The organism is Bacteroidetes bacterium SB0662_bin_6 (assembly GCA_009839485.1).
Taxonomy (GTDB): Bacteria; Bacteroidota; Rhodothermia; order Rhodothermales; family VXPQ01; genus VXPQ01.
The window spans coordinates 1-57,671 of the sequence record VXPQ01000046.1 but is presented as its reverse complement, the minus strand read 5'-3'; the positions used below and the strand labels follow the sequence as shown (position 1 = coordinate 57,671).

Here is a 57,671-nt window from a genome sequence, read left to right as displayed (position 1 = left end):
CCAAAGAGAGGCCGGCAGGTACACGCGCGAAGCAGCCGAACACTTCTGGCCCTGGTACTCGAAGCCGCCCCGCACGATCGCGGTGGCTACCGCGGCTGCGTGCGCCGAAGGATGCGCCACGATAAAATCCTTGCCCCCGGTTTCCCCGACGATGCGCGGGTAGGATCGGTATCTGTCGATATTTGCCCCGATCGTGCGCCACATATACTGAAACGTACCCGTAGAGCCGGTAAAATGCAGACCGGCAAGGTGTTCCGAGGCCAGTATGGGGGTGCCTATATCCGGGCCGTGGCCGGGAAGCATGTTGATCACACCCGGCGGCAAACCCGCCTCTTCGAGCAGTCGATACGTATACCAGGCCGACAGGAGGGCGGTGGTGGCCGGTTTCCATAGCGCCACATTGCCCATCAATACAGGGGCCGTGGGCAAATTGGCCTGGATCGCCGTAAAGTTGAAGGGGGTTATGGCGCTCACAAATCCCTCGAGCGCCCGGTACTCCATGCGATTGAGGATTCCCTCGGAAGAAAGGGGTTGATCTGCTATGATCCGCTCTGCATAGGCCGCATTGAACCGCCAGAAATCAATTGTTTCGCAGGCCGCATCAATTTCCGCCTGAAAAGCATTCTTGCTCTGGCCCAGCATCGTGGCCGCGTTCAACGTATCCCGCCAGGGACCGGAAAGCAGGTCGGCCGCCTTCCTGAAAACCCCGAGACGATCCGACCAGGGCAGGCGCATCCACTCCTCCCGGGCCTCCAGCGCACAGCGTATCGCCTCCGTCGTTTCCTCGGGGCCGCAAAGATGCGCCACGCCAAGAACACAGCCATGGTCGTGAGGCGCCCTGATTTCCACGGTTTTTCCCGTGCGCACCTCGCGCCCGCCGATAAGGGCCGGGATTTCGACCGTTTCACTGCGGAGCATTTTGAGTTTTTGCTGAAGACGGCTGCGCTCCTCGGAATCGGGGGCATAATCGAGCACGGGCTCGTTTTTCGGCAAGGGAATCTCCGGGATGGCAACGGAAGAATGCACGTGGTTCATGGTATCCTCTCCAGGATGAAGCAAGTGCGGCACAGGGAACAGGTATCTGGAGTAGCATACCCGCAGATTACCCGGAGGTTTTGATGCCGAACCCAAAAACGCGGTATCGCTGATTCGAGAACCGCCGCATACCCCGACAAGTATCAAAAAGCCCTCCGTCATGCCGTCGCACCGTACCTGAGTCCATGCCTTCCCGCTTCGAACGCTTCATGGCGATGCGCTATCTCCGGTCTGTGCGCGGACAGGAGGAGGGAAGCCGCTTTGTACGGTTTATTGCCTGGATAGCTACGGCGGGCGTCGCCCTGGGAACCGCAGCCCTGCTCCTCGCGCTTTCGGTCGTACGGGGATTCGGCAGTGAAATCGAAGCCAAGATCACCGGATTCGGGGCGCATGTACAAGTGGAAACCTTTCGGGATGCCCCCATTGATCAGGCCGCATCCATCCGGGATACGCTTGCTTCCACACCCGGCGTTGTCGATGCGGCGGTCGTGGTACAGGAGTTTGCCCTCCTTCGGCGTTCCCGGGAGCATATAGAGGGCGTAGCCATACGGGGCATGGAGCGGCCGCCCGCATATTTCCAGGAACAGATCGTGGACGGCTCTTTCGATACGCAACCCGACAGCAGCGGGCATGCCGGCCTGGTCATCGGAAAGGAACTGGCCGATCTGCTCCAGGTGCATCCGGGACAAATCGTCACCTCTTTTTCCATGCGTTCGGCATCCGCAGGAGAAACGCCCTTCATAGCGGGCCTGACGGCGCCCCGCACAAAGGCATTCCGCATTGCCGGCATCTATGAAACGTCTCTTGCCAATTTCGATGCCGTGTATGTCTTTACCTCCCTTTCCGCGGCACGCGAAGTGCTGGCCTACGGTCCGGATCAGGCCACCCGGTTCGATGTGACCCTTGCAGAGGTAGACACGGCGCGGGAAGCAGCAGAGGTCATAGAAAGCAGGCTGGGATTTCCCCTCATGGCGCGGAGCATATATGACGTATACGGGGGGCTGTTTGCCTGGATCAACCTGCAGAAAAGCATAATTCCTGTCGTGATCAGCATTATTGTCATTGTGGCTGCATTCAACATCATCGGCACGCTTCTGATGACCACGCTCGAAAAAACCCGGGAAATCGGCATTTTGAAAAGCATGGGCGCCTCCATGAAATCGATCCGAAAACAATTCGTATGGTCCGGCTTGCTGATCGGTGGAGTAGGGGTGGCTCTTGGAGAAAGCCTTGCCCTGGCGCTGGTGCTTTTGCAGGACAAGTACGGCCTCATTTCCTTACCGGAAGAGGCGTACTATCTGACCACGGCGCCGGTCGAGTTACATGCTTTCGACTTCCTCCTCACCGGTGCGCTTGCGATGGCGCTGTGCGTACTGGCGGCGTATGTGCCTGCCCGGGTAGCCGCCGGCATCGAAGCGATCCGCGCCATCCGGTTCCGGTGAGCGCCCATAACATGACAAAACACGTATGACAAAACATGGGCGACACAAAACCACAGGGCGTACAGGTGCTGCTTTTCAGTGTGATCCGTGAACGGGCAGGGGTCGATGCGACCACCTTGTATCTCGATCCCGGAGAAGCCGTATCCGCCGGTGTGCTTCTCGAAAGGCTGGCTACGACATATCCTTCCATTCGTCCTATGCTTCCGCTTGTACGCATTGCGGTCAATCAGGAGTACGTGCCCAAAAAACATATGGTACAGGCAGGAGACGAGGTGGCCCTCATTACCCCCGTCAGTGGAGGATGAGATGACCGGGATATCGAACGATTCGGCCTGGATAAACATCCAAGAAACGCCCCTCTCGCTTGAAGAGGTTTTGGAATTTCTCCGGGTAGAGGAGGCCGGCGGGATAGATATCTTCCTGGGAACGACGCGCCGGTGGACCGAGGCCGAAGAAAAAACAACCGGAGAAGAAACAGACCGGCGGGAAACGATACTCCTTGAATACGAATGCTACAAACCTATGGCCCTCAAGGAAATGCACAGGCTTGTGGAGGAATCCCTTGCTCGTTGGCCGGTTCGCCGCGCCTGCCTGCTGCACCGCATCGGCGAGGTACCGCTGCGGGAAATAAGCGTCATTGCGGGCGTTGCGGCGCCCCACCGCGCGGATGCCTTCGCAGCATGCCGGTATCTGATCGACACGCTGAAAATCCGGGTGCCAATCTGGAAGAAGGAACACTTCGTGGACGGGAACGCCAGGTGGGTCGAAGGGGATTCCGCCCCTGAACCCCTCAGTTCGCCAGATACGATGTGACTGCCTGGCGTATGCGTCCGACCGGATCGGGATGAGTGTCCGGCTCGAAAACCAGCCCGGTCACCGCCTCATACAACTCAACGTAACGGGCCGCCACCTGTACGCGGAAATCGTCCGGCAGGTCGGGCAGTTCCTGCCCCGGTTTTCCCTGGAAATCCTGCTCCATCAGCCATTCCCGGACGAATTCCTTGGAAAGCTGCTTTTGAGGCGCGCCTGCTCGAAGCCGTTCCTCATATCCATCCGCATAGTAGTACCGGGATGAATCGGGGGTATGCACCTCGTCTATAAGCAGGAAAGCGCCGTTCGGGGCGCGGCCGAATTCGTATTTGGTATCCACGAGCAGCAAGCCTCTCGCTGCGGACATGTCCGTGCCGCGGGCAAACAAGGCAAGCGCAACAGCCTCCAGTTCGTCGAATTCGTCGGGCGTCAGCAGGCCGCGTGCTATAATTTCCTCACGGGAGATATCTTCGTCGTGCCCCGTTTCCGCTTTGGTGGCGGGCGTGAGCACGGGCCGGGGAAGACGACTGCTTTCCTGCAGGCCGTCCGGCAGCGCCGCACCCGAAACGCTGCGCCTCCCGGCGCGGTATTCCCGCCAGGCATGCCCGGCAAGATGCCCACGGACCACAAACTCGACGGGAACAGGCGTACAAGGCACCGCCATCGTGACATTCGGGTCCGGAACCGCTACAAGGTGATTGGGCGCGATATCCTGTGTCCGTTCGAAGAAAAAAGCGGCCGTTTGATTCAATACCTGCCCCTTGAAGGGAATCTGCTGCCGCAGAATATGATCGAACGCCGAAATGCGGTCGGTCGTGATCAGGCAGAGCGCATCGCCGGAAACAGGGGAAGCCCGGTAGACATCACGGACTTTGCCCCGGTACAGCTCGCCCGCCTCCGTGAAATGCGTCTCACCGATCGTACGATCGAGTTGTTGCCGGATCGCCTCCTCGAGCGACCTGTGCAAGGTGCTTTCTGATGTCATAGCGAGGAAACGGAATAAAAGGTCAGGAAGAAGAAATCAGGCTTATCCGGGCCGGGAAGACCTGCGCGCCACCAATGCGGGTACGATCAGGCGATGTACCGGCGAAGCCTTCTCTTCTCCGGTCATGCGCTGCAGGATTAACTCAGTGGCCTGTTCGCCCACTTCATGCATACGCTGGTCCACACTGGAAAGACCCATGTACTGGCTGGTCTTGATATCGTCGTAGCCTACCAGCGCAATATCTCCGGGTATTTCCCGTCCGGCGTCGCGTATGGCCTTCCAGGCTCCAATGGCCTGCACATCACTCAGCGCAAAGACCGCCGTGACATCCGGACGTTCCGAAAGAATCCGTTGCATGGCCTCATAGCCCGCTTCCTCACTGAAACCTGCGTGCTTCTCGGTGCTCCCGCAGAAAATATCTTCCCGCGAGAAAGACCCGCCGGCTTTGCCCATGGCTTCCTGGGCCCCCTCAAGGCGCTCCTGCTGCATGGAACCGCTCGTGTGCGATACGATCATGGCGATCCGGGTGTGCCCGAGGCCGATCAGGTGTTCGATGGCCGCGGCCGCACCCGCCCGGTCGTCCCAGGAAAACGAATCGAAGGCAGGATGTTGCGTGCCCACAAGAACCACCGGAGAATGTAAGGTCTCCAGCTCTTCCACAATATGCTCGTCGAGGGCCACGCCGACAAGAAGGAGACCTTGCACGGAGCCCCGATCCAGAAAGTTCATCAGCGTGGCGTTCGGCGATTTCGTGCCCAGATCACAAAGCAGCAGGTCAATATCCAGTTGGCGGAGACGGAACCGGACGCCTTTGAGCAATTCGTTGTGAAAGGGCATCGTGAAGGTGGGAATAGCCACGGCAAAAGACCTTGCCGCCTTGCGGGCCAGCGATTTAGCCGTACGATCCGGACGGAATCGCAAGGCTTCGATGGCCTTCAGCACACGCACCCGGGTCGGCTCGGTCACCAGGTTGGAGCTGTTCATCACGCGCGATACGGTGGATATCGAAACGCCCGCCCTCTCCGCCACATCATAGATGGTGATTCGTGATTTTTTCTGCATCGTACAAATTCGAACTGTTCGATCTGTCCCCGTAGGGGGTATATTGCGCAAAAGTACGGTTAATCCCGATTCCCGCAAAAGGTCCCCGGCGTCTACCGGTCAGGTTCGTTTTTTCATCATCTTTTTTAATTACCCGCATGGCGCGTATTCGGCTCGAAAATATCCGTAAGGTCTACGACAGGAACGTCACAGCGGTCCGGGACCTGACATTCGAAGTCGAGGAGGGAGAGTTCGTGGTGCTGGTCGGACCGTCGGGATGTGGGAAAAGCACCGTGCTCCGCATGATTGCCGGGCTCGAGTCGATCACGCAGGGCGCCTTGTATATAGATGATCGGATAGTAAACGGCGTACCTGCGCGGGACCGGGACGCGGCGATGGTCTTTCAGAATTATGTCCTGTACCCGCACATGTCGGTGTTTGACAACATGGCCTTCGGACTCAAACTGCGCGGATACAGCAAGAAAGAAATGACCCGCCGGGTCCGGGAGGCCGCCGAATTACTCGGTATTGAAACGATTCTGGACCGGAAACCGGAGCAATTGTCCGGAGGTCAGCGGCAGCGGGTCGCTCTGGGGAGGGCCATTGTCCGCAAACCGCGCATGTTTCTATTCGATGAACCGCTTTCCAACCTCGACGCAGGGCTGCGGGGAAAAATGCGGGCGGAAATATCGAGGCTCCACAGCCGGCTGGGAACGACCATGATCTATGTTACCCATGATCAGGTCGAGGCCATGACCATGGGGGACCGGATTGTCGTGCTCGACAGGGGACGAATCCAGCAGATCGATACGCCGCTTGCACTCTACAGGCATCCTGCAAACCGGTTCGTAGCCGGATTTATCGGAAATCCGGCGATGAACTTCGTCGAGGGTCGTATCATCGAGAAGGGAGGAGGGCCCGCCTTTGAGGCAGAAGGAGAAACATTGCTGATTCCCCTCCGGGACCCCGACCATGCACCCATCGGGTCATGCGTCGGGCAGGCCGTGACCCTCGGCATCCGTCCGGAAGATATCCGGATGTCCTTATCGGATACCCTGCCCGCACACGCTGCGTACGAGGCCGATTTTCTGCTGGATGTCGTGGAGCCCATGGGGCATGAAGCATTGCTTTGCGCCAGGGTAGGGAAACAGGACATTCGCGCCCGGATTGCGTCCCGGACACTCCCCAAAGCGGGCCGCTCCGTCCGACTGGCGCTGGACCTCAGAAAACTGTATTTCTTCGACCGGGCAACGGAGCGCGCCTTGTGAGATGAACAGTCGCCGGAGCAGCCTGGGGCCTGTTACCACTATGCAGCGGCGCTCTGCGGGGCATTTTTTTCTGCAATTGACCGGCGTACGCAATATCTTCATACTCGCTTTACATATTCCATGCCATAAATCCATACCGTACACGTGCGGCGCTTCGCGCAACACAATGTATTGCATGGATTGCGCACGCATTCCTTCATCACCATCTCTAAATAATATGCTCAGGAAACTCCTTACCGTAACCATTGCGCTGGTTGTCACCGGATTTGCGGCTATGACGGTTCAGGCGCAGTCAAGCCAGGAAGAGATCGCCTCAGAGGTAGACGCCGTGCTGACAAACATGGTAGCCCTTGCCGAAGTCTTTCCCGCCGATAAATACGAATGGGCGCCCACCGAAGTCGTGTTCCCGTTCCGGCGGCACCTCGTGCATGCTTCGCAAGCGTCTTATTTCTTTGTAGGGCTTGGTGGAGTAGAAGCGCCTGAGGGAGTCGATGTGCAAGGGGCGCTCGAGAATGTGATGGAAAAAGAAGATGTGGTGGACTTCCTGAAGCAAACCCAGGAATTTGCGGTTTCCAGCATTCGGGGGATGTCGGACGAAACGATGGACTCCATGGTGGATTTGTACGACGGTTCGACACGGACCGTGCGCGCCTCTCTGCTCATTTATCTGCGGCATAATTCCGAGCATCTCGGGCAGTTGATTTCCTACGCACGCATGCAGGACATCGTACCGCCCTGGAGCGAATGAGCATATCGCGAAGAACGTTTCTGCACTTGTCCGGTGCGGCGGCTGCCGTTTCTGCGGCGGGCATGCCTCACCCGCCGCAAGCTCACCCGCACCGGACCGTGCCCATTGCAATCGCACGGAACGTACGCGTATTCCTTCATCACCATCTCTAAATAAATCTCAAATAAGTATGCTCAGGAAACTCCTTATCGTAACCATTGCGCTGGTTATCGCCGGATTTGCCTCCATGACGGTTCAGGCGCAGTCAAGCCAGGAAGAGATCGCCTCAGAGGTGGACGCCGTGCTGACAAACATGGTAGCCCTTGCTGAAGTTTTTCCCGCCGACAAATACGAATGGGCGCCTACCGAGACCGTGTTCCCGTTCCGGCGACACCTCGTGCATGTTTCGCAGGCGTCCTATTTTATTTTAGGGTTGGCGGCAGCAGAAGCGCCCGAAGGAGTCAATGTGGGATACGCGCTCGAGAATGTGGTGGAAAAAGAAGACGTGATAGCGTTCCTCAAGCACACGCATGAATTCGCGGTTTCCAGTATTCGCGGGATGTCCGACGAGACGATGAACTCCATGGTGAGTTTGTACGGCGACCCGGAACGGACCGTGCGCGCTGCCCTGCTCGCTTATCTGCGGCATAATTCCGAGCATCTCGGGCAGTTGATTTCCTACGCACGCATGCAGGACATCGTACCGCCCTGGAGTCAATGAGCATATCGCGAAGAACGTTTCTGCACTTGTCCGGTGCGGCGGCTGCCCTTTCGACGGCAAGCATACCTCACCCGCCGCAAGCTCATCCGCGCCGGGCCATGCCCATTGCGATTGCTTCAGGGAATGGCATCCGGGGTGTCGAAAGGGCATACCGGATGATGACGGAGGAAGACGCGGACCCGCTTGACGCAGCCATTGCCGGCGTCAAAATCCAGGAATTGGACCCGACCGACCAGAGCGTGGGCCTCGGCGGTTTACCCGACGAGCGGGGCATCGTTACGCTGGACGCCTCGCTTATGCATGGTCCTACCCGCCGCGCCGGAGCCGTTGCCGCTCTGGAAGACATCGCTACGCCTTCTCTTGTGGCCAAGGCGGTGATGGATTACACGGATCATGTGATTCTTGTAGGGAAGGGCGCCCGGGATTTCGCCATTCGGATGGGATTCAAGCCGCAGAATCTGCTTACGGAACAGAGCCGTAACGACTGGCTGGCTTGGAAAACAAGCCTGAACGCCGGGGATAATTGGCTGGAATGGCCGGAAGCAGCGGCAAAACACACGGACGGCACCATTCACATGAGCGCCGTTACAGGAGGCGGGGATATCGCCTCGGTCACGACCACAAGCGGGCTGGCCTGGAAAATTCCCGGTCGAATAGGGGACAGCCCCATCGTCGGCGCCGGACAGTACTGCGACAACACGGTGGGCTCCGCCGGGGCAACCGGCCGGGGCGAAGCCGCTATTCAGACCTGTGGATCGTTTCTTGCCGTCGAGTTCATGCGCCAGGGGTATGCTCCGGAAGATGCCTGTCTCGAGGTACTGCGGCGTGTCGTGGCCATGACCGAAGACCGCCTGCTGGACGCACGGAGCCGCCCGCGTTTCGGGCTCAGCTTCTATGCCGTCCACAAGGACGGGCGATACGGGGCCGCTACCATGTACGAAGGGCCGCAGTTTGCCGTCGCCTCGGCGGACGGCGTGCGCCACGAACCCATGGCCTTTCTGTATTCCAATGAGTAAGCCGCCTGCCTTCGGAACCGTCGGCTGGATGGACCTCACCGTTCCCGACGCCGAAACCGTCCGGGATTTCTACGAGGCGGTGACCGGCTGGAAGGCCTCTCCTGTAAACATGGGAGAGTACGACGATTTCAGTATGTCGCCCCCGGGCGACGACACGGAACCGGTGGCCGGGGTGTGCCATGCACGAGGCCCCAATGCGGACCTGCCTCCCCAGTGGCTCATCTACATCCTGGTCGAGGATCTCGAAGCAAGTATGGCCGTGTGCCGCGAGCGGGGCGGCTCCGTGATCAAAGGACCCGTATCCATGGGAGCCATGGGCAGCTATTGCGTGATTCGCGATCCGGCCGGCGCCGCGGCAGCGCTTTTTTGTCCGGGCGCGTCTGACGACTCCTGATCTTTTATCCCTCGAGCCTTTCCTCGAGCAGTTTCCGGGCCAGTTCGGGCTTGGCCGTACCTCCGGTGCGCTGCATCACCTGGCCCATAAAGAACCCCATGAGCCCTTTCTTACCTGCCCTGTAGGCCGCAACCTTGTCGGGGAATGCATCCAGCGTTTCTTCTACAGCGGGCGCCAGCGCATCCGGATCCGCCACCTGTTTCCATCCTTTTTTCTCAATGATCGTATCGGGGCTGTCCCCCGAAGCCACCATCTCTATCAACACTTCCTTGCTCGTACGTGCGGAAACAACCTCTTCATCCACAAGCTTCACAAGGCGGGATAATTCATTGGGAGGCAAGGTAAAACGACCTTCTTTCTTTTCTATATCTTCCCATGGCAATTCGTTGAGGACCCAGTTGGCCAGGGCGTTCGCGCGAGTAGCATCGTCCAGCGCTTGCGTGTAGCTGGCCCGCGCTTCATGGAAATACTCGTGGGCTTCGGGTTTCTGCGCCAGGCCAACGGCCACATCATCGGACACGCCAACTTCGACGTTGGCCGAAAAACGCGTACGCTCCTCTTCCGAAAGCCCTGCAATCCGTTCGGTAAGCGTGGGCGAGGGGGGAGAAGAAGCCCGTTCCTTCGGTGCGTCCGGGGTTGCCGCCGGTCTGGTCACTGGCTCCCGGTCTGCGCTCCTGACTTTATCCTCTATCTTCGCCCAGGTGTCCCGCAGCGGCACGATCCGGTTGAAAATCAGGCGTTCGGGCGTCGAATCCTCCGGATCCCTCCAGAAATATCCTTCCCGTTCGAACTGGTAGCGCCGCGTATCATTATCTCCAGTGATACTCGGCTCGATCATGGCATCCCGTAGCGTCACCAGCGAATCGGGGTTGAGATGGGTCATGAAATCGTCTTCGCCCGCTTCCGGATCAGGCGTGCGAAAGAGGCGATCATACAAGCGCACCTCGACGGGAATGAACCGCGCCGCGGATACCCAGTGGATGGTGCCGCGCACCTTGCGTCCGTCGGGCGCATTGCCGCTGCGCGTTTCCGGGTCGTAGGTGCATCGCAACTCGATCACATCGCCGGCCTCGTTGCGCACCACCTCCTCGCACCGGATCAGATAGGCATACCGCAGGCGTACTTCGCGACCCGGCGCCAGCCTGTAATAGTTCTTCGGCGGATCCTCCCTGAAGTCGTTCCGGTCAATGTAGAGTTCCCTGCCGAAAGGCACCGCCCTTACTCCCTCACGGGGCACGTCGTGCGGCCAGAAAGAGGCCTCCAGTTCCTCATCGGCCGTATCGGGATAGTTTATCAGGGTGACCTTCAGCGGCCGCAGCACGCACATCACGCGCGGCGCTTCGAAATTGAGATCGTTCCGAATGGTGTAATCCAGCAGGTCCATCCCGATACGGTTATCCGCCTTGGCCACTCCGATTTCGGCGCAAAAATCCCGGATAGCCCGCGGCGTAACCCCCCGCCGCCTCAGCCCCGCAAGCGTCGGCATCCGGGGATCGTCCCAGCCGGCCACATGCCCTTCCTGAACAAGGCGCAGCAGCTTGCGCTTGCTCATAATCGTGTAGTCGAGGTTCAAGCGGGCGAATTCATACTGGCGGGGGCGGGGTTCCTCCACGCATCGGTCGACAATCCAGTCATACAATTCCCGGTTGTTGTCGAACTCGAGCGTGCACAAGGAATGGGTGATCTCCTCGATGGCGTCCGAGAGAGGATGGGCGAAGTCATACATCGGGTAGATGCACCAGGCATCGCCGGAACGGTAATGATGCGCATGCCGGATCCGATAGAGCAGGGGGTCGCGCATCTTCATATTGGAAGACGCCATATCCCCCCGGGCGCGCAGCACATGCTCGCCGTCCTTGTATTCGCCGCGCTTCATGCGGCGAAAGAGATCGAGATTTTCTTCCACGGACCGGTTCCGGTACGGGCTCTCCTGTCCCGGTTCGGTGACCGTGCCCCGCGTCGCGCGTATTTCGGCCTCGTCCTGACTGTCCACATAGGCGTGGCCGTTTCTGATCAGGTGCTCCGCAAAGGCATACAGCCGGTCGAAATAATCCGACGCGTAATACTCCCGGTCTTCCCAGTCGAAACCAAGCCAGCGTACATCTTCCTTGATGGACTCGACATACTCGACCTCCTCCGTTTCAGGGTTGGTATCGTCGAACCGGAGATTGCATGCCCCCCCAAAATCCTCCGCCATCCCGAAATTCAGGCAGATGGACTTGGCATGCCCGATATGCAGATACCCGTTCGGCTCAGGAGGAAACCGTGTGGCGACCCGCCCGCCGTAGGTATCGTTCCGTATGTCGTTCTCCACGATCTCGCGTATAAAATGCGAGCCCGACTCAGGGGCGTCATCGGGTGGTGGAGAGGAGGCCGGGGGTCCGGTTTCCATCATACTGTGTCGGCAAATACCGTCGGATTTATTACGCCGATTTCGGAGCGGATTCAAACGCCGCCGAACCCGAAAAGTCCCTCTTGCGTTCATAGCGCTTTGCAGGCGTTACACTTCGCATGAACGTATCGAGCAAGACATCTCCTGTGATCCGGCAAAAAACGCGGCGGGTGCTCGTCTTCGCATATTATTTTCCGCCGATGGGCCTGAGCGGCGTCCAGCGGACCGCCAAGTTCCTGAAATACCTGCCCCGTCACGGCTGGGAGTCGACGGTCGTTACCTGCCGCCCGCATGGCTATTTCGCCTACGACGACAGCCTGCTGCGCGAGATCGAGGAGGCCGGCATCACGATTCATCGCACCGCCTCGTGGGATCCTACCCGTCTTTTCGGCAGGCGCACCACCGTGGATATGCCCCGGGAATCCGTACGGCGGGGGTTGTCCGCGCTGAGCCAATGGGTTTTCATACCCGATAACAAGGTGGGATGGATGCGTCCTGCCCTCGGACAGGCCCTGGGTATACTCAGGGACAAGCCATACGACCTGATCTATTCTTCGGCCCCGCCGTACACCTCGCACCTTGCCGCCGCCCGGCTGGCCCGGAAAACGGGCCTGCCGCTGGTCCTCGATTTTCGGGACGACTGGGTGGGCAATCCCCGCCATATCTACCCGACGCCATTTCACCGGGCGCGCTCGACCCGGCTCGAGGGCAGCGCCCTGAAGGCTGCGGACCGCGTTGTCGTCATCGGTGACGCCATCCGGAAAAGCCTTGCCACACGCCATCCGGACATCCTTACCCCGGAAAACGTACGGGTCATCCCGCAAGGATTCGATCCTGCCGATTTCGATGCCGAGCCCCGCATTCCCGGGCTGACCATGGACCCGGAGGTTTTCACGCTGCTCTACAGCGGCGTGTTTTACGATGCGCAATCTCCGGAACCTTTTCTGCGAGGGCTGGCGGCGCTTGTGGAGAGAGAACCGGCGCTTCGCAACCGCCTGCGCGCCGTCTTCATGGGTTTGCTGCCGGCATTCGCCAAAACCCTTGCCGCGCAACTGCATATCGAGGACATGGTGCACCATACGGGCTATCTCCCGCACGAGGAAGCGGTATCCGGCCTGCTCGCAGCGGATGTGCTCTGGATGACGATCGGACGAGCCGATGGATCGGCAAGAATATGGACCGGAAAGCTGTACGAGTACTTCGGCTCCGGAAAACCGGTACTGGGCCTGGTGCCGGAGGGTGTGGCCCGCAAGGCGCTCAAGGAGTACGGCGCCTCGACCATCGTGGAGCCGGACGCCTCGCCGGATGCGATTGCGGATGCGATCGGACAGTTGTACGAACAGTGGAGCGGGGGACGCCTCCCGCGTCCCGACCCGGCATGGATAGCCAAGTTCGACCGGGAGCGTCTTGCAGGTGCACTGGCCGGTATTTTTAACGATATTGTGCAGGAAAGGGAATGAACAGCCTCTGAGCTTCGTGGACTTAATCAGAGTATCCCATGCATGACAAGCCGTTGAATCCAGGAGTAATGGAACGGGTGCTCACCAGCGACCGGGAGAGCATCGAACGGATTGTCTCCGAAACGGAAGCCTTTCTCCAGGAACGCGTGCGCGATGAAGAGCTTGCCTATAATATCGTTCTTTTGACCGTGGAGGCCGTTACCAATGCGATCGAGCACGGAAACCGGTTCGATGCGGCGAAGCAGGTCCATTTCCGAATGGAAGCGGTGGATCAGCGCATCGAAGTCGCTGTAGAGGATGAGGGAGAAGGTTTTAATCCCACCACGTCTGCCGATCCGCGGGCCTGCGAAAACCTCCTGCAGGAGGGAGGCCGCGGCCTGCTCTTCATGCAATCCATGGCCGACGAGGTCCTGTTCGAGAACGACGGCAGGAAGGTGCGCTTGATCTTCCATGCCGGCTAGGGCCTGTATAGTGCTAACAGACCCTAAGCCCTCAGGCCTCACCTGGCTCCTTCTCCTGCTGCTTGCCGCGGCTATGGGCGGCATGGCATGGTGGGCCGCCGCCCCGGGAACCCGCGGGGGATTCGTCGTGGCTGCACTTGCCGCGGGCGCAATCTGCGCATTGCTCTGGAAACGGGGGGATGTGCCGATGCACCTCGTGATCGTCTTTGCGCTCGTCTTGCGGCTGGCCGTATTCTGGCTGCCGCCGGGCCTTTCCGACGACGCCTACCGGTACGTGTGGGACGGTCTCGTGCAGGCGGAGGGATATAACCCCTATCTGCATACGCCCGACAGCCCGGAACTGGAGGCGCTGCGCGAGGAGCCCGTATACGACGAACTCAATTCGCCCGGCGTCTACACGGTATATCCCCCGGTATCCCAGCTCATTTTCCGGATCGGGGCCGTTTTCTACGACCGGGGCTGGGAAGTATCCTGGTTCGTCATCAAAGGGCTCCTGGCGCTCTTCGAATTCGGAGCAGTCCTTGTACTGAGCCGAATGCTCCGCCCCCGGCAGTTATTGCTGTACGCATGGAATCCGGCGGTCGTGCTTGCCGGAGCCGGTCAGGGGCACGGCGAAGCGGCCATGGTGCTGTTTCTGGCGCTTATGCTGTTCGCGCTGAAGAACAAGCGGGGGGTATGGGCTTCCGTCTGGCTGGCCTGCGCCGGCGGCGTCAAACTCTACCCGTTTCTTTTGTTTCCCTTTCTTTGGCGCCGCTTCGGCTGGAAAAGCATCGCTGCGGGCCTTGGGATAGCGTTTCTTCCCGCACTGCCCTTCTTTCATCCGGAGGGGATAGGAAAAATACTTTCGTCGCTGAATCTCTATGTGCGCCTTTTCGAATTCAATGCCGGCCTGTACTACGGCATAAAGCATTTCCTGGCCCTGCTGACCGGAATGGATCTGAGCAAGCTGCTCGGTCCGGCCCTGGCTGCGCTATATCTTGCCGGACTGGCGATGCTGTACGCACAGCGTCCGAAATCGGCTGGCGCCAACTCGAAAACATGGGCCAAATCAGCCGGAAACGGCTGGAAAACATGGCCCCGATCAGCCGGAACCGGCTGGCAAACACGGCCCAACTCAACCGGAAACGGCTGGCAAACATGGCCCCGATCAGCCGGAACCGGCTGTCAAACATGGCTGACCCGGCGATACTTCCTGCAGGAGAACCGGGGCCTGCGGCCCCTGTTTGTCTGGGCGGCAGGCGGTTTCCTCGTATTCGCCACCACCGTACATCCCTGGTACCTGCTTGGCGTGCTGGTACTTGCAGCTCCGGCGGAACGGCCCTCCTGGCATTGGTACTGGCTTTCGGTGTGCGCGCTCGGCACCTATCTGCTCTATACCGGCGGACCCTACTGGATATGGGTCTGGACAGGGTGGGGGGGATGGTCCGTCCTGGCCGCCTGCCGCTATCGCCGCGCCCTCACAGACCTCTTGCTGCGGGCTCGCGCCGCCCGAAAAGCAGCCCTCATGGCGCGTTTTCTGGAGAAGGGGCAGTCGGTGCTCGATGTGGGGGCAGGGGAGGGTTATGTGGGAGAAAAATTAGGCAAACGCCTTGGCGGACAAATACAACTGGTGGATATCCTCAATCAAAACAGGACCTCGCTTCCACTGGACGTGTACGAAGGGAGACGCCTGCCCTACGCTTCCGGAGCCTTTGATGCTTCCCTGCTGGTTTTCGTCCTGCATCACGCCGGACATGCGGACGAACTGCTCCGTGAAACGCTGCGTGTCAGCCGCCGCACAGTAATCCTCGAGTCGACCTATGTGTGGAAATGGGAGTTGGCGCTGCTTCACAGGCTGGATCGCCTGGCGAACCGTCTGCGCTCGGAAAAGGCCGCGCCTATGCAGGAGGGACCGCTGCGTTTCCGGACACACGCCGAATGGCTGGCCTGTTTCCAGGAGGCCGGCGCGCACGTAGTCCATGCGCAGCGTACCCGGCGATGCGTGGACCGTCAATCGCTTTTTGTAGTGGAAGGGGGGGAGAAATCAGCGCCTGAAAGCGGAGGAGCGCTCCCAAACAAGGAAAGGGTCTCGGGTTCGACCGGCTCTTCTTCAGCGTCCTCCGGCCGATAAGAACGATAGCGTGCGCCGGGCCTTGCTGTGGCGATCAGCGTTTCCGCATAGAGGCCGCCGCTGAGCAGAAGAATGACCGCATGATTCAGCGCCGCGACCCTGTGCTCGACAGGGACCTGTACAGGGGATGCTCCGTGCAAACGGGCATACGCCCAGGCGCCTTCCATAAGCAAATACAGGCGATGTGCGGTTCCGACAATATCCCGGAAGCCCGCCGCAGTACACCACTTCTCCAGTTCGGTCCGTATCGCCTCCTTATGCCTGCGGGCCAGCCTGTTTATCGCATGATCCTTGTCAGGATATTCGCCCAGGGCCATCTGAAAAGGACATCCCCGGCAATGGGGCGAGCCGGTTCGTTCAGCGAGTGCAAAAAAGAAGGCCTTTAATTTCTCCAGCGGGGTTCTCGCATTTTCCGTGCTCTTCTCAAGCCATGTCAGGATATGGGCTGCTTCTATCCCGAGGTATTCGAGCACCAGCTCGTCTTTGGACGTGAAATACCGGTACAGCGTTCGCTTCGCCACCTCTGCTTCCCCGGCAATCGCATCCACGCCGACCGCCCTGTACCCGTATTCTCCGAACAGTGTCGCCGCCGCGTTCAGAATATCCGCACGCAGTTGTTCTCCTTGCGCATCGACTATCATATTGTCCATTTGAGATCGTTTCATCCCAATTTCCCCTTGGATCCCTCGAGAGTAGACCGGTCGGTCTACTTATAGGCTTTGTAAGTATACTGATCGGTCTACTTACAGTTCCCCTGGTATACTAATCGGTATACCACGAATCCGTTCGCGGTATACCGCCGGGTATACCTGCCCGGGAATGCTGGTATACAGGCCGGTATACCAAGGCTTGATTCAGGTGGAGTGTCCCAGGAGGCGCAGTGTGACGAAGGGCGGTAGAGCGCGCCAGACAGCCCGACGCACCCTCGTTAGTTACAAGGAAGAAAGGCGTACCGGGGCGGTCGGGGTTGCCAAGGGAGCTTCGCTTCGGGCGACGTATCCCGGGGTGCTGTATAGTGACGGGGACGCTCTCAGGCGCTCTACACGCCCTGTAACACAGATTACGTCTTACGAATCGAACGAGAGAGGCGCCGTTTCAATCAAAAGTGAGCGGGCGAGACCGGATAAGACGAGCATAGTTGCCTCAGAGGCCCAGCGCCTCCCGTACCGCAGCCAGAAGCGCCTGCGCATCCTGGGCCGCATCCACGAAAATCGCCTCGGGGTCGCCCCGAAACCATGTTTCCTGCCGTTTTGCGTAGCGGCGCGTGTTTTGCTTGATCAAACGCACCATTTCGTCTTCCGTGATTTCCCCCTTCAGAAAAGCGATAGGCTCCTGGTAGCCGATCGTGCGCAGCGGATTGAGTCCGGGATCGTATCCTGCCTCGAGGAGGCCGCGTACTTCGTCGACAAGACCGGTAACCAGCATCTCGTCCACTCGGCGCTCGATGCGGGCATAGAGTTCCTCTCGATTTCGCTGTAAAACGACCGTACGGAACGCATAGGGAGGAGGCGCCTGCGTCTCGTGAAACCGGCTGAGAGGGATGCCGGTCGCCTCGTATACCTCGAGGGCGCGGGCAAGACGCTGCGTTTTGGTGGCGTCCATGGTAGCAGCGGCGCGTGGATCGACCTGCCGCAAGACCTCATACATCGCCTCCGGGCCTTCCTGGTCGAGGCGCCTCCGGATATGCGCGCGTACCGAAGGAGGGATGTCGGGGATATTGGCAAGGCCGTACCGGAGGGCTCGCAGATACAAGGTGGAGCCGCCCGTAACGAGGGGGATCCGGCCCCGGTCGAGAATCTCTGCAATACGGTCGAGCGCTTCGGACATAAACATACCCGCCGAAAAGGGCTCTTCAAGGGACCGCTCGTTGATGAAATGATGCGGGATTCGCTCCAGTATATCCTTGTCGGGCTTGGCAACCCCGATGGTAAGCTCCCGGTATAGCTGCCGGCTGTCCGCAGAAATGATTTCCGATTCAAGTAATACTGAAAGATTTATGCATAACTCTGTCTTGCCCACTGAAGTAGGACCGGTTATAACAGGTATAACATCCATTATATTTACGAGTCAATAAACCTGTTTTGCCGTAGACGGCGGGGTAGGGGAAAGTTATAGGCAATTCAAATCAAAAACCGCCGGGAGTATACAGGCCGCCCGAAACCAGGCGGGGTCATTCATACCTGTGCATAAGCGCTCAATCACCTTCCTTCTCAATATGAATGTAATCTGCCGCGCTGTCGCGCAGGCGGTCGCGCTGGTGTACGTAGACCATGGTCGTTTCGATTTTCTTGTGGCGGGCATGCGACTGCACCTGCTGGATGGAAGCGCCGGCCTCGATGGCCAGCGTACAGCCGGTGTGTCTCAGCGAATGCGCCCCGATCTCCTGCGGGAGCCCGGCTCGCTGCGCCGTACGATCCACAATGCCATAAATGGAACGCTCTGAAAGGCGCCGGCCGTAACTGTTGTTGCTCAGGGAGCGCCAGAGAGGACCATCCGTAATCCCATAGTAGGTTTTCATGCGTTCGATCTCTTCCACGACATGTTCGGGGATTTTGACGTACTGGTCGGCGCCGCCCTTCGTATCGGGGAGATCGAGCACCCAGTAGTTTCCGAGCGATCGGATATGCTGTATGTCCATGGCGGCGGCTTCCGAGCGGCGCAGCACGCAGTGGAGGAGAGTAAGCAGGAGCGCCCGATCCCGCGGAGCCGTATGAGCCTGCTTGCCGTCCGGACCAGGATGCGTTGCCGCCTGGATGAGCCGCTGGGCCTGCTCGGCAGTCAAAACCACATGGGTGCGGTCGCGGCCGCCCGATTTGCGGATACGGCGCAGTACATGCCGGCTTGCCGGGTTTCTGGACAATATGCCAAGGGCCACAAGCCATTCGCAAAACCCCCGAATGGCTGCAATTCGCCGCTTGATAGTGGCCGGCTTATAGCCATTTTTCTCCATTTCCGCGATGTGCCGGTTGATATCCGTAAAGGACAGGTCGCGTACCGTAACGGTGTCCACAAAGTCGGACCCGAAGAAAGAAGACAAGTCGTCTCCATAGGCCTTGCGCGTCTGGGGACGGTCGTAACGATCCAGAAATGCCTCGATGAGGTTCGCATCCGGACGGATGATGCCCGTGGCGACATCCATCAAGGCGGTAGGGGAAAATTCCGAACCCGAGTAGCTCATTTTCCTTTATAGTTCCCTGTGTAGTATGTGCATGGAAGGGTGAAAGGACGCTATATCACGCCCGAAAACGCTGCGAATGCATTAGGGGAGTACCGATAGCCCCTCGAAAATCCCCGCATTATTCTTCCGCTAACCCAGCGAAACACCCTTATTCTACTTCCGATAAGAACTGTTATCGGAAGTAGAGACAGTATAAGGCCTCTGGTATGGGTTTGTCAAGGGGTTTTTGTTCTTTTTCGGGAGATGCGGGGCCTCCCTCCTGTACGGAGCGTGCGCCTGCAAGTCTTTGCCTTTTCGATTCGAGGCGAAATACCGGATGTTATCCGCCCGATCCGGGTTTGGGCGCTCCTGCGGCTTGCCTGAACAAATGTCCCTCGATCCGCCCCAGGCAGGAATGAATGGCGGAAAAGTCCCGATGGAAGTCCCGGCGGAGGTCTCGGATTGCGTACAGAACATACCCCAGAATCACCGGCATCGAAAGAGATGCAACGGATACGATCGCAACTTGAATGGTTTCTGTCAGGTTCATTGCCGTTCGATAAAACAAGGAATACGATTAGCGATGCACCGGGCAAAACGTACGCAAGAGGCTATACCGTGCAAGGCGCTATCCTGATCCCGGAAGCGCCGTATATTTTTCCCCGGAACATGGCGGGCGTCTGGTCTGGCAGGAAAACAGACCCCGCAGAGCGCCGCTGCATAGTATTAACAGGCCCTAAAAGGTTTCCGGGGAAAACCGTATTATCTGTCATTCTCATTGTCGTAACATTTGCAGTTTTGCAGGATCGTAAAACCATTGTGGGCGAGGGGTTACGCATCAACCCCTTGCACGATACCCACCACGCCCACGGTCCCGGATCTCCTCGAAAAAGATGAAAGAACGGTTCATGCTCAAGGCCTTGGGCCTCCTCCTAATCGTACTCAGTGCCGAAACCGTTACGGAATGGGTGCTCGCATTGTTCGAAGGACGCGTCGGTTTCGATGCGAACCTGCTTGTGTTGCTGATCGGAATCGGGTTGTTTTATGCGCACCCGTTATGGCACAAGGCGGCAAGGGTATATGTGGTCTTGTGCGGCCTCGCGATCATCGTCGTAGCCGTGATGGCGTTTGGAGGATTTCCGGATGTGAGAAGCTGGCTGGAACTAGAACACGGCACCCTCGAATCCATCCCCCCTCCCCTTATAGCGCTGTATGCAGCCGTGTTATTGGCGCTCCTCGTGTGGAGTTACGTATTCCTGCATAAAGCGGCCGTGGCGGACAAGGATCCGGAGGAGTCCGAAAGTTCAGGCTGAGAAGGGTATCCGGAGTTATTCATAAAACCTTCAATGAAATATGTGCCGGCGAATGTGTCTAAAGAGCAACGTCGCAGGAAAACACCCCATTTACGGGCAGGAGTGAAACCAAACGACGTTTCCGGTATACATTTTTCACCCCATCCCCGAAAGCCGTGCTTGAACACATGGAATTCGCCGCCGCAATTGCAGGGTTGATCGTGGCGATCTCAGGATGCGCCATTGCAATCGTCCGTTTCTGGAGCCTTCCGGATCGGATCGAAAAGCTGGAAAACAAGGTCGAAGGCATGGATATCCGCTTGGCGCACATTGAAGGACACTTGTTCGGCGGTTACGCTGCTTCCGGCGAGTAACGTCAGACAGCTTTCATAGGCTCATAGCGCCGGGTTTCCAGGAGTCACATAGTCGGGATTCAATGTGGTCGGAACCGGGGCGTGCACCGATTCCCGCCATAATTGAAGCCGGCGATGAAGGGCTTCAACCGTTTGCGGGTTTTGCGCAGCGACATTCCTGGTTTCTCCCGGGTCGCTTCCCAGATCATACAGTTCCAGGCGGCCATCCTCGAAGTATTCAATGAGCTTCCAGGAGCCCTGGCGAATGGCGCCTGCCGGCGTGGTTCGCCACGTACGACCGTTTGGATACCATTGGGGGTTAGCTTCCAGATAGGCCGGGAAATGCCAAAAGAGGGCGTCGCGCGTTAGTGTTCCGGTCTGCTTCAGCAACGGTATCAGGCTTTCGCCGTCCAGTATTTGGGAAGGCGGTCCGGGCTGCCCCGTGATCTCCAGAAACGTCGGAAAGAAATCGATGCCGATAACGGGCACGCGGCTTTGCGTACCGGGCGCGATGACCGACGGCCAACGCATGGCAAGCGGCACGCGGATGCCCCCCTCATACAAGGTTCCTTTGCCGTCGCGTAGCGGCGCCATAGACGTGATCCCATGAACCCCGCCATTATCGGCATAAAACACGACCAGGGTCTGCTCGCTGATCGCCAGGTCGTCCAGCGTTGCCAGGATACGCCCTACCCCCTGGTCCACGGTTTCCACCATGGCTGCATACATCGGGTTGTTCTGTGGACCCTCGTTCGACTTGGCGGCATACTTTTCCACCAGGGCAGGTTTGCCCTGAATGGGGGTATGCACAGCATAGTACGGGAGATAGACAAAAAACGGCCCCGCTTTGTGCTGCTCTATGAATCGAACGGCTTCCTCCGTGAGCCGATCCGTCAGATATTCACCCTCGGGGCCATCGGCAATATCTTCGTTGCGATACGGGCTGAAATAAGTGGGAGGATGCCCTCGCTGATTCCCGCCGACGTTGTAGGTAAAGCCTTGCCCCACGGGCCCCGTCGCCGACCCCTGGCCCATATGCCATTTTCCAAGACTGATGCTCGTATACCCGGCGGCCTGCAGGGCCTCGGTTAAGGTAAAGACCGTGCTGTCGAGCACTGTCGTGTTGGGCGTCGGGATGAGTTTGCGATTTCGGGACTGGCCTCTTTCAGGAGAATTCACTGTGTAAATGCCGTGCCGGGGGCTGTATTGCCCCGACATTAGCGAGGCGCGGCTCGGGGCGCAGTTCGGTCCATTGGCATAGGCATCGGTGAAAATCATACCCCCGGCAGCGAGCCGGTCGATATTCGGGGTTTCGTACCAGGTGCTCCCGTTGAAACCCACATCGCGCCACCCGAGATCGTCTACATAGATAAAGACGATGTTGGGTGGGGGCATGGGCGTCTCCGGACGCTCAGCCCCCCTGCACCCCGACGCCCATGCGGCAAGGAGCATAAGGGCGAAAAGAGGCCAGGGAAAAGGCCCGGGGCGACCCCCTCGAACCTCGTATAGTATATCGAACATTCAGATCCGCCCCTCCAGGTAATCCTTGCGCGTTTTCTCTTCGAATCGCTCGATAGCGTAGCGCAGCATGGTCCGGGGCATGTCCTGGTAGTGCCGGTTCAGAAAGGCTTCCTCCATCGCAAGGTCCTTCTTCCCCACTTCGCGCAGCATCCACCCGACCGCTTTGTGCATCAGGTCCTGGTCGTCGTCAAGAAGTTGTTCGGCCATGGCCAGAATTTCGTCGAACCTGCCCCGTTTGATGTACCAATAGGTGGCAAGGACGGCTATTCTGCGTTTCCAGAGGCTCTCATCGCGGACCCAGTCGAAAAGCAGGCGCTTCTCCCGTGACTCGAGATGGGCCCCGACGATCTTCGGAGCAGAAGAATCGACCAGGTCCCAGTTGTTGACGTACTCGACCCGCTTCAGATACAAAGCGAATACCGCTTCCTTTTGCGCGTCGTCGCCCCGTTCGTACCGCCGGACGAGCATCAGGAGCGCGCATAGCCGGTCTTCATGCCATGGAGACATAAGCAATTGCTCCACCACGGACATATCCGCCGCATCGCAGGTGCGGGCCATTTTGCGAAGAACCGGTACGCGGATGCCCCGGAACCGGTCGCCCTCCCCGTATTCGCCCGGGCCGGTGCGAAAAAAGCGCGCCGAGTGGGCCGCAATGTCGGCATTGCCCGCTGCCTCGAGCCGGGCCTGTATTTCTGCAAGGGTCATGGTGAAAAATCGCCCGGAAATGTTACGGTGCAAACATTTCCTGCAGCACATTAAGCACCTTGGACATCGTGGGAGCAGACATTTTTCCGATACATCGAATCATCCGACTTTGGTCTATAGTCCGTAACTGGTCCACCACAACGAAGCCCCCCTTGTTCTGGAACCTGCAAGGGATTCGGAACGGATACGGATGACCGCCTGTGGTCATCGGCGCTACGAGAAACGTTCGGAGATGAAAATTGAGTTCATCGGGAGACACAACCACGCATGGTCGCGTCTTCTTTATTTCCTGGCCTTGTGTGGGATCCAGCGATACCAGATACACATCTCCCCGTCTCGGACTGCTCATTCCCATTCCCACTCGGATTTGTCAAACTCAGAAAGGACCGGGGCGTCAAGAAGGTCATCCTCTCCCCTTGAACGCATCTTTTTTGCCGCATCAACCCATCCGGTGCGCGGTGTCGAGACACGCTCAATAAGAAGCCCCTCCTCCACAACACGCATCTCAAGGGGCCCTTGAAGCTCTGCCGCTTCGATAAGCGGTTTAGGAATGCGAATTCCCTGTGAGTTTCCGATCGGGATAATCTTAACCTTCACTTTTAGCCCTCGCTGGTTGAAGTCATGTGTAAAGTGGGTACAAAGTAATTACTAAAGTGGTTCGTGTCAATAACCGTAAGGCGTTCAACGGCAAAACGATACCGAAAAAACTCATTACAGTGCTCCTGTTGGCACTTTCCGCTGAAGCACCGTAATATCGGTTCGTCATTTCACCCGTTGAAAACCCGCCATTTCACCCGTTGAGAATACGTTTTTTCTGCCGTCGTACTTTCGTCATTTATGCCGTTCAGTCATTACCCATCGGCGCGTTGGGGCCGTGACAGAACCATGGCGCCATTACCTTCCCCTCCCCTTCCCAAACTCACTTGACAAGCATCATCGTACGGGCGGCTCCTCGCTCCCGGTGCTCGCAGTGTCCGTCGCTGCCGAAGTCCACGCGAACACATCCCACAAATTGACCGTGTCATCCCAGGATCCGGAGGCTAAAACAGTCCCATCGGGCGAAAAAGCCACCGTTGAGACATTGGCCGTATGGCCTGTAAGGGTGGCAATGTTTTCGTTTGTCTCCACATCCCAAAGCTTGACCGTTCCATCCTCCGACCCGGAAGCAAGTATGGTCCCATCGGGCGAAAACGACACGCTATGAACCAGGGATGCATGCCCCTCAAGCGTAGCGATATGGCTTTCCGTCACAATATCCCAAAGCCTGATTGTTTTATCCCATGATCCGGAGGCCAGCGTCCTTTCATCGGGGGAAAACGACAAAGAACTGACCCCACTCGTGTGTCCCCGCAGGATGGCAATATTTTTCTCTGTCGCTACGTCCCAGAGCCTGATCGTCTTATCCCGGGAGGCGGAAGCAAGAAGCGCACCGTCACGGGAAAAAGACACGGAATGGATCTGGCTCTCATGTCCTGCAAGGGTGGCGATGTGTGCTTGTTGTGCTACGCTCCACAACTTGACCGTGTGATCACTCAACGACCCGGAAGCAAGGAGCGCATTATCAGGCGAAAACGATACGGATACAGGCAAAGCATGTTCGAGTGGACCAACCGGGATACGCGACGGTTTTTTCACATCCCATAAATCGACATTTCCGGAGGCGGAAGCGAGTAGGGCCCCATCGGGCGAAAACGACACAGAATGCACCCGATTCGTGTCCTCGAGGGCAGCTATCTGTTCGCGTTTCATCACGTCCCAGAGCCTGATCGTTCTGTCCGATGAGGCGGAAGCAAGAATCGCCCCATCCGGTGAAAAAGAGACACTGCGAACAATACTCGTATGCCCGTCAAGACGGGCAATATGATTCGGCGATATTTCCAAAAGAACCATGGAGGTCCTCCCCACATTTCCATCCGTATCGACAACGTCTGCTACTATCGAATGCCTGGATGACCGGGAAAGATTTGTACCGTGAGCAGAAGGAATGGCGCCGTCATAATCGAATTCGACTGCATCATTTTGTATGCCTGCTAATCGACGACATGCCTTTACTTCAAGTAATCCTGAAGCAAAGTGCGGTTTTAGGGTTCTGACCAGCAGGATCGCCTGATAAAGACCTCCCGAATCGCTGAGTTCGGCTTGAACGGAAACGCTCCTTGAACCTGCCGGATAGGCGGACGAAGAAACAAATTCGATGCTCGGCAACGACTCCGCGTCCATGGGAATGGCTGTATTGAAGTGGGGATGCACAGCCAAAAAACCGGCATTGCACGCGGATAAACTATCACGCGCTGCGCCATACGACATGATGTACGCCTGATCGCGAAAATCATGCCACAGCCCAAAAGCATGCCCAAGCTCATGGGCCAGCAAATCGAGATTAAATCCGCGGACGATCAACCCATAGCCACTGTTTTTCCCCGTCTGCACTCCGCTGCCCCTTGCCGTCCGCACCCCGCTTTCCCTCCCAGGTCCATGGGCCTTCGCGAGAGCATTTATACTATGGTCCACGACGATGACGTAAACATTTGCATTAAGATCGAATATCTCTTTAACCTCACGGATTGCCCTGCCATCCGTATTACGAAGATAGTGGCTATCGGAATGTTGCCCGGCCACGCAGTGGACCAGTGGCTCACCGTGGGCATCCGTTTCAAAGCGAAATGTTCTGCCTCCGTATCCGTGCGCGCGCATCTGGTCGGCATAAAAAGCCTGTGCGTTGCGAATCTCATCTTTCATCTTCTCTACTACATCTGCACGGAAAGGGCGATCATTCGGCAGAAAGTAGATCATCCGTACCGTGCGGGGTTCGCCTGCGTCCAAATCTCCCTGCTGGGCGTGCGCACGGTTTGCCCCGCAGAGCACGGCAACTGCCATGGCAACCACGATGATAACCTGGCGCACCGGATTCGTTTGCTCTCTTCCTGATATCATGGTCCCGGTCCTGTTATCCGGCTCTCCGGATAGAACGTATCATCCCTCACCCCAGAATCGCCTGAAAACGCTTCAGGCGCAAGGCATTCGACAAAACAAACACACTGGACAAACTCATTGCGGCGGCGGCAAACACCGGAGACAAAAGATGGCCGGTGAGCGGATACAACACCCCGGCGGCTACCGGAATAAGCGCCACATTGTAGGCGAATGCCCAGAAAAGATTTTGTTTGATATTGCGGAGCGTGCTATGCGCAAGCGCACGGGCGTTAACCAGCCCCCTTGGATCGCCCGACATGAGAATCACGTCTCCGGATTCGATCGCGATGTCCGAACCCGTCCCCATCGCCACGCCTACATCAGCCCGGGCCAGCGCCGGCGCATCGTTGATGCCGTCCCCCGTGAACGCCACGCGGCGCCCTTCCAGCCGGTAGTGCTGCACCGCGTCGGCTTTCTTATCCGGGAGAATATCTGCGGATACCTCATCGATCCCCAGTCGACCGGCAACAACTTCGGCGGCGCGAGGCGCATCGCCGGTAATCATCACCACCCGGCACCCGAGTTCCTGCAGTGCCTCGACACTTTCCGCTGCATGTTCCTTCAGAGGATCCGAAACCCCGAAAATCGCCGCAAGCACGCCATCCGCGGCCATAAAAAGAATGGTTTTACCCTCTTCCGGGAGTGTACGCACCGCATCGGATCGGAATATATCTCCTCCAAGCGGCGACATATCGACCTTTTCCGCGGCCAGAAAGCGTTCGGAGCCGATGTACACCGCTTTTTTCTCCACCGTGCCCGAGATACCCAGTCCGGAATGCGCCTGAACCCGGGTCGCTGCGGAAACGGATATCCCCCGTTCCTCCGCAGCCTCCACGATGGCATAGCCCACAGGATGTTCCGAGCGCCTTTCCACGGCAGCGGCAAGACGCAGTACCTCCTCATCCGACCATGCGTCGCAAGGGATCATGTCCGTCAGGCGCGGGCGCCCCTCGGTAAGCGTGCCGGTTTTGTCGAAGGCGACCGTATCGACCCCGGCCAACGATTCTATGGCGTCCGCGCCCCGAAACAGAATCCCTAATTCGGCGGCCTTGCCGGAACCGACCATGACGGATACAGGAGTAGCCAGCCCCATCGCGCAGGGACAGGCAATAATCAGTACGGATACAGCGGCTACAAGGGCAAAGGGCAACGCCGGCGCCGGCCCCATGACCATCCACAGGACAAAAGCAAGAAACGCCACAACGAGCACCGCGGGCACGAACCACGCTACGACACGATCCGCCAACCGCTGGATGTGCGGTTTCGATTGCTGGGCTTCCTCGACCATACGAACAATACGGGCCAGCACCGTATCCCCCCCTACCCGCGTAGCCCGAAAACGAAAACCGCCGCGTCCGTTGATCGTGCCGCCCACCACCTCGTCCCCCGCCTTTTTCTCGACCGGTACCGGCTCCCCGGTAAGCATGGACTCGTCTATCCAGGATTCCCCTTCTTCCACGATCCCGTCCACGGGCAATCGCTCTCCCGGACGCACGAGGATGATATCGCCGGCCACGACTTCCTCGATGGGAATATCCGTCTCGCGATCTGCGCGCACCACACGAGCAAGCGCCGGTTGCAAACCGAGCAGCAACCGCATCGCGGCGCCGGCGCGGCCCCTGACGCGCACTTCGAGGTATTTGCCCAGCAGAATCAGCGCAATGATGGCCGAGGACGCCTCGAAGTAGACATGGTCGGCGCCTGAGGGCATCACGCCGGGAAGAAACATGGCCACGACGGAATACCCGTAGGCGGCGCTGGAACCAAGCATGACCAGCGTATGCATGTCCGGATGTCCGGTCCGCGCTGCTTTCCAGCCCAGCCGGTAGAACCAGAGACCCGGCCCGAATTGCACGATACCGGCCAGCGCGAACAGGATATACAGAAGGAGCGCCTCCCCGATCAGTATGTGCAGCCACGACGCGGCCGGAGGCCATAGCATCGGAAACATCTGCAAAGCGAGGATCACCGCGGTGGGAACTCCCGCGAATACCGCCCGCCGGCGCAGGGCCTCCAACTCGGCTTCGCGAGCCGTTTCCTCGGCCTCCTCACGCGCCTTTGCGCCGGAAGCCGCCTCTATCGCCTCGTATCCGCTTGCCCGGACCGCCACATACATGGCCTCCACAAGCTCGGAGCCGCCCCGGTAGCGTACGCGGGCGCGTTCGGTAGCCAGATTTACGTCCACCGTCTCCACCCCATCCACACCGGTCAACGCTTCTTCAACGCGAAGGACGCATCCGGCGCACGTCATGCCGCGTATTCCAAGCTGTACTTCCTGCTCCGGCGTACGCTGCGAAGAAATGTCGATGGAGTGGTCTGTGGCCATTTTGCGGCGGAAAGCGGAGCGCAGGCTGCCCTATTCTTCTTGCGGGTCCAGTATGTTCTCGATGCGAACCAGCACGTCTTCGAGGTGCAATGCCGTAGGCCGGTCCCGCATTCTGCGGGCGGCCCGCCGTACATCTCCACGCAACGTTTCCAGTTCGCCGCGTACGTACGCCCGGATATCGCTCTGACTCACGTCGACCGGCGTAAAGCCGAGGAACCGGCGCGCAGCGGCGGACGGAGCGGTGACCTCCTGGGTCATTAACCGCTCCATGTCCTCCAGATAGGCGCGTTGCAGGTTGCGCCGCCACGGATCGATCGCTTCGTTGGCGTCCAGTTCGCGCCAGAGGCCTTTTCGCAAATCTTCCAGCATATCCAGGGGGGCATACGCCGCATCGCCAAGGCGGGCTTCCGCCTCGATAAGACGAGCCAGCCGCTGCGGATCGAGCAGCAGGTCCAACTGACCGGCCTGAATGCTTCGAATGCGTTCTACAGCGCCCGCATGTTCGATCCGGCGAAGAATATCCTCATCGACAAACCATAGGGGCGTATCGAATCCGAATTCGTGCAGAAAAGCCATCGCCCTCGTTTGCGCATCCTTCGAAACCATTTCGTACACAGGCCCATCCTGATCGTACGTCTTCGGGGTCTCGTACACCCCTCCGATTTCGCGCGCCACATGGCCGAGATAGCGCCTCCACTGGATCGCTATCTCCCCGTATATTTCCTCGAGTTGGGCGTAGTTTTCGCCCTCCTCTCGGGTCCAGTCGATCAGGTTCGGAACGATGCGCTGCAGGTTTGCAACACCCAGCCGGCTCGCTTCCACCGCATCGTCGCCGAGATCCTCCCGCTGCGACCGGGGATCCAGCGGGTTGCCCGTCTGGCGCCCGTAGAAGTACAACGGATCGCCGGCGCGTTCCTTGACCCAGCCGTTCAGCACGGCTTTGATTTCTTCTTCGTTGTCTGCTCCGGGAATGGGCCGGTAGCCCCAGCGAACGCTCCATTTGTCGTATTCGCCGATCATGGGTATGAAATGGGTCACCCCGTCTTCCGGCTGCGCGATATAATTGAAGCGGGCGTAATCCATGATGGACGGCGTCGTGCCGTACGCACTGGTAAACGTCGGCGACCGCAGCGAATCGACGGAGAACGCGTAGCTTGATCCCCAGTTGTGCGGCAAGCCGATCGTATGGCCTACCTCGTGGGCGGACACGAAGCGGATCAACTCTCCCATTACCTCGTCGTCAAACTTCACGGCGCGCGCATCCGGGTTCGAGGCGGCCGTCTGGACGAAATACCAGTTCCGCAAAAGATTCATCACATTGTGGTACCACCCGATATCGCTCTCGAGAATCTCTCCCGAACGCGGGTCGTGAACATGCGGACCGTAGGCGTTCTCGATATCCGACGGGAAATAGCGGATGACTGAATAGCGTACATCCTCCGGGCTGAATTCCGGATCTTCCTCCACAGAAGGAGGATCTTTGCCGATAATGGCGTTCCGGAAACCGGCTTCCTCGAATGCCACGTTCCAGTCGTCCACCCCCTGCTTGATGTACGGGCGCCATTTCATCGGGGTGGCCGGATCGATGTAGTACACAATGGGGCGCACCGGCTCCACCAGTTCACCGCGCGCAAAGGCTTCGGGATCGCTGGGTTCGAGCCGCCATTTCGTGATGAAGCATTTCTCCTCCGCCCGCTGCGTATCCGCCCCGTAATCGATCGTCTCCACATTGAAATATCCCACGCGCGCATCGCAGGGCCGCGGCGTCATGAGCTGATCCGGCAAAAGCACCATGGACTGGTTCATCTCCACAGAGATGGTTCCGGTCGAGGGATTGTCGGGGGGCTCGTCCGCCGCGTACGTAAGCGTATGGCGCACTTCGATATTGCGGGGGAAGCTTTGCGCCCCATTCACATAGGAACGATCCTTGTCCAGGCTCCTGACCTCGTACCGCTCCCGGTTGGACGAACTCAGGCCCAGAAAGCGAACATCTGTCGTAAAGAGCTCGGTCACGTCCACCACGGACCGGGTGGAATCGTCGTTTCTGGCCAGAATGTCGAATGCGGCCACCACCGGTTCGAGGTTTGCGTTCCGGACCGCCTGGTAAATCGGATGATCCTCGCTCGCCACGCTCTCGTAGGATACGATTCGCAGGAGCACCTTATCCCCCTGCCGCTGCCACCGCAGCACCTGCGTGTTGGCTTTCTGCCCCCCGTATCCCATGCCGGCGTGCGTACGCGCCATACGGGTTACCAGCAGCATCTCCCGGTCCAGCAACGAATCCGGGATTTCAAAGAGGGTTTTCTCCGTATCGCGGTGTACGGCAAACAACCCCTCGTCCGTGGTCATGCTTTCCTTGACGACTTCGGAGTATTTCTTCATCTTCGTTTCGTCGTCCGGCCCGGCAGCCGCTTGCGTGTCCGTGGACGCAGAGTCCGCCGTAACCGCAGTCTGCAGCGCCATAGAACAGCCTCCAAGCAAAACAGCCAGAGAAAGAAGCGTCAAAAACGAAGGTATCTTGAAACGATTCATGAGGTCACGCACAATGAAATGCGGCAGGCAGTGGAAGGAAAAAAGGGAATGAGCCCGGCAAAAAAACAGGGGGGGCTTCGAACAACCGTCCGCAATACCCTGTAAGGAAAAGCATGATATGCAATTGTTGTGTCTGTTGCACGGCGTGGATCGCAGCCCGCTTCATTACAGCACTGTCCATTCTTTCGACGCATCGGTAAGATTTGATACCCCGTCTTCGCGCAGGCACACCACATCTTCGATACGAATGCCGAACCGGCCCGGCAGATAGACGCCCGGCTCGATCGACACGACACACCCGTCCGGCAGCACATCATCCACCAGACGAGACAGGCGGGGCCATTCGTGAATTTCCAGCCCGATGCCGTGCCCGAGGCTATGAGAAAACGCCTCTTCGTATCCCCCTTCCCGAATCACGTCACGAGCCAACGCATCGACTTCCCTGGCCGGCATGCCCGCGCGCGCATGCCACAGCGCGCATTCCTGCGCGGAGCGCACCAGATCGTATATCTCCGGAACCAGCGGATCCGGCGGCCCCACAGCCACCGTACGCGTCATGTCCGAGGCATATCCATCCAGAAAACATCCGAAATCGAGCAGGAGTACGTCGCCGGCCTGCACCGGGCGGCCCGTAGGCTGCGCATGGGGAAGCGCACTGTGCAAACCGGAAGCCACGATGGGATCGAAAGACATCCTGTCGGCGCCCCGACGCAGGTGCCCTGCCACAATTTCGGCGGCAATTTCCTTCTCCGTGCGTCCCGGCCGGATCCATTGCTTCAGACTTTCGAACACTTCTCCCGTCAAGGCCTGGGCGGCGCGGATACGCTTCAGTTCATCCGGGCTTTTGCGGGCCACAAGTTCATTGAGCAGTCCGGGCGTTCCGATCCATTCCACGCCGGGGAAACGCTTTTGCAGCATCTCCAGGGAAGAAACCGTAAGACGATCCGACACATACGCAACCCGGGGTACGCCCTTCAGTAACCCCTCCGCCTCCATGTACTCGAGGGCGTCGCGCTGCGTGGGTCGTATCACATGGACGGACACATCCCTGACTTCCTCCCCCGCCTGCGTACGGTACCGCCCATCCGTCACGAAATGCGCCGCATCCGCGCGAACGATCAGTACGCCATACGATCCCTTAAAACCGCACGCCCAGCGCACATGGGCATAATGGGTCAGGTACAATGCATCCGCGGACAACGTGCGGAGCAGGGCGCGGAGAGAAGAGATGCGGTCCACGGAAAAGACTCCGGCAAATAGTTAGGGTCTGCTACCACTATTTAGCGGCGCTCTGCGGAGCCTGTTTTCCCGCCAGGCCAGGCACCGCGAGGGCCCCAAACGAAGGGTTCCGGCGCGCGGATACTCAGAGCCGGGTGCTGTAATTGGGCGCTTCCTTCGTGATGAATACATCGTGCGGGTGGCTTTCCCGTTGCCCGGCGCCCGTCACACGAATAAACTGCGCCGTTTCCTGCAACTCCCGAATGGAAGCAGCCCCGCAGTACCCCATCGCAGCCCGCAAGCCCCCAAGCATCTGGTGCACGACTTCCGCAAGATTCCCGCTGTATGGAACGCGCCCTTCGATTCCCTCCGGAACGAGTTTGGCAAGATCATCCTCGGCATCCTGGAAATACCGGTCCTTAGACCCCGATTCCATGGCTCCCACGGAGCCCATTCCCCGGTAGCTTTTGAACTTGCGGCCTTCGTACAGAATGGTTTCGCCGGGACTCTCTTCCACCCGCGCAAAAAGCCCGCCGATCATCACGGAATCGGCCCCGGCGGCCAACGCTTTCGGAACATCCCCGGTCTGTTTGATCCCCCCGTCGGCAATCACCGGTACGCCGTGTTTGTGCGCCACCGCAGCGCAATCCATGATCGCTGTAAGTTGCGGCACGCCAATGCCGGCCACGATACGGGTCGTACAGATAGAGCCGGGCCCGATGCCGACCTTGACGGCGTCGGCTCCCGCCCCGATAATCGCTTCGGCCGCCTCCACCGTGCCGATGTTGCCGGCAATCACGTCCCGATCCCCCGAAAGGGCCTTGACCTGCTCTACCGTCTTCAGAACGCCTTTGGAGTGTCCGTGCGCCGTGTCCACCACAAGAAAATCGACGTCGCTCTCTGCAAGAGCCGCTGTCCTGTCCGCCACATCCGGCGTAACGCCGATCGCCGCCCCTACGCGCAAGCGCCCATGCGCATCCTTGCAGGCATTGGGATATTTGCGCTTTTTATCGAGGTCCTTGAAGGTGATCAGCCCTTTCAGATTCCCGTCGTCATCCACCACCGGAAGCTTCTCGATCTTGTGCCTTTGCAGCAGGGCCTCCGCCTGGTCCAGCGTCGTTCCCACAGGCGCCGTCACAAGATTCTCCCGGGTCATCATCTCGCTCAGCGGGGTACGCCCGTCATGCGCGAAGCGCAGATCGCGGTTCGTAACAATCCCCACCAGGCGGTTCTCGGCATCGACTACGGGGATGCCCCCGATATGGTACCGCTCCATCATGGCGCAGGCATCCGCCACCGTACCCTCCGGATGCAAGGTGATCGGATCGAGGATCATACCGCTTTCGGAGCGCTTCACGCGGCGCACCTCATCCGCCTGCCGCTCGATAGACATGTTTTTGTGCAGCACCCCGGCCCCGCCTTCCCGGGCGATCGCGATCGCCATTTCGGACTCGGTAACCGTGTCCATGGCGGCAGACAACAGCGGAATATTCAGCGCAATACGCGGCGTCAGGATCGTTTCAATGGAAACGTCCCGGGGCATGATGGACGAATGCCGGGGCATAAGCAGCACATCGTCGTAAGTAAGCCCCTCCTTGCGGAGCCGTTCAAGAAGCAGCTTGTCGTCGGTCGTCATGATATATATTCATTGCATGTGTACCCGGCGCTTGAGCCGCCGGATCTCAAAGGGCTGCAGGCGCCTCCATTTTCCGAGTCGAACGCCTTTGGCGGTAAGCCCTGCGTAATTCACGCGCTCGAGCGTTGTGATCTCGTGGCCAAGCGCTTCGAACATCCTGCGAATCTGCCGGTTGCGGCCTTCGTGCATGCGCAATCCCACCTCATGGCGGCTGGGCAGCGCCACGTACGCCACCTCATCGGCCTTCGCCGAGCCGTCCTCCAGTTCGATGCCTTTCCTGAGCAGGTCGAGCTCATGAGGTTTCACGGCCTTCCGGGTGCATACCCGATACAGTTTATCCACCTCGTACCGGGGATGCATCAACCGGTGCGCCAGTTCCCCGTCGTTGGTGACAAGCAATACGCCCGACGTATCCCGGTCCAGGCGGCCCACGGGAAAGAGACTGCCCTTGTCCGCATCCGGAAGGGCCAGAAGGTCCATCACGGTGCGCCGGTTCTTCGGGTCGTGCTTCGTGGTAATCGTATCCTTCGGCTTATTGAGAAGGATGTACTCATGGGGGGAAGCGGAGATGCGTTTCCCGTTGACCTCCACCGTATCGGTCGGCATCACCGAGATATGAAATTCCCGGACACGCTCCCCGTTCACCTTGACGAGTCCCCGTTTGATCAGGCTATCCGCCTCGCGGCGCGAACACACGCCTGCACGGGCAATATACCGGTTGAGCCGCATCCCCTTGCCTGCCGCACCCTCTCCGTTCCGGGACGAACCGGTGGGCTCCGATCGCCCCGGCGGCCCGGCAGTGGCAGTACCGGCGGTACTCTTCCGCCCTCTTTGTCCCCTTTTGGCAGGTAATCCGGCGGACATTTTAGCGGATATCGATCCTGAATAGAAAGCGCGTAACGTATATAAGCCTCCATGAACGAACCAGCGCGCGATCTGTTCTTGTCCAAAGAATTTTCCGGCTGCGCCGGGCTATTCCCCGGCCTCCCGCTCCGCTTGCGGCCCCGCCTGGTCCGCCGCCCCATCCCGGATCGCATTTTCCTCCTGTTGCAACTGCAACAACTCAACGCGCTCCTTGCTGAAGGAAGGATCTCCAAGAATTTCCTCGATTTCGCGCAGGTTGGGAAGATCGTCGATATCTCCCAGCCCGAACTGTTCCAGAAACGAATCCGTGGTTCCGTAGATCAGGGGGCGCCCCAGAGAATCACCCCGGCCCACTACGTCGATGACCCCTCTTTCCATGAGCTTGCCCAGCGCATAGCCGGAATCGACGCCGCGTACAAAATCGACCTCGGGTTTGGTGACAGGCTGCCGGTACGCTACGATAGCGAGAGTCTCCATGAGCGAGTGCGACAATTTCCGGTTTTGCTCCTTATTGAAAAAAGATTTGAGATAGGGAGCAACCGGGGAAATGGTAGCCATCCGAAAGCCTGCCGCCCACCGCTCGATGCGAAAAACGCGTCCGCTCGCCTCATAGGCCTTGTTCAGACTCGTCACCGCCTCCAGCACATCCCCGTCCGAGGGCGCATCGTTCCCTGTGACGTCGCTATACACACTGGCGATCTCGCGGGCGGTGACAGGGCGATCCGCCGCGAAAACAAGCGCTTCGGCGACATGCATAAGCGCCCGATCTCCCAGTTCGTGTATGGACGCCATACCGCTCGGTGGTCTATTTTCCATTACCGTTTCGTTCGCCCGAAATCTTTTCTATCCGATCGTCTGCACGGTCGGGTCTTCAGAATCCGTCTCGTCCTGCCGGATCCGCAGTTCAAGATAAAAATCGATCGGGTTCCCTTCAGCAATATGTACATGCACCTGTCGCGCCTGCACAAGTTCAAGCACGCCCAGAAAGGTCGCAACGATAAACGACCGGGACCGATTCTCCACAAGCGCGGAGAAAGAAAGATTCTTGTCCCGGGCAAGGCGGTCCAGGAGAAACGCGCGCTGTTCCTCGATCGAATATTCTTCGCGCGTCACACCGTGCAGCGCTTCTTCCGGCGCCTCTGCAAGGATTCGTTTGAGCGCCGATACCAGATCGAAAACGGACGCATCCAGATCCGGTTTCTCTTCCCATGCGGCCCGTTCGGAAACGACATGATCGCGCGTAAAGCGTTCCGCCCGCTCGCTTTCGAGCGCCAGTAAATGTTCGGACGCCTCCTTGTACCGGACATATTCCAGAAGGCGTTCCACCAGTTCCCGGCGAGGATCGACCGGCTCTCCATCTTCGTCGACCTCCTGGCCCGGCAGAAGCATGCGGGCCTTTATCCCGATCAGGACCGCCGCCATGTACAAAAACTCCCCTGCACTGTCGAGATCGATTTCTTCGAGCAGGCGCACATGCTCAAGGTACTCGTCAGCAATGCGGGCCACAGGAATGTCGAAAATATCCAACTCGTCCCTCCTGATAAAAAAGAGGAGCAAGTCCAGCGGTCCCTCGAAATCCTTAAGATTTATCTGATACATTTTAAGGATGCAATCATGAAATTCTGTACATGCGAACGCGGAGCGCTGATCAAAGTGAAATTGGTCATGGCATCCTTAACTCTTTGTCTTTCAATGAAAAAGAGTCAATCATTAAAGTTTTTTATAAACCACTCCACGGTCTCTTCCAGGCCCTGTGCAATGTCTGTGCCGGGTACCCATCCCAGTTCGCGCCGGGCGAGATCAAAAGCCAGTACGCTCCTGCGCTGTTCACCCGGCCGCCCTGCCTCATGACGCCGCTCCATGTCCGGAGCAATCCGGTCCCGCAAGATATCGAAAAGATCGTTCACACTGGTTTCTACCGCCGTTCCGATGTTGAACGTACCCGACCCGTGGTACGCCAACGCGCTCAGATTCGCCCGCACCACATCCCTCACATACACGTAATCCCGCGTTTGCAAACCGTCCCCGAAAATAACGGGCTGTTCGCCTCGCAGCATCCGCTGCGCAAAGATCGCTACGACCCCGGCCTCCCCGTGAGGGTTCTGTCTCGGCCCGTATACGTTCCCGTAGCGGAGCGCGACAAAGGATATGCCATACTGATTCCGATAATAATCAAGGTACCGTTCCGTGCACAGTTTGGTGACGCCATAGGGAGAAAGGGGCCTGGTAACATGATTTTCGTCCTGCGGGGCATATTCCGGCTCCCCATAGATAGCCCCTCCTGTCGAGGCGAAAACGACTTTCTTCAATCCCGCCCGCCGGCCTGCTTCCATGAGATTCAGCAAGCCGAGCACATTGACCGTAGCGTCGAATCGGGGGTCAGCCACGGATTTGCGCACATCCATCTGGGCCGCATGATGCACGAATACCTCGAAACCATGCGCCTGCATACATTCCGAGGCTTCCGCGGACCGGATGTCCAACTCATGAAAAACAGCCCCTTCCGGGATGTTTTCCCGCCGCCCTCCGGACAGGTCATCGAGAATATGCACTTCATGGCCCGCTTCGAGCAGGGCCTCGGATACATGAGAAGCTATGAAGCCGGCGCCGCCGGAAACCAGTATCTTCATGGCTACCCCTCCGGTACAAGCGCCGCGGTCGAAAGCTGATCTCCCTTGAACAGCATGGACGCCACCCGCTGCACATCTTCGACCGTAACTTTCCCGATTGCATCGCTGATCTCGTCAAGCGTCAGATAGCGCCCGAAATAAAGTTCCTGCCGCCCGATGCCCATCATGCGGTTACTCATGCCTTCAAGGCCGAGCATCATAGCGCCCCGCAACTGGTTTTTCGCCTCGTTGAGCGTACGGCTTCCGATCGGAACCTCGACAAAATACCGCAACTCCTTTCGAATCAATTTCTTCACGCGCTCCATCTTGCGTACATCCGAGGCGGCATATACCCCGAAATCGCCCGAATCCGAGTGCATATTCGCGAAGGATCCGATGTTATAGCAAAAACCGTATTTCTCCCGCACATTCTGGTTGAGCCGGCTCGACATTCCACCCCCCAGTAACGTATTCAACACGCTGAACGCCACCCGGTCCTCGTTGCGCACGCTCAGCCCGCGCGCACCCATCACGAAATGGGCCTGCTGAATGGGTCGGGATTCCACGAAATCGTGGGGGACATAGCCGTTCACGGGCGCGCGCCGGATCGGGCGCTCGGCTATCGGCATCCCCCCCAGCATATCTCCGGCCATACGCACGATATCGTCGTGATCCGCGTTCCCGGCCACGACAAGCACCACGCGATCGGGTACGTAGTGGCTGCGCATATAATCGCATAGCATCTCCCGGTCGAACGACTGCACCGTCTGAGGATACCCGATCACGGGAGCGCCGAGCGCATGGCCATCGTAGACGACGGATTCGAACCGGTCGAATACGAGCTCTTCCGGGTTATCCTCGTACATTTTCATCTCTTCGAGGATCACGCCCTTCTCCTTCTCGATCTCTTTCTCGGGCAAGGTCGGAAAGAGAATGAGATCACACACCGTATCTATGGCCCGGGCAAGATGTTCGTCCAGTGCGCGGGCATAGTAGCAGGTATACTCCTTGGCCGTAAACGCATTCAGATACCCGCCCACGGACTCCATGCGGCGGGCAATATGATGCATGCGCCGCTTGCGCGTACCCTTGAACACCATGTGTTCAATGAAATGACTGATGCCGCGCTCCTCAGCGCGTTCGTCCCGGCTGCCCGCGGCGACCCACGCCCCGACAGAAACGGATCGAACCGACGGAATGCGCTCCGAAAGAACCCGAACGCCGTTCTTCAGGGTTGTTTTCCGGAAACACGGGGATATGCCGTTTCCCGCGCGCTGCATAACGTAGCGGAATTCTTAAGAATCGTTGATTAAATCCGCATGGGCGAGGACCTTGGGAGGCGCCTTCTCTCAAAACATAAACGTGCGGTTGGCCGCAAGTTTGCAGGATATCCCGGGCCCGATGTTTTGTTCGAATGCGCGCCCCGGGGTTCCTTAACGAGGTCTGCGGCTGCGGTGTCCTCCCCCGCTTCGGCCGGAGCCGTTACGACCCCCGCGCTCCCGATAGGAACCTCCTCCTCCCCGACCATCCCGGCGGGAACCCCCTGCATGCTGGCCCTGGGGCCGCCGGGGCCGTTCTTCCTGACCGTCTTCTCTCGGCGGCAGGAACGGTTTCCGGCTGAGGCGGAGTTTCCCGTCATCGCGAATCTCGATGAGCTCTACCTTGACCTTGTCGCCAACCTGGAAATAGTCCTCCACGTTTTCGACATATCCATGATCGAGTTCGGAGATATGAAGCAGCCCCTCCTTTCCGGGGAGAATCTCGATGATGGCTCCAAAGGCAAGGATGCTCTTTACCGTTCCCTCATACACATCCCCCGCTTCCGGCACCGCCACAATACCCTTGATCAGGTCAATGGCCGCCTGGGCGTCTTCCTGGTTGGTGGCGGAGATCGTTACGACACCCTTCCCGTCCTTGTCCTCGATCTCGATGGATGTGTTCGTATCCCGCTGCATCCCCTGGATGACCTTCCCGCCCGGGCCGATAATCGCGCCGATAAATTCCCCATCGACGGCGATCTGCGTGAGCCGGGGCGCATGGGGCGACAGGTCGCCTCTTGCTTCGGTGATCGTTTCATCCATGACATCGAGAATGTGATGCCGCGCATCCCGCGCCTGCTCCAGCGCCTGCCGGAGCACATCCCTGGACAGCCCTGCAATCTTGATATCCATCTGACAGGCCGTGACGCCGTCACGCGTACCCGTCAGTTTGAAGTCCATATCCCCAAGATGATCTTCCGTACCGAGGATATCGGTCAGCACCGCCGTGTGACCATTCTCACTGATAAGCCCCATCGCGATGCCGGCGACCGGCTTGCGAACCGGAACGCCCGCATCCATCAGCGCCATGGAGCCCGAACATACGGACGCCATGGAAGACGAGCCGTTGGACTCGAGCACATCGGCATTGACGCGAATCGTGTAGGGAAACTCTTCCTCCGAAGGAAGCATGTATTGCAATGCCCGCTCGGCAAGCATCCCATGGCCTATTTCCCGTCGGCTGGTGCCGCGAATAAATTTCGCTTCACCCGTACAAAACGGGGGAAAGTTGTAATGGAGATAAAACCGCTTGTCCTCCGAGGAAAATATCTGATCCACCGCCTGTACGTCCCGGCCTGTCCCCAGCGTGATGGAGGCAAGCACCTGGGTTTCCCCTCGCGTAAAGATCGCGGAGCCGTGTACGCGCGGCAGGTAGCCCGTTTCCGTCCATATGTCGCGCACTTCGTCGAGCGCACGCCCGTCGATACGGCGGCCTTCGTTCAGAATCATTGCCCGCATAGCCTGACGCTCGACGGCACGGACCGCCTCTTTCAACTGCGCCCCGGTATATCCTTCCTCCGTGGTCTCCGCCCCGTCTTCTCCAAGGAGTTCGGCCACCGCCTCATCCCTGATTTCCCGCAATCCCCCGTAGAAGGCGCCCTTTTCATAAGGTTTATGGAGATGTTCCTCGATCTGGCTACCAGCCGCCTCAGTGGCCTTCTCCAGAATGCCGTCGGGCAGCGTCACCAGGTTCGGCTGAAACGGCTCGACCTCCCCGACAGAATCGGCCACCAACTCATGCTGGGCCGCGCACAACTTCCGGATCGCTTCGTGCGCCACATCCAGCGCCTCAAGCAGATCTTCCTCACCCACTTCCTGCATCTCGCCTTCGACCATCACAATCGCATCCTCCTTGCCCGCAACCACAAGATCCATGTCGCTTTCCGCCGTCTCCTCAATCGTCGGGTTGACGACAAAGGCCCCGTCTACCCGCGCAACGCGGACCTCCGCGATCGGACCATCGAACGGGGCCCCTGCAAGCATCAGCGCGGCGGACGCGCCCGCACCTGCAAGGACATCCGCATTGTACTGGTCGTCGGCGGAAATTACGTAGGCGATAATCTGCGTCTCGTGCAGAAATCCGTCCGGGAAAAGGGGGCGAAGCGCCCGGTCCACCAAACGCGACGACAATACTTCCTTGTCCGTCGGGCGCCCTTCCCGCTTTATGAACCCGCCCGGAATTTTTCCGCCTGCGGAAAATTTTTCACGATACTCGACCGTGAGCGGGAAAAAACTCTGTCCGGCGCGCACCTCTTGCGAGAGCACCGCGGTGCACAACACCATGGTATCTCCCAACCGGACAACCACTGCGCCGCCTGCCTGTTTTGCAAGGCGGCCTGTCTCTAACGAGACTACCTTACCTGGAGCAATCTCTATTTCTTTACGTGTACATGCGTTCATTTTTCTACCTGTCTCCATCTTCGTTTTATTGCAATGTCCTGCGTTTCGTTCGCCTGTGCAGGGATTCGGTTCTTTACGTACTCAGCCTCTCTAACCTCCGGTGCAAACAGGCCGCATACGTACGAACAACGCACGCGGCATATATGGCTCATGCCCTTTGGAGAAATGCAGTTGACCGGGGTAAATGTTACTTGCGAATACCCAATTCCTTGATGATAGAACGATAACGTTCGATATCCCGGTCCATCAGATAATTGAGCAAACGGCGCCGTTTCCCTACGAGTTTAAGCAATCCGCGCCGCGTGGAGTGGTCTCCCGGATGGCGCTTAAGGTGTCCGTTCAGTTCGTTGATACGATGCGTAAAGATCGCAATCTGAACTTCCGGGGCGCCGGTATCGTCAGCCGATTTTCCATAGGTCTCGACCAACGTTTTTGTCTGCTCTGTAGTAATCATGGCGTATTCTCTCCTCTTTAGATTATGCCATCGTAAAGAAGAACGCCCACCCAAAATGAGTCCATAATGAATAAGGCGTACAAGCGGCAGGCACAGCCTTAGCACCCGCCGAGTATCTCCCTGCTACGCACCCGATCTTGCGAAAGTTGCCTCATCAGGTCTTTTTTGGACGCGAAACGGCGCTCATTGCGTGTTCTGGAAACGAATTCCACGCGAAGAAGCTCTCCATACATGTCTTCTTCGATGTCCAGGAGATGCACCTCTATCATGCGCCGGGCGCCTCCAAACGTAGGACGCATTCCGATATTCATCATGCCGGGCAGCGAACGATTGTCCGGAGTTCCATCCCGATGTGCGGATAATCTGTCCACCCGCACGGCGTACACGCCATCGGCGGGTATCACCTTGCCGGGATGCTCCACCTCGATATTTGCGGTCGGGAACCCCATTTCGCGCCCGCGCCCCTCGCCGCGAACGACCCGGCCCGTAAGACTATAGGAGTGCCCCAGCATGCCGGAGGCGGCCTCAACGTCCCCGCGGTCTTCCAGCGCCTGCCTGATCTTGCGGGAGGAAACGGTTTGTTCCTTTATAATCCGGGCGGGTACGATATCCACCGTGAAGCCATGCTTCTTCCCCAGCGTGCGTAACAGATCCGCATTGCCCCGCCGGTCGCGTCCAAAGGCATGGTCGTAGCCAATGACGATTTCCCGCAGCCCGATCCCCCGAACCAGAATGTCTTCAACGAATGCTTCGGCGGAAAGCCGGGAAAATTCCTTCGTAAAAGGAAGGATGACAAGCCGGTCCAGGCCGAACGCTTCCATAATATCCGCCCGCTCCCCGATCGTCGTCAGCAGGGGCAAGGGCGTCCCTTCCACGATTTCGCGCGGATGCGGGTGGAAGCTGAGTACGGTACTGATCCCGCCGAGCGCCCCGGCGCGCTCCAGCAAATAGCGCAGAATGGACTGGTGCCCCAAATGCACCCCGTCGAACGTCCCCACGGTAAGCACCGAGGCCGTATCCCTTTGCACCTGATCGAGCCCATGCAATCGTTTCATGCGCCGCGCCCCCGGATGGCCTTCTGAAGACCCTCCACCGTCCAGGCTTCATTCACGGAGAAGTCGCCGATATGCGTACGCCGGAGTTGAACGATATGCGCGCCTACTCCCAGTACCTGCCCGAATTCATGGGCAAGACTGCGAATGTACGTGCCGCTGGAACACTCGACTGCGAAAGAAACATCCGCATGCTTTCGTTCCAGTATCTCAAAAGACCGGATGGTCACGATGCGCTTCGGGGGAACCACCTCCTCGCCCCGGCGCATCTTGCGATAGAGGCGCTCGCCTCCCCTCTTGACCGCAGACCAGGCAGGCGTGATCTGCTCGATGACGCCCACGAAGCGATCGCGCGCCCGCAGGAGGTCTTCATGCCCGATTCCGGAGGGATCGCGGCGCTCGGTCACTTTGCCGTCGGCATCGTAGGTGTCGGTGGCCTCGCCAAGGCGCAGCGTGGCTTCGTAGGTTTTGGGCAGATGCATAAACCGCTCCATGAGCCGGGTCGCCTGCCCCATCAGTATAATCAGTAACCCGGTAGCCAGCGGATCGAGCGTGCCGGCATGCCCCATTTTGCGCACATCGAGAAAAGTTCTCAGCCTGCGAATCACATCGAACGATGAACACCCTTCCGGCTTGTCCACAGGCAGTACGGTCCTGTCAAAGGTCTCCGGCAACGTCGGGGCCGGATAATAGACCTCCCTGATATCTACATCCCGAATAAAGGGCTGTGTCATTGCAAACCGGCTTCCCGGTGTTCCCGTTCGGCCCGGATCTTCTCAAAAATCTCGTCCATGCGTTTCGATTCGTGCATAGCCTCGTCGAGAAAAAACCGAATGTCCGGAACCGCCCGCAACTGATGACGAATGCGCCGCGCCAGCGCCGATCGGATTTCCGCGGTCAGATCGGTAAAATGCCGGAAAGCGGCGCGGCGCTCCTCGATATCCTGTTCGTAGATGCTCACATCCACATACGCAATGCCCAGATCCCTGGTTACGCGCACATTGGTTACGGTGTACATACACGGGATACGCTCCGAAAATGCCGTTTGCAGAACCCCTGCAATCTCCCGCTGCAATAACCGGGCTACACGTTCGGTGCGGATACTCATGGCGGAGCAAGAAATGAATGAAGAGCACGTCCTGGCCTTTCAACGCGTACCGGGCCGGCGTCAGACCGGCGATCCCACCTGAAGCGTACGTTTTTCTTCGATGATCTCGTACCCTTCGACCTGATCTCCCACCTTGATATCGTTGTACCCCTTGATGGAGATCCCGCATTCGTACCCGCTTTGCACCTCACGCACATCATCCTTGAAGCGCTTGAGCGAATCGATTTCCCCTTCGTAGATCACGACTCCTTCGCGAATTACCCGCATGCGATCATTACGGCGAATTTTGCCCTCGATCACATAGCAGCCGGCCACCGTGCCGGCTTTGGGCACCTTGAACAATTCCCGCACCTCCACGGTGCCTCTCGTAACCTCCTTCTCTTCGGGGGACAACAGCCCTTCAAGCGCGTCACGAATATCCTCGATCGCATCGTAGATGACCGAATATGTACGGATATCGATTTCCTCCCGCTCGGCCAGCGCGCGGGCGCCGGGCGACGGACGCACCTGAAATCCGATAATCACCGCATCGGACGCAGAAGCCAGCATCACATCGCTTTCGGTAATCGCCCCGACGCCGCTATGAATCACATTGAGCGCCACCTCTTCCGTGCTCAGTTTGAGCAGCGAATCCTCCAGCGCTTCGACGGAGCCGCCCACGTCGGCCTTGATAATCATGTTGAGCTCCTTGAAATCGCCGAGCGCCAGACGGCGACCTATCTCATCCAGCGTAATGTGCTTCTTCTGACGCAAGGACTGCTCCCTGTGAATCTGCTGGCGGCGCTGCGAAATATCCCGGGCTTCCTTCTCTTCGTCCAGCCCGACAAGCTGGTCTCCCGCCTCCGGCGAACCGCTTAGCCCCAGCACGAGGGCAGGCTGCGACGGGCCTGCTTCCTCTACCCGGCGGTCCCGCTCATCGAACATGGCCCGTACGCGCCCGTTGTACAGCCCGGCGATAAAGTAGTCGCCTACCTGCAGCGTGCCGTTGCGAACGAGCACCGTAGCCACATTCCCCCGCCCCTTCTCAAGGCGCGATTCAATCACTACCCCGTCCGCATTCCGATCCGGGTTGGCCTTGAGTTCCATGACTTCCGACTCGAGCAGAATCTTCTCCATCAGATCGCTCACCCCTTCCCCCGTGTGGGCGGAAACCGGGGCGCACTGCACTTTGCCGCCGTATTGTTCGACCAGCACATTATGGTCGGCGAGCTGCTGCATCACCTTGTCCGCATTCGCCTCCTCCTTGTCAATCTTGTTGATCGCAACCACCACCGGCACTTCGGCAGCCCGGGCATGGTTGATGGCTTCAAGGGTCTGAGGCATCACCGAATCGTCGGCAGCCACCACAAGCACCACCACGTCCGTAACCTTGGCGCCCCGGGCGCGCATTGCGGTAAAGGCTTCGTGGCCCGGCGTATCGAGAAATGTGATATCCCGGCCATCCGGAAGGTTCACCTTATGGGCGCCGATATGCTGCGTAATGCCCCCGGCTTCGCCTGCCACCACGTTCGCACTGCGAATGTAGTCCAGCAAAGAGGTTTTGCCATGATCCACATGCCCCATGACCGTTACAATGGGCGCCCGTATTTTCAGAAGGGCGGGATCGTCTTCCTCCAGGATGATATCTTCCGTGCCGAATTCCGTGATGAACTCGACATCGTATTCGTACTCGTCGGCCACAAAAGAAATGGTGTCGGCATCGAGGCGCTGATTGATCGACACGATCATGCCTGACTCGAAGAGTTTCTGAATCACCTCATTCACGGCAATGTTCATCAGGCCGGCGAGGTCGCCTGTCGAAACGAATTCGGGCACGCGAAGAATCTTCTCCTGTTCGCGCTGCTCTTCGATTTCCTGCTCCCGCTGCTCTGCATGACGTTCCCGCCGGCGCCGGCGCCGCTGACGGCGGGCGCCGCCACCCGTTCCCTGCTCGATCTCGCGAAGGGTCTTCTGAAGCGTTTCTTCAATGTCCTCTTCGTCGGTAACCGCCCCTTTGCGGCGGCGCTTGCGCTTAGCCGGCTGGCGACCCTCTCCTTCCTGTACAATGGTTTCCTCATCTTCACCGGGAATGGGCGCTTTCCGCTTGCGCTTTCTTTTTCGCTTGCGCTTGGCGGGAGCCTCTTCCTCCACCTCGGAAAGATCCATCTTGCCGAGCACCGTGGTTCCGGCAAGTTGATAACGCTTCGCCGAAAGCGTCTCGGCGCCTTCTTCTTCCGATTCTTCCTCATCGAATGGGGCGATGTCGGCAGCCGGCTCTTCCGTGCCTTCCGGCAAAAACTCCAACGCTTCACCTTCCGCCGCCACCTCTTCCACCGGCGCCTCCTCGACGGAAACTTCTTCCCCGGACGCTTCCGCGGCGGTTTCTTTCGTCGTTTCCAACTCCTCTTCCGCAACAGGCGGCTCCGCCGCGGCAGTCTCCTGAGACAGCGGGGCCGGGGCTGCTTCCGCCTCCACAGGCGCTTCCTCCGCAACAGCCTCCGCACTGTCCTCATCCGGTTCCACCACCGCTTCCGGAGCAACAACTCCCTCGGCTACAACGTCTTCTTTCGGCGCCTTCTCCTGTTCGACCTTTGCTGATTCAGCAAGCAAGGGTTCTACTTCCGCAACCGGCGCCGCGGCGCCATCGCCCGCTGCCACTATTTCCTGCGGCTCTTCTGCAGGCTCCACGACCTCGGGCTCAGGACCAGCAGGTGGTTCTTCCGAAGCAGTCTGGCGGGCCCGCTTCTTGTGCACGCGCGCCGCCGTCTCCATGTCATCCGCAAAGGCGCTCAGCAACTCGTTGTAAGCTGCCTCGTCCTGAATGGCCGCATTGATCCCCGAGCCGGTCAACGCGTCTGCGTAACCGTTCTCCTCAAGATGCTCCTTCAAGGTTTCCAGAGAGACGTTGAGCTCCCTGACCAACTTGAACAGCCGTACTTTCTTGAACTTTGTTGTCGTCATCTGCAACAGGCGTCGAGCCAAATGCGATCATTCAGGGGCGGGGAAACTTCCCGGCGATTCCCGAACCGGGGCGCCGGGACATTTTCCCGCATTATGCTCCTTCAACCTCCTTTTCTGTCTCCGGAACCGGTTCTGCCTCCGAGGTCGCTTCCGCAACCGGAACTTCCTCCTGAGCCGGTTCTGCCTCCGAGGCCGCTTCCGCAACCGGGGCTTCCTCCTGAGCCGGTTCTGCCTCTGAGGCCGCTTCCGCAACCGGGGCTTCCTCCGAAACCGAGGCCGTTTCTGCAACCGGGGCCTCCTCCGAAACTGGAGCTTCCTCCTGGGCCGGAACTTCCTCCGAAACCGGGGCTGCGTCCGTCGCGGGGGCAGGCCGGGGAGCGAGCGCCGCTTCGTCCTCGTCCTCAAACTCGAGGCGAATCGTCTCGAGGACATGCTGCGCCGTCTCCTGTTCCAGGCCGGACCGGCGCATCAATTCATCCACGGAAAGCTCCACCACCTGCTTCGCGGTGTCGCAACCGATATTGCGCAGTTTCTCCAGCGTATCGGGGCTGAAAGCGTCCGCAAACTCGTCGATCTCCACATCCTCCTCGTCCTCTGCAATTTCCCGGTATACGTCTATTTCGTACCCGGTCAGGCGCGAAGCCAGCCGGATATTGATACCGCCCCGTCCGATGGCCTGGCTGACCTCTTCGGCCTTCACCACTACTTTCGCGCGCGGCGGATCCAGCTCATCGTTGATCGTCACGCTCACGGGATTTGCGGGCGAAAGCGCCCGCTCGATCAGCCGGTAGGGGTCGCTGGAGTATTCCAGCACATCTATATTTTCGTTACCCAGTTCGCGAACGACCGCGTGAATCCGAACGCCCTTCACGCCTACGCAGGCGCCCACCGGATCGATCCGCTCATCGTTGCTCAGCACAGCCACCTTGGCCCGCTCGCCGGGCTCGCGAACGATGCGCCTGATTTCCACGATGCCCTCGTATATCTCAGGGACTTCCAGCTCGAACAGCCGCTCCATAAACACGGGGTCCGCCCGGCTGATGATGACCTGCGGGTTGTTGCCGATATCCCGTTTGACCTCCTGTACAACCGCCCGAAGCATGTCTCCCTTGCGATACCGGTCCTTGAATATCTGCTCTGAACGAGGAAGGACCAGTTCCACCTTGTTGTGGATCACAAGCACCTCGCGCCGGCGCGTCTGGTAGATCTCGCCCACCACCACTTCGCCGATCAGGTCGGAGTAATCCTGGTATATCTTCTCTTTTTCGATATCCCGGATACGCTGGCTGAAAGCCTGGCGGGCCGCCATCACCGCGCGGCGGCCAAACCCCCCGATATTGATCTCGCTGGCTACTTCTTCCCCCACCTCGAAATCCTCATCCACCTCCTTCGCGGCATCCAGTTCGATTTCCGTGACCGGATCCTTCAGATCCCAGTTCTCCACGATATCCTGGACGTGGATGATCTGAATATCCCCGTTATCCGGATTGAAAATAATGTCGAAGTTGTCGTCTGCGCCGTAGCGTTTGCGAATCATGGCTCGAAAAACATCCTCGACGATCAGCGTGAGGGAGTCACGATCGATATCCTTTTCGCGCGCAATCTCTGCAAACGACGATATAAGTGTCGTGCTCTGCATGTCTCGGTATCTCTTGCCGGTTGGTTTTCGTGTATATCTGCGAAGGGTTGCCGGTCGGTTTCACCATGGAAGCTGCACATGGGCCCGCACCACGTCATCCAGGCGGATACGGCGCACATCCGAACCCGATACGGCCACTTCGATCGCATCGTCGGCGGCGGCCAGCAGCCTGCCGGTCACCTCCGTAGCTCCGGGATCGTTTTCGACCGCGTAGCGAACGCGTACGTCCCGACCCACATTTTTGCGGTACTGCCGCAACAACACGAGAGGACGATCGAGGCCGGGCGTAGACACATTCAGCGTATAACGCCCCGCAATGATATCCTCCATGTCAAGCAGGAATCCCACCTCGCGGCTGATTCGCGTCAGATCGTTGGCGCCAAACGCCTCGTCGCTGTCCACAAATGCCTCGACCACGCGGGACCCTTTGGCGCCGCGCACCTTGACCTCGACGAGAAACACTGCCGAATCGGCAATAACTTCCTCGACAAGCGCCGCAATGCGCGCGCAAAGATCGTCGTTTTCCTGCACTTGTGACGGCCCGATCATGGATCGCTTCGCGTCTCCCGTGTTATAAAAAAAGCCCGTACCCGATTACCGGGGCGGGCGCTAACGTACTACGCCAACGACAAAAAAGGCGGCTTCCGAAGAAGCCTCCTACGTATCATGTCAACCAGAGGCAGACAGCCCAATTCGGGCCGAATGCCTGGTCGGACATTGCTCCGCAGTGACGTAGAACACGACTTGATGGGGGTTGTTCCGAATATTCCGGCATGGATCTGCGGGCCGTCCGACGCAAAATCTCTCTGGAGAAGCAGGCGCCCGGAAACCGCTCACATGAGCGTCAGGCGTTTTTCTTCTTCCACCGGGGCAGGATAGTCGAGCATGTAATGGAGTCCCCGGCTCTCGCGGCGCATTTGCGCGCTCCGGATGATCAGATAGGCTACGGCAATCATATTGCGCAATTCACATAGCTCGACGGAAACACGGGTCCGGCGGTAGAAATCCTCCGTCTCCTCATACAACAGTCTGGTGCGGCGGAACGCACGGTCCAGCCGCGGCGAGGAACGCACCACCCCCACATAGTCCCACATCACCCGCCTGAGTTCGTCCCGGTTGTGCGATACAAGCACCCATTCGTGCGGGCTTTCCGTGCCGCTTGCATCCCATTCCGGGATATCCTCTCTGAAAGACTGCCCGCGCACATACTCGATCGCCGCACTCGTCGCCCGGCGGCTGAACACCAGCGCCTCGAGCATCGAATTGCTCGCCAGGCGATTGGCGCCATGCAGCCCCGTACAGGCCACCTCCCCGCAAGCGAAAAGCCCTGCAATCGAGGTGCGCCCCACATGATCGGTGAGCACGCCGCCGCATTGATAATGCGCCGCCGGAACGACCGGGATCGGCTGCCGGGTGATATCGATCCCGAAGCCGAGGCATGTGGCGTGTATGTACGGAAACCGCTCCCTGATCATATCGGCAGGCCGGTGGGAAATATCGAGCAGCACATACTTTTCGCCGTGCTGCTTGAGCTGGTCGTCGATCGCGCGGGCCACGATATCCCGGGGGGCCAGCTCTTCCCGCCCGTCATAGGAAGGCATGAAACGCTCGCCCTTCATATTGTACAACCGGCCTCCCTCCCCGCGCACAGCCTCCGAGATCAGAAAGGAATCCGCTTCCGGATGATACAGGGACGTCGGATGGAACTGCACGAACTCCATGTTCGCGATCCGGCCCTTGGCCCGGTATACCATGGCCACCCCGTCTCCGGTGGCCACGTCCGGGTTGGTGGTGTGGAGATAGATTTCCCCGGAGCCCCCGCTGGCCAGCAAGGTCGATCGGGCGAGAAAAACTTCCACGCGATCTTTCTTCGAATCGTATACGTAGGCGCCGAAGCAGCGAATATCCGGGCGCAGTTTCGTGACATGCTGCCCCAGATGATGCTCCGTAATGAGTTCGACGGCAAAGTGGTATTCGAAGGTTACGATATTCGGATGCCTGCGCACCGAAGCAAGGAGCGCGCTCTCCACCTCCCTGCCCGTCGTATCCGCCGCATGCACAATGCGATCCGCGGAATGCCCTCCTTCGCGCCCAAGGTGCAGTTCCCCGTCCCGGCGCGTAAAATCGGCGCCCATTTCAATCAGCTCGCGCACCCGTTCGGGCCCCTCTTCCACCACGAAGCGCACGACCTCGGGATCGCAAAGCCCCCCTCCGGCCGCCACGGTATCCTCGATATGGCTATTGTACGAATCGGGCGGCGCCATGACGGCGGCAATCCCGCCCTGCGCATAATTCGTGTTCGATTCGGCCGTCTCTTTCTTGGTAACGATGGCCACGGAACCGTGCTCGGCCACCTTCAGCGCATACGAAAGCCCCGCCACCCCGCTGCCAATTACCAGAAAGTCGACCTTGACCATGGCGCTGTCCGTCTATGCGTCTGTCCGCTGCATCAGAAACGCCTTCACAAACGGTTCGATATCCCCGTTCATGACCGCCTGCACATCCGTCACCTTCATATCCGTGCGGTGATCGTTCACCATCGTGTAGGGCTGAAACACGTATGATCGGATCTGGCTGCCCCATTCGATCTTCTTCTTCGAACCCTCGAGCCGGTTCTTTTCCGCCTCCTTGATGTCCTGCTCCAGTTGATAAATACGGCTTTTGAGCATCGTCTCGGCGCGATCCCGATTCTGCAACTGACTGCGCTCCTCGGTACATTCCGCGACGACACGCGCAGCTTCGCCGTTCGATAACTTCCCGCTCCAGATGAGCCGCACGCCGGTTTCCACCTTATTCACGTTCTGGCCACCCTTGCCCCCGGAGCGGAAGGTCTGAAGTTCGACATCGTCCGGATTCAGCACAATATCTATGGTGTCGTCGATCTCCGGGTACACAAACACGCTGGCGAAAGACGTATGCCGCCTGCCGCTGGAATCGAAAGGCGATATCCGCACCAGCCGATGTACCCCCGTTTCGGACTTCAGATAGCCATAGGCATACGGCCCGACCAGACGCAGGCTGGCGCTCTTGATGCCCGCCACGTCTCCGACCTGATGCTCGACCAGCTCGGCCTGGTAGCCGTTGCCCTCGGCCCAGCGGGTATACATCCGCAAAAGCATTTCCGCCCAATCCTGGCTCTCCGTACCGCCGGCCCCGGGGTGGATCGTGAGAATGGCGTGCCGCTCGTCGTCCGGCTCCCCCAGCATATTTTTGAACTCGAGCTTCTCCAGCGCTTTTTCCATGCGGGCGGTTTCCGCCTGAATCTCGTCCGCAAGATCAGCGCTCTCCTCTTCGGCAAGCAGAAGCAGCGTTTCGATGTCCTCCGCTTGCCCGGAAAGATCTTCCCACTCGTCGAGCCATGCCTGCTCGACCGACAATTGCTTTTCGACCTTGCGCGCTTCGTCCGCATGGCTCCAGAAATCCGGATCCATGCGCTTCTCGTTCAACGCCTCGATCGTACTCCTGCGGCGATCGACGTCAAAGATAGCCTCCGAGCACCCGCACGCGCTCCAGAAGGGAATGGATATGGTCCTGGGAATATGACATGCCCGTTACAAAACAGTAACAAATACAGTAGCACAAAGGTCGGCGAACGCTCGGAAACGATCTCCGTATGGCGGGTGCTCGTACGACGCCGCGCGCGCATCGTTTCATGGCAAAGCGCCCCGGACGTTCCCGACAGCCTGTTACCCCCGCAGCGCCGGAACCTTACGCCCGGCACCGGTCGGCAAACCGCGTAATGCGCCGCACCGCTTCTTCGAGCTTATCCATGGCCGTGGCGTACGAACAGCGTACATACCCCGCGCCGCTCGGCCCGAAGGCGTCCCCCGGAACGCATGCCACCTGTTCCTCCTTCAGCAATTGTTCTGCGAAATCCTCGGACGACAAGCCCGTGGAGGTAATATCGGGAAAGCAATAAAAGGCGCCTTCCGGTTCGAAGGTCGGCAGCCCGGCGGCCCGCAGGCCGTCCACGATGAAACGGCGGCGCGCGTCATAGGACCGGCGCATGCGTTCCACATCCTCATCGCACGCTTCAAGCGCCGCCACAGCGCCTACCTGCCCCATCGTGGACGAGCACATCACCACATACTGGTGCATCTTGTACATGGCGTCGCTGAGGCCCTCCGGAGCACAGGCATAGCCCACCCGCCAGCCGGTCATCGCATGATTTTTGGAAAATCCTCCTGCCAGGATCGTGCGCTCGTAGAGCCCGTCCAGCGACGGCAGGCTCACATGCCCCTCTTCGGCCGCCCGGCCATACACCAGCCGGTCGTATATCTCGTCGGACAGCACGACCAGATCGTTTTCGATCACCACTTTCGCAATGTCCTCGAGCGTTTCGCGCCGGAGCACCGCCCCGGTGGGATTGCTCGGATACCCGATAAAAAGCACCTTCGAACGAGGCGTGATCCGGGAAGCAATATCCTCCGCGGTCACCTGAAACCCGGTTTCCACCCTCGTAGGTATGTACACGACCTTTGCGCCGGCGAATTCCGCAAGCGGGCCGTACGACACGAAGCAGGGCTCGGGAATAAGCACCTCGTCTCCGGGATCGATCGTCGCCAGCATGGCGACCAGCATGGCTTCGCTGCCCCCTACCGTGACGATGATCTGATTCTGCGGGGAATAGGAAATACCATAGCGCCGCTCCAGGTTTTCCGAAATCAACCGGCGCAGGCGGAGCAGCCCCGCATTGGACGTATAACCGGTCCGCCCCTTGTGCAGCGAGGCGATGGCCGCATCGATGACCGGCTGCGGCGACACGAAATCCGGTTCGCCGATGCCCAGGGAGATGACGTCCTGCATCGTGGCGGCTATCTCGAAGAACCGGCGAATGCCGCTGGGCTTCGTGTTATGGGCCCGTGTGCTGATAAAGCCGGCGGTATGCGTCGGAATACGTTCGGACATGGCGAAAGGCTATTGAAACCGGATCCACACATATTGGAAGATAGTACGGAATTGACGCAGATTAAATCCATGAACAAACGAACAAGACGATGTCTGTTCCATTCCGAAATTTCGTGAACGGCTCCTGGCTTGACGCCGCCGACGGCGCAACGTTCGAAAAGCTCAACCCGGCTCGTACCCAGGAACTCATCGGACATTTTCCCGAATCCGGGCAAGCCGATATCGACGCCGCAGTCGCCGCCGCGCACCAGACCCTTCCCGCCTGGTCGGATACGCCGGCGCCGCAGCGGGGAGAAATCCTCCGGCGCATCGGGGATCTGCTGACCGAGCGGAAACGGGAGCTCGCCTTCGAGGAAACCCGCGAAATGGGCAAGCCCTTCGCCGAAACCTGCGGGGACGTTCAGGAAGCCATAGACACCGCATACTATGCGGCCTCGGAAACGCGGCGCCTCTTCGGACGCACGGTGCCCAGCGAACTGCCGGACAAATTCAACATGAGCATCCGGCGTCCCGTGGGCGCCGTCGGCATCATTACGGCCTGGAATTTTCCGATCGCCGTGCCGACCTGGAAGATATTTCCGGCGCTGGCTTGCGGGAATACGATCGTCTTCAAGCCCAGTGAAGACGCACCGCACAGCGGCATGCTGCTTACGCGCCTTTTCACCGACGCCGGCGTGCCTGCCGGCGTGTTCAATCTGGTGCAGGGAGGCGCCGCCACCGGCGAAGCGCTCGTCAACCACCCGGGCATCGACGCCGTTTCGTTCACCGGCTCGAACGACGCCGGCTCGAAAATCGGTGAGGCGTGCGGAAGGCTGAATAAACGTCTCTCCCTCGAGATGGGCGGCAAAAATGCGCAAATCGTGATGTCGGACGCCGACCTGGACCTTGCGCTCGAAGGCGTATTGTGGGGCGCCTTCGGAACCACCGGCCAGCGCTGCACCGCAACCAGCCGGCTTATTCTGCACGAAGCCATTCACGATATCCTGGTCGAGCGCCTCATCGAGCAGGCGCAGAAACTCGTCCTGGGATACGGCAACGACGAGGGGGTAAACATCGGACCGCTCATCAACGAAAAAGCCCTGGAGAAGGTGACCCGCTACGTCGAGATCGGGCGCAGCGAAGGCGCAACCCTCCGTATGGGAGGAAAACAGGCTGCGCAGGGAGCGCTTGGTGACGGCTTCTTCTTCGAACCCACCCTGTTCACCGGGGTCACGCCGGAAATGCGCATTGCGCGCGAGGAAATCTTCGGCCCGGTGCTTTCCGTACTCAAGGTCGCGTCCTACGAAGAAGCGGTAGCCATGGCGAATGCCACGCGCTACGGACTATCCTCCAGTATCTACACGCAGGACGTACGCCTGGCATACCGCGCCATGAAGGATATCGAGGCGGGCATTACATACATCAACGGGCCGACGATCGGCGCCGAGGCGCACATGCCTTTCGGGGGGGTGAAGCACACCGGCAACGGCCACCGCGACGGCGGCTGGGAGGTGTTCGACTTCTACACGGAAACGAAAACCGTCTACGTGGACTACAGCGGACGTTTGCAAAAAGCGCAGATGGATAACGTGGCTTCGTAGGAACGAATGCTGCATCTGTCTCACGGCTCAGGCACCACCCGAACCTCCAACGGCGCCGGAGTGTCCAGATGCACGTCGCGCTGCGGAAACGCGACCACGATCCCTTCCTCCTCAAACAAGTCGGCAATACGCAGGCGAATGTCACCGCGAATCTCGCGCAACATCTTGTCGCCGGTGACGACGCACCAGAAATAGGCATCGAAGATCAGCGCGCTGTCGCCAAAGTCCTCGAACACCACGCTGGGACCGGGCTCCCGCTTGACCTTCGGATGTTCGGTCACGGCCTGCAGGACAAGCTCGGACACCCGGCGGATCGGTGAGCCGTATACCACGCCCACGCGCACGATACCGCGGACTTCCTGATCGATGAGCGCCCAGTTGATCACCGTGCGTTCCAGCAGGTGGCTGTTGGGAACCACCAGATGCACGCCGTCGGTGCGGCGGATGCGTGTGGAACGGTGGCCGATGTGTTCAACGAAGCCCTGCCAGTTGTCGAACTCGATGAAATCGTCGATTCGGATGGGGCGCTCGGAGAGGAGAATCCAGCCGCTGATGTAATTGTTGATGATGTTTTGCGCGCCGAGTCCGATGCCGACCGCGATGGCGCCTACGGCGAAGGCAAAGGCGCTGATCGGAATGCCAAGAATGTTCAGCGCGAGGAGAAAGAGCATCACCAGTGCCGTCAGAAACGCGACCCGCTTCAGGGTCTGCACGGTATCGGGGCGAAGTTCCGTTTTCGACAGCCGCCGCACGACGAGAACCCCCACCAGTTGGCTGGCAAAGTAACCCACGACCAGCAAGAGCAGGGTCAGAACGACCTGCCCGACCGTGATGGCCTGGCCCCCGGGCGGGCTAATCAGGACAAACCCCCAGAGCGCTTGTACGTGTTCCCACACTTCGTTCAGAGTCATGACAGGACGGGTCTTACCCGGTTGGCGCCGGCGGCACAGCCGCCCGCGTGGTGTGTCACGGCAGAGATCAAAGTATAGTGCGCGTCCCGGGGAACTCCAACTTTCAGGGAATCGTTATCCGCCCCGCCCATTATCTCTGATGCCGCCGACTTTCACGCGGTGCAAATACGACGTTTCGGGAAAACCCAATGGCCTCGACCACCAACCGCCAGGACGTCCGATACGAACCTGACGAGCGTCCTCCCCTCCCGATCACCGTCGGACTCGGGATTCAGTACGCCATCCTCTGCATCGCGAGCGTCGTCCTGACGCCCACGGTCATGATCACCGTGGCAGGCGCCGGGGACGCTTACCTGTCATGGGCCGTCTTCGCGGCGCTCCTGATCAGCGGGGTGACGACGGTGATCCAGGTGCGCAAGGTGGGGCGCATCGGGGCCGGCTACATCCTCGTCATGGGGAGCACCGGCGCATTTCTCGCCGTGAGCGTGACGGCGCTCGAACAGGGCGGGCCGGCCATGCTCGCGACCCTGATCATCGTATCATCCCTGGTTCAGTTCGTGCTTGCCGCGAGGATGGCGCTCCTGAGGCGCATCTTCACACCCACGGTAGCGGGCACCGTACTCATACTCATCCCGGTGACGATCTCCCCGCTCATTCTGAACAAACTGGCCGATGTGCCCGCGGATGTCTCGCCGGCCGCAGGCCCGGTCGTCGCGAGCGTGACGCTGCTGGTCATGCTCCTCGTCCCGCTTGGCTTCTCCGGAGCATTGCGGCTTTGGGCGCCGGCCATCGGCATCCTGGCGGGCTGCCTGACCGCCGCCTTCGGTTTCGGGTTCTTTGACATGTCGGCGGTGGCGGAAGCCGCATGGATCGGGTTGCCGCAACTGGCCTACCCCGGGGTGGACCTGACTTTTTCCCCGGCGTTCTGGGCGCTCCTGCCGTCCTTTATTATGGTGACGCTGGTGGGTGCGCTGGACACGCTCGGAGACACCATTGCGATTCAGCGGGTTTCGTGGCGCAGGCCGCGCGCAATCGATTTCCGGTCCATCCAGGGCGCGCTTTCCGCCGACGGCCTGGGCAATCTACTGGCCGGCCTCTCGGGGACGGTCCCAAACACCACCTACGGCATGAGCATCAGCGTCGCGGAACTTACCGGAGTCGCCGCGCGCCGCGTCGGCGTCTGCGTGGGCATCGTCTTCATGGCGCTCGCGTTTCTGCCGAAGTTCATCTATCTCCTCATCTCGATACCGGGACCCGTCGTCGCGGCGTACTTCGTCGTGATCGTGGCGCTCATCTTCATCTTCGGGATGAAGATCCTGGTGCAGGACGGCCTGGATTTCCGCAAGGGCCTGGTGGTCGGCGTCGCCTTCTGGATCGGGCTCGCGTTTCAGTTCGACTGGATCTACCCGGAAGCCTTTCAGGGTATATGGGCCGAACTCCTCGGAAACGGCATGACCGTCGGGGGCTTCACCGTGATTCTGCTCGCGATGTTCGAGGAAATATTGGGGGGGCGCCGGTTACGTCTGAAGACCCGGCTGACGCCCGGGATCCTGTCGGAGATCGACGACTTCATGGTGAAGTTCGCCGCGCGCAAGAATCTGGGCGAAGAGATGGAACTGCGTTTGCGCGCCGTGGGTGAGGAAACCGTACACATTCTCATGCGCGGGGAGGAAGAGACGGACGGTTCCGAACGCCGCCTGCTCCTCATCGCCGGCAGCGACGGCGACTCGGCCGACCTGGAGTTCATCGCAACGACCGACGAGACGAACCTCGAGGACCAGATGGTGATGCTCAACGAGGGAGCGCCGAGCATCGGAGAAGAAACCCCGCTGAGGCTGCTGCGCCACTATGCCTCATCCATACGCCACCAGCAGTATCACGACATCGATATTCTGTCGATACGGGTGGAGAACGCCGCACAGCCGAGGGCGGGGATAGATTAGGGACTCTGAAACTCCGCCCCTGTAAAGCGACAGTAAATCGGCATTAGCCGATGGTTCCAGAACTGCAAGGTTCCTCCGGATTCCGGAGCGTGTAATTTTTTCTACCTGCCGCGATTATTTCAGCAGCACCATATGCCGGGTCAGCGTGTGTGTCCCTGTTTCAAGCACATAGACGTACATCCCGCCGGGCCACCCGGAGGCATCCAGCCGTACTTCATGTTCGCCCGCCGGGCGCAGGCCATCCACCAGCGTAGCCATGTTTTGCCCCAGCAGGTTGTATACAGACAACCGGACCTGACCGGAAACCGGTTGCATCCAGGAAATGGAAGTGCCCGGATTGAACGGGTTCGGATAGTTCTGTCCAAGAGA

The 57,671-nt window shown here is 59.1% G+C and carries 50 protein-coding genes (1 of these 50 running past the window's edge); 16 read left to right on the top strand and 34 right to left on the bottom strand.

Annotated elements, in window-relative coordinates; translation table 11 throughout:
- On the bottom strand, positions 1 to 1,035 hold the 5' portion of the coding sequence (gene pruA / locus F4Y00_08250; protein MYE04945.1) for an L-glutamate gamma-semialdehyde dehydrogenase. Its footprint begins 606 nt before the window's first position; the window shows 1,035 of its 1,641 coding nt (coding positions 1-1,035); its start codon is at positions 1,033 to 1,035; its stop codon lies beyond the left edge, outside the window.
- Positions 1,036 to 1,220: 185 nt separating this feature from the next.
- Here pruA and F4Y00_08245 point away from each other — a divergent pair, with 185 nt between their 5' ends.
- Genes F4Y00_08245 through F4Y00_08235 form a run of 3 tightly spaced genes read left to right on the top strand, consistent with a single transcriptional unit; the run spans position 1,221 to position 3,290 of the window.
- A complete protein-coding gene (locus tag F4Y00_08245) occupies positions 1,221 to 2,477 on the top strand; it encodes an ABC transporter permease (GenBank protein MYE04944.1) in 1,257 nt (418 codons plus the stop codon).
- Between the two features lie 35 nt (positions 2,478 to 2,512).
- On the top strand, positions 2,513 to 2,782 hold the full coding sequence (locus F4Y00_08240) for a MoaD/ThiS family protein (protein ID MYE04943.1): 270 nt from the start codon (positions 2,513 to 2,515) through the stop codon (positions 2,780 to 2,782).
- Position 2,783: 1 nt separating this feature from the next.
- Positions 2,784 to 3,290, top strand: coding sequence for a molybdenum cofactor biosynthesis protein MoaE (locus F4Y00_08235; protein MYE04942.1), 507 nt, complete (start codon positions 2,784 to 2,786; stop codon positions 3,288 to 3,290).
- Here the strand turns inward: F4Y00_08235 and F4Y00_08230 are convergent.
- Positions 3,268 to 4,272, bottom strand: coding sequence for a phosphoribosylaminoimidazolesuccinocarboxamide synthase (locus F4Y00_08230; GenBank protein ID MYE04941.1), 1,005 nt, complete (start codon positions 4,270 to 4,272; stop codon positions 3,268 to 3,270). The genes F4Y00_08235 and F4Y00_08230 overlap by 23 nt on opposite strands.
- Positions 4,273 to 4,314: 42 nt before the next feature.
- Positions 4,315 to 5,334 carry a LacI family transcriptional regulator gene (locus tag F4Y00_08225; GenBank protein ID MYE04940.1) on the bottom strand — a complete coding sequence of 340 codons (1,020 nt, stop codon included), beginning with the start codon at positions 5,332 to 5,334 and terminating at the stop codon, positions 4,315 to 4,317.
- 137 nt (positions 5,335 to 5,471) lie between these two features.
- On the opposite strand from F4Y00_08225, the gene ugpC reads away from it, so the two are divergent.
- From ugpC to F4Y00_08195, 6 genes are read left to right on the top strand one after another with little or no spacing between them, the layout of a single operon-like run.
- Entirely contained in the window at positions 5,472 to 6,581 is a 1,110-nt protein-coding gene (ugpC, locus tag F4Y00_08220; GenBank protein ID MYE04939.1) for a sn-glycerol-3-phosphate ABC transporter ATP-binding protein UgpC, read from the top strand.
- Between the two features lies 1 nt (position 6,582).
- Entirely contained in the window at positions 6,583 to 7,329 is a 747-nt protein-coding gene (locus tag F4Y00_08215) for a DinB family protein (GenBank protein ID MYE04938.1), read from the top strand.
- Entirely contained in the window at positions 7,326 to 7,481 is a 156-nt protein-coding gene (locus F4Y00_08210) for a twin-arginine translocation signal domain-containing protein (GenBank protein ID MYE04937.1), read from the top strand. The genes F4Y00_08215 and F4Y00_08210 overlap by 4 nt, the downstream gene beginning before the upstream one ends.
- Positions 7,482 to 7,498: 17 nt before the next feature.
- The gene (locus F4Y00_08205; GenBank protein ID MYE04936.1) at positions 7,499 to 8,029 is read left to right on the top strand and encodes a DinB family protein; all 531 of its coding nucleotides are present in this window, start codon (positions 7,499 to 7,501) and stop codon (positions 8,027 to 8,029) included.
- The gene (locus F4Y00_08200; protein MYE04935.1) at positions 8,026 to 9,045 is read left to right on the top strand and encodes a N(4)-(beta-N-acetylglucosaminyl)-L-asparaginase; all 1,020 of its coding nucleotides are present in this window, start codon (positions 8,026 to 8,028) and stop codon (positions 9,043 to 9,045) included. Before F4Y00_08205 ends, F4Y00_08200 begins: the two co-directional genes overlap by 4 nt.
- Positions 9,038 to 9,439, top strand: a complete 402-nt coding sequence (locus F4Y00_08195) for a VOC family protein (GenBank protein MYE04934.1) — start codon at positions 9,038 to 9,040, stop codon at positions 9,437 to 9,439. Before F4Y00_08200 ends, F4Y00_08195 begins: the two co-directional genes overlap by 8 nt.
- 4 nt (positions 9,440 to 9,443) lie before the next feature.
- Here the strand turns inward: F4Y00_08195 and F4Y00_08190 are convergent, their stop codons facing one another.
- A complete protein-coding gene (locus tag F4Y00_08190) occupies positions 9,444 to 11,831 on the bottom strand; it encodes a glutamine--tRNA ligase/YqeY domain fusion protein (GenBank protein MYE04933.1) in 2,388 nt (795 codons plus the stop codon).
- 119 nt (positions 11,832 to 11,950) lie between these two features.
- Here F4Y00_08190 and F4Y00_08185 point away from each other — a divergent pair, with 119 nt between their 5' ends.
- Genes F4Y00_08185 through F4Y00_08175 form a run of 3 tightly spaced genes read left to right on the top strand, consistent with a single transcriptional unit; the run spans position 11,951 to position 15,862 of the window.
- Positions 11,951 to 13,291, top strand: a complete 1,341-nt coding sequence (locus F4Y00_08185; GenBank protein MYE04932.1) for a glycosyltransferase family 4 protein — start codon at positions 11,951 to 11,953, stop codon at positions 13,289 to 13,291.
- Between the two features lie 38 nt (positions 13,292 to 13,329).
- A complete protein-coding gene (locus F4Y00_08180; protein MYE04931.1) occupies positions 13,330 to 13,752 on the top strand; it encodes an ATP-binding protein in 423 nt (140 codons plus the stop codon).
- On the top strand, positions 13,742 to 15,862 hold the full coding sequence (locus F4Y00_08175; protein MYE04930.1) for a class I SAM-dependent methyltransferase: 2,121 nt from the start codon (positions 13,742 to 13,744) through the stop codon (positions 15,860 to 15,862). Before F4Y00_08180 ends, F4Y00_08175 begins: the two co-directional genes overlap by 11 nt.
- Here F4Y00_08175 and F4Y00_08170 read toward each other — a convergent pair.
- The 3 genes from F4Y00_08170 to F4Y00_08160 form a co-directional block, all read right to left on the bottom strand.
- Positions 15,742 to 16,527: a TetR/AcrR family transcriptional regulator gene (locus F4Y00_08170; protein ID MYE04929.1), complete on the bottom strand. Its 786-nt coding sequence runs from the start codon at positions 16,525 to 16,527 to the stop codon at positions 15,742 to 15,744. The two genes, F4Y00_08175 and F4Y00_08170, sit on opposite strands and share 121 nt — an antisense overlap.
- A gap of 478 nt (positions 16,528 to 17,005) precedes the next feature.
- A complete protein-coding gene (gene miaA / locus F4Y00_08165; GenBank protein MYE04928.1) occupies positions 17,006 to 17,917 on the bottom strand; it encodes a tRNA (adenosine(37)-N6)-dimethylallyltransferase MiaA in 912 nt (303 codons plus the stop codon).
- A 139-nt stretch (positions 17,918 to 18,056) separates the two neighbouring features.
- Complete coding sequence (locus F4Y00_08160; protein MYE04927.1) at positions 18,057 to 19,040, bottom strand: tyrosine-type recombinase/integrase; 984 nt, start codon at positions 19,038 to 19,040, stop codon at positions 18,057 to 18,059.
- An 872-nt stretch (positions 19,041 to 19,912) separates the two neighbouring features.
- On the opposite strand from F4Y00_08160, the gene F4Y00_08155 reads away from it, so the two are divergent.
- Entirely contained in the window at positions 19,913 to 20,332 is a 420-nt protein-coding gene (locus F4Y00_08155) for a hypothetical protein (protein ID MYE04926.1), read from the top strand.
- 167 nt (positions 20,333 to 20,499) lie between these two features.
- A complete protein-coding gene (locus F4Y00_08150) occupies positions 20,500 to 20,685 on the top strand; it encodes a hypothetical protein (protein ID MYE04925.1) in 186 nt (61 codons plus the stop codon).
- Between the two features lie 21 nt (positions 20,686 to 20,706).
- On the opposite strand, the gene F4Y00_08145 is transcribed toward F4Y00_08150, so the two are convergent.
- The 25 genes from F4Y00_08145 to F4Y00_08025 form a co-directional block, all read right to left on the bottom strand.
- Entirely contained in the window at positions 20,707 to 22,059 is a 1,353-nt protein-coding gene (locus F4Y00_08145) for a sulfatase (GenBank protein MYE04924.1), read from the bottom strand.
- A gap of 126 nt (positions 22,060 to 22,185) precedes the next feature.
- A complete protein-coding gene (locus tag F4Y00_08140) occupies positions 22,186 to 22,890 on the bottom strand; it encodes a DNA alkylation repair protein (GenBank protein MYE04923.1) in 705 nt (234 codons plus the stop codon).
- 22 nt (positions 22,891 to 22,912) lie between these two features.
- Positions 22,913 to 23,245: a type II toxin-antitoxin system PemK/MazF family toxin gene (locus tag F4Y00_08135; protein ID MYE04922.1), complete on the bottom strand. Its 333-nt coding sequence runs from the start codon at positions 23,243 to 23,245 to the stop codon at positions 22,913 to 22,915.
- Positions 23,236 to 23,487, bottom strand: coding sequence for an AbrB/MazE/SpoVT family DNA-binding domain-containing protein (locus tag F4Y00_08130; GenBank protein ID MYE04921.1), 252 nt, complete (start codon positions 23,485 to 23,487; stop codon positions 23,236 to 23,238). Before F4Y00_08130 ends, F4Y00_08135 begins: the two co-directional genes overlap by 10 nt.
- A gap of 336 nt (positions 23,488 to 23,823) precedes the next feature.
- Positions 23,824 to 25,824, bottom strand: a complete 2,001-nt coding sequence (locus tag F4Y00_08125) for a hypothetical protein (protein MYE04920.1) — start codon at positions 25,822 to 25,824, stop codon at positions 23,824 to 23,826.
- Positions 25,825 to 25,870: 46 nt separating this feature from the next.
- Entirely contained in the window at positions 25,871 to 28,189 is a 2,319-nt protein-coding gene (locus F4Y00_08120; GenBank protein ID MYE04919.1) for a heavy metal translocating P-type ATPase, read from the bottom strand.
- Positions 28,190 to 28,219: 30 nt separating this feature from the next.
- A complete protein-coding gene (locus tag F4Y00_08115) occupies positions 28,220 to 30,721 on the bottom strand; it encodes a zinc-dependent metalloprotease (GenBank protein ID MYE04918.1) in 2,502 nt (833 codons plus the stop codon).
- A gap of 165 nt (positions 30,722 to 30,886) precedes the next feature.
- Positions 30,887 to 31,960, bottom strand: coding sequence for an aminopeptidase P family protein (locus F4Y00_08110; protein MYE04917.1), 1,074 nt, complete (start codon positions 31,958 to 31,960; stop codon positions 30,887 to 30,889).
- Positions 31,961 to 32,084: 124 nt separating this feature from the next.
- On the bottom strand, positions 32,085 to 33,575 hold the full coding sequence (guaB, locus tag F4Y00_08105; protein MYE04916.1) for an IMP dehydrogenase: 1,491 nt from the start codon (positions 33,573 to 33,575) through the stop codon (positions 32,085 to 32,087).
- A 9-nt stretch (positions 33,576 to 33,584) separates the two neighbouring features.
- Positions 33,585 to 34,304 (bottom strand): rRNA pseudouridine synthase, encoded by a 720-nt coding sequence (locus F4Y00_08100; protein ID MYE04915.1) that lies wholly within the window; start codon positions 34,302 to 34,304, stop codon positions 33,585 to 33,587.
- A gap of 243 nt (positions 34,305 to 34,547) precedes the next feature.
- On the bottom strand, positions 34,548 to 35,255 hold the full coding sequence (gene scpB / locus F4Y00_08095) for an SMC-Scp complex subunit ScpB (GenBank protein ID MYE04914.1): 708 nt from the start codon (positions 35,253 to 35,255) through the stop codon (positions 34,548 to 34,550).
- A gap of 27 nt (positions 35,256 to 35,282) precedes the next feature.
- Complete coding sequence (locus tag F4Y00_08090; protein ID MYE04913.1) at positions 35,283 to 36,038, bottom strand: segregation/condensation protein A; 756 nt, start codon at positions 36,036 to 36,038, stop codon at positions 35,283 to 35,285.
- A gap of 104 nt (positions 36,039 to 36,142) precedes the next feature.
- Positions 36,143 to 37,069 carry an NAD-dependent epimerase/dehydratase family protein gene (locus F4Y00_08085; protein ID MYE04912.1) on the bottom strand — a complete coding sequence of 309 codons (927 nt, stop codon included), beginning with the start codon at positions 37,067 to 37,069 and terminating at the stop codon, positions 36,143 to 36,145.
- Between the two features lie 2 nt (positions 37,070 to 37,071).
- Entirely contained in the window at positions 37,072 to 38,328 is a 1,257-nt protein-coding gene (locus F4Y00_08080; protein MYE04911.1) for an insulinase family protein, read from the bottom strand.
- Positions 38,329 to 38,481: 153 nt separating this feature from the next.
- Positions 38,482 to 40,767: a polyribonucleotide nucleotidyltransferase gene (gene pnp / locus F4Y00_08075; GenBank protein ID MYE04910.1), complete on the bottom strand. Its 2,286-nt coding sequence runs from the start codon at positions 40,765 to 40,767 to the stop codon at positions 38,482 to 38,484.
- A gap of 187 nt (positions 40,768 to 40,954) precedes the next feature.
- Positions 40,955 to 41,221, bottom strand: coding sequence for a 30S ribosomal protein S15 (gene rpsO / locus F4Y00_08070; protein MYE04909.1), 267 nt, complete (start codon positions 41,219 to 41,221; stop codon positions 40,955 to 40,957).
- 98 nt (positions 41,222 to 41,319) lie between these two features.
- A complete protein-coding gene (locus F4Y00_08065) occupies positions 41,320 to 42,276 on the bottom strand; it encodes a bifunctional riboflavin kinase/FAD synthetase (GenBank protein MYE04908.1) in 957 nt (318 codons plus the stop codon).
- Positions 42,273 to 43,007 (bottom strand): tRNA pseudouridine(55) synthase TruB, encoded by a 735-nt coding sequence (gene truB / locus F4Y00_08060; GenBank protein MYE04907.1) that lies wholly within the window; start codon positions 43,005 to 43,007, stop codon positions 42,273 to 42,275. Before truB ends, F4Y00_08065 begins: the two co-directional genes overlap by 4 nt.
- Complete coding sequence (rbfA, locus tag F4Y00_08055; protein ID MYE04906.1) at positions 43,004 to 43,381, bottom strand: 30S ribosome-binding factor RbfA; 378 nt, start codon at positions 43,379 to 43,381, stop codon at positions 43,004 to 43,006. Before rbfA ends, truB begins: the two co-directional genes overlap by 4 nt.
- Before the next feature lie 60 nt (positions 43,382 to 43,441).
- Positions 43,442 to 46,321 (bottom strand): translation initiation factor IF-2, encoded by a 2,880-nt coding sequence (infB, locus tag F4Y00_08050; GenBank protein ID MYE04905.1) that lies wholly within the window; start codon positions 46,319 to 46,321, stop codon positions 43,442 to 43,444.
- 91 nt (positions 46,322 to 46,412) lie between these two features.
- Positions 46,413 to 47,960, bottom strand: a complete 1,548-nt coding sequence (nusA, locus tag F4Y00_08045) for a transcription termination/antitermination protein NusA (protein MYE04904.1) — start codon at positions 47,958 to 47,960, stop codon at positions 46,413 to 46,415.
- A 60-nt stretch (positions 47,961 to 48,020) separates the two neighbouring features.
- The gene (locus F4Y00_08040; GenBank protein ID MYE04903.1) at positions 48,021 to 48,509 is read right to left on the bottom strand and encodes a ribosome maturation factor RimP; all 489 of its coding nucleotides are present in this window, start codon (positions 48,507 to 48,509) and stop codon (positions 48,021 to 48,023) included.
- Between the two features lie 284 nt (positions 48,510 to 48,793).
- The gene (gene nadB, locus F4Y00_08035) at positions 48,794 to 50,377 is read right to left on the bottom strand and encodes an L-aspartate oxidase (protein ID MYE04902.1); all 1,584 of its coding nucleotides are present in this window, start codon (positions 50,375 to 50,377) and stop codon (positions 48,794 to 48,796) included.
- A 12-nt stretch (positions 50,378 to 50,389) separates the two neighbouring features.
- Positions 50,390 to 51,506, bottom strand: a protein-coding gene (locus F4Y00_08030; protein ID MYE04901.1) for a peptide chain release factor 2 whose coding sequence is annotated in 2 segments (ribosomal slippage) — positions 50,390 to 51,439 and positions 51,441 to 51,506 — 1,116 coding nt in all. Because the reading frame shifts where the segments join, the coding sequence is not laid out codon by codon here.
- A 162-nt stretch (positions 51,507 to 51,668) separates the two neighbouring features.
- Complete coding sequence (locus F4Y00_08025; GenBank protein ID MYE04900.1) at positions 51,669 to 52,868, bottom strand: aminotransferase class I/II-fold pyridoxal phosphate-dependent enzyme; 1,200 nt, start codon at positions 52,866 to 52,868, stop codon at positions 51,669 to 51,671.
- Between the two features lie 89 nt (positions 52,869 to 52,957).
- On the opposite strand from F4Y00_08025, the gene F4Y00_08020 reads away from it, so the two are divergent.
- A complete protein-coding gene (locus tag F4Y00_08020; GenBank protein MYE04899.1) occupies positions 52,958 to 54,448 on the top strand; it encodes an aldehyde dehydrogenase family protein in 1,491 nt (496 codons plus the stop codon).
- 20 nt (positions 54,449 to 54,468) lie between these two features.
- On the opposite strand, the gene F4Y00_08015 is transcribed toward F4Y00_08020, so the two are convergent.
- On the bottom strand, positions 54,469 to 55,359 hold the full coding sequence (locus F4Y00_08015) for a mechanosensitive ion channel (protein MYE04898.1): 891 nt from the start codon (positions 55,357 to 55,359) through the stop codon (positions 54,469 to 54,471).
- Between the two features lie 188 nt (positions 55,360 to 55,547).
- On the opposite strand from F4Y00_08015, the gene F4Y00_08010 reads away from it, so the two are divergent.
- Positions 55,548 to 57,302 carry a hypothetical protein gene (locus F4Y00_08010; protein MYE04897.1) on the top strand — a complete coding sequence of 585 codons (1,755 nt, stop codon included), beginning with the start codon at positions 55,548 to 55,550 and terminating at the stop codon, positions 57,300 to 57,302.
- 114 nt (positions 57,303 to 57,416) lie between these two features.
- On the opposite strand, the gene F4Y00_08005 is transcribed toward F4Y00_08010, so the two are convergent.
- On the bottom strand, positions 57,417 to 57,671 hold a 255-nt coding region (locus tag F4Y00_08005), incomplete at its 5' end, for a T9SS type A sorting domain-containing protein (protein ID MYE04896.1).

What these genes read in the sequence shown, in the direction of transcription:
- F4Y00_08245 (MYE04944.1), top strand. Translation starts at nt 1,221, where the DNA reads ATGCCTTCCCGCTTCGAACGCTTCATGGCGATGCGCTATCTCCGGTCT.
- F4Y00_08240 (MYE04943.1), top strand. Translation starts at nt 2,513, where the DNA reads ATGGGCGACACAAAACCACAGGGCGTACAGGTGCTGCTTTTCAGTGTG.
- F4Y00_08235 (MYE04942.1), top strand. Translation starts at nt 2,784, where the DNA reads ATGACCGGGATATCGAACGATTCGGCCTGGATAAACATCCAAGAAACG.
- F4Y00_08230 (MYE04941.1), bottom strand. Translation starts at nt 4,272, where the DNA reads ATGACATCAGAAAGCACCTTGCACAGGTCGCTCGAGGAGGCGATCCGG.
- F4Y00_08225 (MYE04940.1), bottom strand. Translation starts at nt 5,334, where the DNA reads ATGCAGAAAAAATCACGAATCACCATCTATGATGTGGCGGAGAGGGCG.
- ugpC (MYE04939.1), top strand. Translation starts at nt 5,472, where the DNA reads ATGGCGCGTATTCGGCTCGAAAATATCCGTAAGGTCTACGACAGGAAC.
- F4Y00_08215 (MYE04938.1), top strand. Translation starts at nt 6,583, where the DNA reads ATGAACAGTCGCCGGAGCAGCCTGGGGCCTGTTACCACTATGCAGCGG.
- F4Y00_08210 (MYE04937.1), top strand. Translation starts at nt 7,326, where the DNA reads ATGAGCATATCGCGAAGAACGTTTCTGCACTTGTCCGGTGCGGCGGCT.
- F4Y00_08205 (MYE04936.1), top strand. Translation starts at nt 7,499, where the DNA reads ATGCTCAGGAAACTCCTTATCGTAACCATTGCGCTGGTTATCGCCGGA.
- F4Y00_08200 (MYE04935.1), top strand. Translation starts at nt 8,026, where the DNA reads ATGAGCATATCGCGAAGAACGTTTCTGCACTTGTCCGGTGCGGCGGCT.
- F4Y00_08195 (MYE04934.1), top strand. Translation starts at nt 9,038, where the DNA reads ATGAGTAAGCCGCCTGCCTTCGGAACCGTCGGCTGGATGGACCTCACC.
- F4Y00_08190 (MYE04933.1), bottom strand. Translation starts at nt 11,831, where the DNA reads ATGGAAACCGGACCCCCGGCCTCCTCTCCACCACCCGATGACGCCCCT.
- F4Y00_08185 (MYE04932.1), top strand. Translation starts at nt 11,951, where the DNA reads ATGAACGTATCGAGCAAGACATCTCCTGTGATCCGGCAAAAAACGCGG.
- F4Y00_08180 (MYE04931.1), top strand. Translation starts at nt 13,330, where the DNA reads ATGCATGACAAGCCGTTGAATCCAGGAGTAATGGAACGGGTGCTCACC.
- F4Y00_08175 (MYE04930.1), top strand. Translation starts at nt 13,742, where the DNA reads ATGCCGGCTAGGGCCTGTATAGTGCTAACAGACCCTAAGCCCTCAGGC.
- F4Y00_08170 (MYE04929.1), bottom strand. Translation starts at nt 16,527, where the DNA reads ATGAAACGATCTCAAATGGACAATATGATAGTCGATGCGCAAGGAGAA.
- miaA (MYE04928.1), bottom strand. Translation starts at nt 17,917, where the DNA reads ATGGATGTTATACCTGTTATAACCGGTCCTACTTCAGTGGGCAAGACA.
- F4Y00_08160 (MYE04927.1), bottom strand. Translation starts at nt 19,040, where the DNA reads ATGAGCTACTCGGGTTCGGAATTTTCCCCTACCGCCTTGATGGATGTC.
- F4Y00_08155 (MYE04926.1), top strand. Translation starts at nt 19,913, where the DNA reads ATGAAAGAACGGTTCATGCTCAAGGCCTTGGGCCTCCTCCTAATCGTA.
- F4Y00_08150 (MYE04925.1), top strand. Translation starts at nt 20,500, where the DNA reads ATGGAATTCGCCGCCGCAATTGCAGGGTTGATCGTGGCGATCTCAGGA.
- F4Y00_08145 (MYE04924.1), bottom strand. Translation starts at nt 22,059, where the DNA reads ATGCCCCCACCCAACATCGTCTTTATCTATGTAGACGATCTCGGGTGG.
- F4Y00_08140 (MYE04923.1), bottom strand. Translation starts at nt 22,890, where the DNA reads ATGACCCTTGCAGAAATACAGGCCCGGCTCGAGGCAGCGGGCAATGCC.
- F4Y00_08135 (MYE04922.1), bottom strand. Translation starts at nt 23,245, where the DNA reads ATGGGAATGAGCAGTCCGAGACGGGGAGATGTGTATCTGGTATCGCTG.
- F4Y00_08125 (MYE04920.1), bottom strand. Translation starts at nt 25,824, where the DNA reads ATGATATCAGGAAGAGAGCAAACGAATCCGGTGCGCCAGGTTATCATC.
- F4Y00_08120 (MYE04919.1), bottom strand. Translation starts at nt 28,189, where the DNA reads ATGGCCACAGACCACTCCATCGACATTTCTTCGCAGCGTACGCCGGAG.
- F4Y00_08115 (MYE04918.1), bottom strand. Translation starts at nt 30,721, where the DNA reads ATGAATCGTTTCAAGATACCTTCGTTTTTGACGCTTCTTTCTCTGGCT.
- guaB (MYE04916.1), bottom strand. Translation starts at nt 33,575, where the DNA reads ATGACGACCGACGACAAGCTGCTTCTTGAACGGCTCCGCAAGGAGGGG.
- F4Y00_08100 (MYE04915.1), bottom strand. Translation starts at nt 34,304, where the DNA reads ATGCGGCTCAACCGGTATATTGCCCGTGCAGGCGTGTGTTCGCGCCGC.
- scpB (MYE04914.1), bottom strand. Translation starts at nt 35,255, where the DNA reads ATGGAAAATAGACCACCGAGCGGTATGGCGTCCATACACGAACTGGGA.
- F4Y00_08090 (MYE04913.1), bottom strand. Translation starts at nt 36,038, where the DNA reads ATGTATCAGATAAATCTTAAGGATTTCGAGGGACCGCTGGACTTGCTC.
- F4Y00_08085 (MYE04912.1), bottom strand. Translation starts at nt 37,069, where the DNA reads ATGAAGATACTGGTTTCCGGCGGCGCCGGCTTCATAGCTTCTCATGTA.
- F4Y00_08080 (MYE04911.1), bottom strand. Translation starts at nt 38,328, where the DNA reads ATGCAGCGCGCGGGAAACGGCATATCCCCGTGTTTCCGGAAAACAACC.
- pnp (MYE04910.1), bottom strand. Translation starts at nt 40,767, where the DNA reads ATGAACGCATGTACACGTAAAGAAATAGAGATTGCTCCAGGTAAGGTA.
- rpsO (MYE04909.1), bottom strand. Translation starts at nt 41,221, where the DNA reads ATGATTACTACAGAGCAGACAAAAACGTTGGTCGAGACCTATGGAAAA.
- F4Y00_08065 (MYE04908.1), bottom strand. Translation starts at nt 42,276, where the DNA reads ATGAAACGATTGCATGGGCTCGATCAGGTGCAAAGGGATACGGCCTCG.
- truB (MYE04907.1), bottom strand. Translation starts at nt 43,007, where the DNA reads ATGACACAGCCCTTTATTCGGGATGTAGATATCAGGGAGGTCTATTAT.
- rbfA (MYE04906.1), bottom strand. Translation starts at nt 43,381, where the DNA reads ATGAGTATCCGCACCGAACGTGTAGCCCGGTTATTGCAGCGGGAGATT.
- infB (MYE04905.1), bottom strand. Translation starts at nt 46,321, where the DNA reads ATGACGACAACAAAGTTCAAGAAAGTACGGCTGTTCAAGTTGGTCAGG.
- nusA (MYE04904.1), bottom strand. Translation starts at nt 47,960, where the DNA reads ATGCAGAGCACGACACTTATATCGTCGTTTGCAGAGATTGCGCGCGAA.
- F4Y00_08040 (MYE04903.1), bottom strand. Translation starts at nt 48,509, where the DNA reads ATGATCGGGCCGTCACAAGTGCAGGAAAACGACGATCTTTGCGCGCGC.
- nadB (MYE04902.1), bottom strand. Translation starts at nt 50,377, where the DNA reads ATGGTCAAGGTCGACTTTCTGGTAATTGGCAGCGGGGTGGCGGGGCTT.
- F4Y00_08025 (MYE04900.1), bottom strand. Translation starts at nt 52,868, where the DNA reads ATGTCCGAACGTATTCCGACGCATACCGCCGGCTTTATCAGCACACGG.
- F4Y00_08020 (MYE04899.1), top strand. Translation starts at nt 52,958, where the DNA reads ATGTCTGTTCCATTCCGAAATTTCGTGAACGGCTCCTGGCTTGACGCC.
- F4Y00_08015 (MYE04898.1), bottom strand. Translation starts at nt 55,359, where the DNA reads ATGACTCTGAACGAAGTGTGGGAACACGTACAAGCGCTCTGGGGGTTT.
- F4Y00_08010 (MYE04897.1), top strand. Translation starts at nt 55,548, where the DNA reads ATGGCCTCGACCACCAACCGCCAGGACGTCCGATACGAACCTGACGAG.